The organism is Dactylosporangium vinaceum (assembly GCF_019904175.1).
GTDB classification, from domain to species: domain Bacteria; phylum Actinomycetota; class Actinomycetes; order Mycobacteriales; family Micromonosporaceae; genus Dactylosporangium; species Dactylosporangium vinaceum.
Genome location: NZ_CP061913.1, coordinates 9016427 through 9073238 on the forward strand (window position 1 = coordinate 9016427; position 56812 = coordinate 9073238).

Genomic DNA, 56812 nt, shown 5'->3' on the forward strand with positions numbered 1-56812 from the left:
GCCTCGGCGACGCCTACGGCCACGCCGAGCACGCCACCGGCATCGCCGACAAGGTCCGGGGCGACGCCGCGCACCGCCATCCGCGGATCTGGCTCGGCGACGCGCAGGCCGCCCTGGACCGCTTCGACGAGGCCGAGGAGACCTACCGCCGCGGCCGCCGCGAGTCCGAGCGGCTCGGCACCGCCTGGTCCACCCCGCTCTGGCACTACTACCACGCCGCCCTGCTCACGGCCCGCGGCCGGCTCGACGACGCCGTCGCCGAGGCCGAGGCCGGCGTGGCCGTCGCGCTCAACCTCACCGCGTACGCGCTGGCGGTACCCCTGCTGGGGCAGCTGACCCGGCTCGCCGTCCTGCAGGGCGACCTCCCCCAGGCCCAGGCCCACCTCGCCCACATGCACCGGCGCATGGCCGCCGGCACCACCTGCGCCCCCGAGGACATGTACTGGCCCGAGGGCGTCCTGCAGGAGGCCGTCATCGGCCCCGAGGCCGCCCTGAGCACGCTCTGCGGCCTGATCGACGCCCTCCCCGCCCGGCCGGTGCTCATCGCCCAGGACCCGACCACCGCCCCGGCCCTGGTCCACATCGCGATCCGGGCCGGCGCCGAGCACAAGGCCCGCACCGTCGTCACCGCCGCCCGGGCCCTGGCCGAGCGCAACCCCGGCCAGCTCTCCCTGGCCGCCGCGGCCGACCACGCCGAGGGTGTCCTCACCGGCGACCCGTGGCTGCTGCGCGGCGCCGTCGAACGCTTCCGGCGCACCCCGCGCCGCCTCGCCCTGGCCGGCGCGCTGGAGGACGCCGCCCTCAACACCGCCGAGGAGGCGCAGGGCCGGGCCTGGGCGGCCGAGGCGATCGCCATCGTCACCGACTGCCGGGCCGAGCGCGCCCGCCGCCGCCTCGAGTTCAGCCTGGGCGGCCCCAAAGCGCCCACCGGGCGGCCCGTGTTCCGCCCCGGCTCCCCGCTGCACCAGCTCACCCCGGCCGAGCAGAACGTCGCCCTGCGCGTCGCCGAGGGACTGCAGAACCGGCAGGTCGCGACCGCCCTGCACCTGTCCCGGCACACCGTCGACTCCCACCTGCGCAAGATCTTCACCAAGCTGGAGCTGCGGGGGCGCGTGGAGCTGGCCAACCTCGTCCAGCGGGATCGCTTGAACACGTGATACCCGCGGGGCACCCCCGACCCCGAGCATGACCCATGGCGACGAAGGCGTCGCTGAGGGTCGATTGATGGGGGACGTCCGGTGACGACTCAGGTACTGGTGGTCGGGGCCGGCCCCACGGGTGCGGTCCTCGCGCTGGAGCTCGCGCACCACGACGTGCCCTGCCTCGTCGTCGAGCGGGCCGTCGCCCCGCCCCGCCACCCCGGCGTCGACCGGCTCACCGGCCACGCGATGGGCGTCCTGCGCCGGCTCGGCCCGTCCTCGCTGGTGCGCCGGTACGGCACCGGCCCGGCCGCCCCCGAGGACGTCGAGTGGCGCACCCGCCTCGACGACGAGCCGGTCCTGGTCTCGCCGCAGCCCGCGGGCACCGGCGCCGACGCCGACCACCGCATCCCGGCGGCCGAGCTGACCCGGCGGTTACGCGACGAGCTGCGCGCCCACCCGCTGATCGACCTGCGCGAGGGGTGGACGTTCACCGGGCTGCGGGTCGAGCCGGACGGGGCCGTCGCCACCGTGCTCGACGGGCAGGCCGGCGTGCGGCACTCGGTGGCGGCCCGCTACCTCGTCGGCTGCGACGGCGCGCAGAGCACGGTGCGGCGCTGCCTCGAGGTGCCGATGGAGAGCCTCGGCCGCCCGGCCCGGCACTGCTCGGTGTTCTTCCGCAGCGCCGACCCGCGCCTGCCGGTCGCGAACGGCGCCCCGGTCCTCGTGGTCGTCGGCGGCGTGACGAGCGTGGCCCGCGGTGACGGCGACAGCTGGGTGGCCCACCTGCCGGTCGCGCCCGAGGAGCCGGTCGGCACCGACCCGGTCGCGATGCTGCGGGCCCGGCTCGGTGCGGGCCTGGACGTGCCGGAGATCCTCGGCGTCGCCCAGTGGGACGACGCGCTCGCGGTCGCCGCGGCGTACCGGCGCGGGCCGGTGTTCCTGGCCGGCGAGGCCGCGCACCGCTTCCACCCGGCCGGCGAGCACGCCGACACCAGCCTGGCCGACGCCGTCGACCTGGGCTGGAAGCTGGCCGCGGCGATCAACGGCTGGGGCGGCCCGGGCCTGCTGGCCAGCTATGAGTCGGAGCGGCGGCCGAGCGCGCTCATCGACCGGGAGATGGTGGCCCGGGCCCTGGAGACCCGGCGCCGCTTCGGCCGGCTGAGCGCGGCCGGGGCCGCCCGCGAGGTGCTGGCCGGCGTGCTGCGGCAGGAGGCGCACCGGCCCGACGCGGGCGCGCTCGCCGGATACGCGGCGGTGCCCGGGCGCCGGGTCCGGCCCGGCGGGCACGCACCCGACGCCCGGCTCGACGGGGGCGAGGCCCTGGAGGACCGGTTCGGCCGCGAGCTCACGCTCGTCGACCTGACCGGCGAGCGCGCCGGTGCACCGCTGGCGGCGGAGGCGGCGCGGCGCGGCATCCCGGTGACCCACCTGCCCGTGGCCGACGAGAGCGTGCGCATCCACTGGGATCGGCCGCTGGCGCTGGTGCGCCCCGACCGGCGCGTGGCGTGGTGTGCCGACGCCGTGCCGGGCGACTGGGATGCGGTACTCGACCTGGTCAGCGGCAAGACCACGTGAATACGTGATGGCCGGCGGGCAGCCCGGCGGCGACGCTCGGAGGACCCCTGGGAATCCCGTTCCACACTCCGACGACAGGACAAGGCCGATGAGCATGACGACCCTGGCGCCGCACCCGACGGCCACTCCCGACTTCGGCAAGGAACTCGCGTTCACCGTCGTGAGCCGGTGGCACCGCAAGCTGTCGGCCAATCCGACGGCGAAGCGCAGCCACTGGCGCACCAAGACCGTCTACTTCGACGCCGTCGCGAGCCTGGTCGCCACCGGCTCCGCGAACCAGCTCACCTGGAAGAGCATCGTGGATGCCGCCGCCCCCCACGGGAGCCGCAGCACGTTCTACGAGGTCGCCGGCGCGCACGCCCGCCACCCGCTGGTGGAGGCGTTCATCGACGAGGGGCACACCGACTCGATCCAGGTCGCGCTGGAGTACCGCCGCAGCGACGCCGTCGCCCAGCTGCTCGACGAGACGAAGGTCTGGTCCTACTGGTCCTTCCGCGAGCGCATGGTGAAGGACATCAGCGCGGCCGGCCCGCTGTCCCCGGAGGCCCTGGAGGCCCACGTGTGCGACTCGCTGACCCGGTGGTCGCGGGCCAACCAGCCGCTCGCCGCGGCCCTCGGCCACACCCCGCCGATCTGCGCCGTCGAGGACCTCATGCTCATCCGCAAGGGCCGGATCACCGCGGTGCGGGCGGTGGCGCAGCTCACCGACCACCTCCGCCGCACGATGTAAGACCTTTTCGCCTCCTGGCCGGTGGCGGCTACTCTGGCGGCGTGCGACTGCGGCGGCTTGAGCGGGAGTGCCGGCGGCTGATCGCGGACATCGAGGTTCCTGAACCCTTTGACCTGTCCGCGTTCCTGTCGTACGTCGCCGCGCGCCGCGGGCGGGACCTGCACCTGCACCCGCAGCCGGCGCCGATGGGGGCGCCGTGCGGGCTGTGGCTGGCGACCGACCAGGCCGACCACGTCTTCTACGCGGCGGGCACCGACCCGCTGCACCGGCGGCACATCATCCTCCACGAGATCGGGCACATCCTGTGTGACCACCAGGCGCCCGGTCTCGTGCTGCCGGACCTGGACCCGTCGACGATCGCGCGGGTCCTCATGCGCTCGACGTACTCGGCACCCCAGGAGCAGGTCGCCGAGATGATCGCCACGATGATCAGCGGCCAGGCACTGCGCAACGCGCCGATGCCCCGCTCCGACGACCCGCTGCTGCAGGGGCTCAGCGAGATGCTCATCCCGGGACCGGCCGATGGCGTTCGCTGACACCCTGGAGTTCCTCGTCCTGGCGTCCTTCTGGGCGTTCACGATCTGGCGCTTCGCGACGCCGCAGCCCCCGCGCGGCCGGGCCATCCGGCTTGTCGCGGTGTTCATCACCCTGTCCAACACGATCAACCGGCGCGAGGTCGCGTTCGCGCTCGACGGCCTGCTGCACGTGCCCGACATCGCGGTGCCCGGCAAGACGCTGACAACGGCGGCCGCGTCGGCCGCGATGGTGCACCTCACCGGCCTGATGCCCGGGCCCGTCGCCGACCGCCCGGCCGTGCGCCGCTGGGCCTACGGTCTGCTGGCCGGGGCCGGCCTGGCCGAGATCGTGATCTTCCTGCTGGTGCCACGCCGCCCCGAGCACGGCGACTTCGTGGCCGAGCAGGCCGGCACGCCGCTGGCCACGGCCTACGGCATCCTGACCCAGTTCGGGCTCTTCGTCGGCCTGGCCTGCTGCGTGGCGCTGTTCCACCCGGCGGCGCAGCGGGCCGAGCCGGGCCTGATGCGGGTCGGGCTGCGGCTGCTGACCGTGGCGCCGTTCGTCGGGCTGCTGTTCATCCTCAACCGGGTCGCGTTCCAGGTGACGAACGCCATGGGCAGTGACCTGATGAACGGCGCGGGCTGGGAGAGCACCAGCCGGGCCCTGCTGGCGGCGATGCTGCTGGCCTTCGCGGCGGGCGCGGCGCTGCCGGCCCTGGGCGGGCTCGTCAGGTGGGCGGCCCACTACTCGGCGCTGCAGCAGTTGCGCCCGCTGTGGCTGGCTTCGGTGGCGGCGGTACCGCACGTGGTCCTCGGCGACCCGCCGAGCCGGTTAGCCGACCTGCTGACAGTGCGCGGCGTCGACCTGCGCCTGTATCGCCGGATCATCGAGATCCGCGACGCCCAGTGGGAGCTCGGCCTCGCCCAGGGCCCGGCGGAGGCCGTGTCGGCGCGCCGGCTGTCCGCGCCGGCCGACCGGCAGCCGCCCGCGGACGCTGAGACGAGCCTCACCGAACAGGCCCGCGAGCTGCTGCGGGCCGGAAACGTTGTGGCCACCCCCGAGCTGGCGCCGATCAGGCGACCCGGCCACAACGATCCACCCGATGCGCCCTCAGCCGTAAACGTGAGTTGATGGGCGCCCCGTGCTCGTAAATCTGAGCTTATGATGGAGATTTCCATCCGACCGGTGGGATTGTCAAGGGTAGATGCGATGAGCGACACGACATTGGCTGACAAACTGGACCGCCTGTTCCGCACGGTCCACCCGGCCGGCCGCGGGGAGTACACCTACGAGGAGGTGGCCGCCGCCATCCGCGAGCGCGGCGTCATGATCTCGCACACATACGTGTGGCAGCTGCGCAAGGGCACCCGCGACAACCCCACCAAGCGCCACCTGGAGGCCCTGGCCGAGTTCTTCGGCGTCAACGCCGCCTACTTCCTCGACGACGACCCGGACACCGTCAGGCGCATCGAGAGCCAGCTGGACCTGCTGGCGGTGCTGCGCGACAGCGCCGTGCGCTCGGTCGCCCTACGCGCCGCGGGCCTCTCCGCGCCGAGCCTGGAGGCGATCCACGGCATGATCGAACACGCCCGCCGCATCGAGGGCCTGCCGCCGGACCCGGAGCCCGGCCCCACCGCCCCGCCGCCCTGACGCCCGCCGGCTGGCCTTGACACCGGCGTCAAGGTCTAGCCTGGTCCGATGCGGATCAGTGAGCTGGCGGCGCGGGCCGGGACCAGCGCCCGGGCCCTGCGCTACTACGAGCAGCACGGCCTGATCGCCGCGCGGCGCGCCGCCAACGGCTACCGCGAGTACGACGAGTCCGACCTGCGCCTGGTCCGCGAGATCCGGTCGCTGCTGGACATCGGCTTCAACCTGGAGGAGACCCGCCCGTTCGTGGAGTGCCTGCGCTCGGGGCGCGCGTCCGGCGCCGAGTGCCCGGGCTCGATCGAGGCTCTCGGCCGCCGGCTGGCCGACCTCGACGGGTCCATCGCGCGGCTCGTGGCCGTCCGTCAGGTCGTGTCCCGCGAGCTGGCCGGCGCCTGCGAGCCGGGCGTCGCCGAAGCGGGGACCGATCAGAGGGGCATTCCCAGTTAGGCGAGACTACCCTCATTCATGTGTCGTCCTCCTCCGGGCCGTCGCGGCCCGCACCCGTGACCCACGTCGGCCGGGTCGTGCGCGCCGAGCGCGTGACCCCGAACATGCACCGGGTGGTGCTCGGCGGTGAGGGGCTCGCGCAGTTCGACGCGGGCCGGTACACCGACCACTACCTGAAGCTCATGTTCCCGCGGCCGGGCGTCGACTACCCCCAGCCGTTCGACGGTGCCGCCGCCCGCGCCACGCTCCCGCGCGAGCAGTGGCCGGTGACCCGCACGTACACCGTCCGCGAGTGGGATCCGATCCGCCGTGAGATCACCGTCGACTTCGTCCTGCACGGCGACACCGGCCTGGCCGCACAGTGGGCCGTGCACGCCCGGCCCGGCGACGAGCTCCAGTTCGGCGGCCCCGGCGGCGCCTACGCCCCCGACCCGCAGGCCGGGTGGCACCTCCTGGCCGGCGACGAGAGCGCGCTGCCCGCCATCGCCGCCTCGCTGCCGTATGTCCCCGCCGGCGCCACCGGCCACGCGCTCGTCGAGGTCGCCGACCTCGCGGACCGCCAGGACATCCCGGGCGTCACCTGGCTGCACCGCGGTTCCGGCCCGGTCGGCTCGGCCCTGGTGCCGGCCGTCCTGGCGCTGCCGTTCCCGGCCGACCCGGCCCAGGTCCACGCGTTCGTCCACGGCGAGGCGACGTTCGTGAAGGAGCTGCGCCGCTACCTGCGGGTCGAGCGCGCCCTCCCCCGCGACCGCATGTCGGTCTCCGGCTACTGGCGCCTGGGTCACGACGAGGACGGCTGGCAGGCCTCGAAGCGCGACTGGAACGCGCAGATCGAGGCCGAGCAGGAGCCCGCCTTCTCCTAGAGCACCGGGGCGGTGATGGTGAAGCGGGCCTCGACCGTGGCCTGGACGCGTTGGCGTTGGGGGTCGAGCTGGAGGTCGGCGTACCCGCCGCCGCCCGAGGATTTGCTGCGCAGGATGCCCGCGCCGTAGCCGGCCGAGAACTGCGCGATGCCCTCCGCGCGGCCCAGGCCCGGGTCGGCCAGCTCGACGAGCTCGACGACCTCGGCACCGAGGGCGTCGGCGTATTCGCGGGCGCGGGCGATCGCGTCGGTGACGGCCGCGCGCCGCAGCTGCGCGTGCACGGGGCTGCCCGGGCGCAGGGACCAGCTCGGGCCGTGCGTCTGCGTCTGCTCCTGCCCGGCCACGGCCAGCATCATCTCGCCCAGAGCCGCGAAGTCCGTGACGGTGACGGTCGTCGAGACGCTGCCGTTGTACGCCGCGATCCGCTCTCCGCGCTTGCCGGAGCCCTCGGGGTACACGTGCAGCATTCCGGTCTCCCGCTTTTCGACGGCTTCGCCGAAGCGCTCGAGGAGCTGCCGCAGTGCGTCGGCCCGCTCCCGCAGCCGCCCGAGCGTCGTGTCCCGGTCCTTGTCGCGCGCCGACACCACCACCGTGAACTCGGCCAGCTCGGGATCGACCTCCCGCACCGCCTCGCCCCGCACCGCTACCGTCGTCATGGCCGACAGCGTAGGGCGTGCCGGTCAGGCTCCGGCATCGCGGCGTTTGCGGCGGCGGCGTTCGATGTTGACACCGCCCCACCAGGCGAAGCCGGTGATGTGGATGCGCGCGGCGCCGTGGCGGCCGGGGCCTGACGCGTCGTGGGCGAAGCCGCCCATGATGCCGGTGCCGGTGACGTGGACCTCGGCATCCTCGGGCACGATGACGGTGATGCCGCCCATGACCGCGAACGCGCGGATCGTGACCTCGCCGTGGAGCATGCGGGCCTCGCGAAGATCGATGGTGCCGCCGCCCCAGAACGCCGTGCCGGTGAACGTGCGCGGCACCACCCATGGTCCGCGGCGGGTGAAGCCGCTCATGATCGCGGTGGCCGAGCCGGTCGCCGGCACCTCTCCCGGGCGGGCCGGGACACCGCCGGGCCCCGGCACCGGGGCGGCGTGTGCGGTGGGAAGATCGTGCAGGACCGGTTCGAGATCCGCGTACGTCCGGGCCGCGTACACCGCGTGCAGCCGCTCGTCGACCTCGTCCAGGTCGAGGCGGCCCTCGGCGGCCGCGGTGCGCAGGACCTCGGCGACGCGCTCGCGGTCGGCGTCCGAGGCGCGCATGAGCCGCGGGTCGATGCGCTCGGGGAGGTCGCCCATGGCGGACAGCGTAGGCCGTACGCATCCGCCGGGAGAACCGTGGCCTTACTGCAACTCGCGGCGTCGGCGTCACTTTGCGTGCCGATTGGGTGACTTATTGTCCACAGTGGTCGCGACACGTGCCGAAAAAACGGTATAAAACGGTCTCCAGACATATCCTGCCCGAAAGAACCCCTTACCGAAGCGAAGACTTGCGCTAGGGGCTCGGTAGCGTTTTGGATGTGCTGGCGGACCCGTACGCCGCCACCGTCCGTAAGCGGCGGCGTCAAAGCTTCCCGATCGTATGGAGGATCCGTTCATGACCCACGGCGGGGATCTGTTGACGCAGCGCGACGGGGCCGAGGCTCGGCCCGCCTTCACCCAGCAGGTCCGAGGTTACGACAAACGCCAGGTCGACCAGTACCTCAACCAGCTCGACCGGCAGATCGCCAACCTCACCACCGATCGCAAGCGCGCCGCCGGCCAGGCCCAGGATCTGACCAACCAGGTGCAGGACCTGACCAACCAGATCAAGCAGCTGCAGGCGGAGCTGAACGAGGTACGCCAGCGGCCCGCCCGCGTCGACCGCGCATCCTTCCGCCACCTCGGCCCGATGGTCGACCAGATCCTCGCGCTGGCCGAGAAGCAGGCCGGCGTGATCATCGACAACACCGAGCAGAAGGCGGCCGAGCACCAGGGCAACGCCGAGAAGGTGCTCGCCGAGGCCAAGGAGCGGGCCGAGAAGCTCATCGCCGAGGGCGAGGCGGCCCGGGAGGCGGCCGAGGCCGAGGCGAAGCGGGTCCACGAGCAGAGCGTCGAGCACATGGAGAAGACGCGGGCCGAGGCCGACGCGCTCGCCGAGGCCGCGCGCCAGCAGGTGCTCCAGGAGGTCAAGGCCGGCCGGGCCCAGGCCCAGCAGGAGCTGGCCCAGTGGAAGGCGACCGCGCAGCGCGAGATCGAGGAGCTCAAGGGCGCCTGCGACCGCGAGCTGACCGAGCAGCGCCAGACCGTCGAGCGCGAGCTGACCGCCCAGCGCCAGGCGTCGGACCAGAAGAACGCGGCGCTGCACGCGGACGCGCAGAAGTTCGCCGCCGACCTGCGCAAGCGGGCCGAAGAGGAGAACCAGCGCCACCAGCAGCAGCTCGCCGTGGTGCAGCAGGACATCCAGTCCCGCCAGAAGGCCCTCGCGCAGCTGCGCGCCGACCTCGAGAGCACCCAGACCCAGCTCGGCGAGGCCCGCCAGGAGTCCACCACCCTGGGCCGCGAGGTCACCCAGCTGCAGCAGCGCCTGACCGACACCAAGCAGAGCCTCACCAGCGAGCTGACCCGCCTGGAGCACGCCCGCCAGGCCGCCGACTCGGCCGAGCGGCACGCCAAGGAGGTCCGGGCCCGCGTGCAGCGCGAGGCCAAGCGCGTGGCCGACCTGGCCGCCGCCGCCGTCATGGCCGCCGCCGCGGGTGGCGGGGCGGACACGGGCGAATACCCGAAGGTGCCCGCCCCGGCCCCGATGCGCCAGGTGCCGGAGCAGCTGCCGACCCAGCCGGACAGCCACAACGCCCAGGACGCGCGCCGCGAGGAGTCCCCCGACCAGGCGTGACCTCCCGCTCTTCCCGACGGCCGCCGCGCACCCCATGCGCGGCGGCCGTCGGCGTTCCCCGCCCCGCGCACCGAACAGCTGAACCCACACCGACCAGATCAACGACGTCGAACCCTCAGCCGACGGCTGCGAAGACTGCCTCCGCGCAGGTCCAGCCGTGTGCCGATATGTCAGGCGCCGGCGCCCTGCTAGGGCTCGACATATCGGATATATCGCCTGACAGGGTATAAGTCCGAAAAGTTGCGGTGCGGAGCGCCCGACTTTTCGCGGGGGCGGGGGTTCGCAGCGGCCGGCTCTCTTGGGCCGCGGACCGAGTTGAGCCGGAATGCATCGGCCGGGCGGGGCAGTGATGGGCATCGAACGGGCGATCGGAGGCGTACGCGGGCCGGTGCCCAGCGGGCGGGGATTGCAATAGCGTCCTGCGTGGTGCGAGTCGGGCTGGGGAGGTGGTGGGCGTGCGGATCGTGGCCGTCGTCAACAACAAGGGCGGCGTGGGCAAGACGACAGTCACCGCGAACCTCGGTGCCGGCCTCGCCGCCCGCGGCCAGAAGGTGCTGATGATCGACCTGGACCCGCAGGCCAGCCTCACGAAGTCGTTCTTCACGGTGGAGGAGTCGCAGGCGTACCTCAACAGCCTGCAGACGATCGGCGCGTGGTTCCGGGCCTCGGACAAGCACCGGGCGCAGGTGCTGGCCGACATCGTGTTCAGCCCGGCGCGGTGCAACTCGCTGGTGAACAAGCACGGCGGGTGGCTCGACCTGGTGCCGTCCGACCCGATGATCGTCAACTCCGAGAGCCTCATCCCGGGCGCCGTGGACGGCACCGGGAACATCCGGCCCGCGAAGTTCGTGGGGCTGCACCGGCGGCTGGCCGACGACCTCACGGACCCGATGTTCTCCAAGTACGACGTGGTGCTCGTCGACTGCGCGCCCGCGTTCTCGCTGACGACGAAGATGGCCGCCATCGCCAGCGACATGATCGTCATGCCGGCCCGGCCCGACTACCTGTCGACCGAGGCGATCCAGGTCATGGGGCAGCACCTGCTCGACCTCACCCGCGACTTCAACCACCACCGCAAGGCCGCGCCGGACGAGGCGCCCGAGATGCGGATGCCCCGCGTCGCCGTGCTGTTCACGATGGTGCAGTGGTACAGCGGCCGCCCGATCGACGTGCACGCGCAGTACATCAACGAGGTCGCGACGCTCGGCGTGCCGGTCTTCCAGACGCTGGTGCGCGACCGCAACCGGGAGTACGCGGCCGCGGGCCGGTACGGCGTGCCCACCATCCTGGCCGGCGGGGTACCCCCGGAAGTGCGCACCAACCTGCAGGACTGCGTCGACGAACTGCTCACGTTCTTCGAGAGGCTGAATCCGTGACCCCCTCCCCCAAGCTGGCCGCGCTCGCGCTCAACGAGATCGGCCGGCTCCTCGGCACCCTCAGCGAGGAGCAGCTCACCGCCCTGGCCGAGGGCCGGGCCCAGGTGGAGTTCCGCGCGACCGGCGCACCGGCCGAGCCGCCCGCCCGGCCGCGGACCGTCAAGGCCGGCGCCGACCTCGACGCGATAGTCGCCGACATCCGGGCCATGACCGAGGAGGACGACGTCGAGCGGTACCTCACCGCCCGCGACAAGGACCTCCCCCTCCCCAAGCTCCGGGAACTGGCCGAGCGCATCGGCCCGCCGGTGACGGTGAAGGGCGCCAAGTCCAAGGCGCAGCTGCGCAAGAACATCGCCGCGGGGACGGCCGGTCTCATCAACCGCCCCGCGTCGGTCTTCTCCGGCAGCTGGGACCGCTGACGGCTCAGTCGGTGCTGCTGGCCGGCAGCGCGATCCGCTCGCCGGCCCACGCCTTGTCCTCCACCACCGGCATCCGCAGCGGCGACTGCATCGACGCCTTCTCCCGGGCCAGGATGTCGAGCCACTCGGCCGCGGTACCGGAGACCAGGAACGGCCCGATCGGCACCTCGATCGCGTCCTCGACCACCTGCACGGGCACCGACTCCCCGCCGATCGTCACGTCACCGGGGACGCTGCGAAGGGCGGCGGCCGAGACCGCGTCGTCGAAGTCCTGCATCTCGGTCGAGCCGGTCCACTCGACCCCGGCCCCGAACGCCCGGAACACCAGCACCCCGGGCTTCCAGACGCTGCCGTAGTAGACCATCGTGAGCTTGTACCCGTCGCTCGACGTCGCCGGCGCGCTCGGGGCCCGATCGAGCCACTGCGGCCGGAACGACGCCAGCAGATCGGTCATCGCCGCGGCCAGCATCGCCCGCCGCTGGACCAGAAACCGCGGGAACGCCTCCGCCGCGCGCAGATCCTCGTCGAGCGGGATGTAGTGGGCACGCAGCGCCTTCGACTCCACGCTGGGGAAGTAGTCGGCGGGCGACCGGTCGCTGATCTTCAGGTTGGCCTTGCGGGAGATGAACGCCAGGTTGGCCAGATCGTTGATCTCACCCTTGTCGTAGCGGTCGAGCGTCGCCACCGGATGGACGTGGTGATACTGCAGCTGAAAATCGTCGACCTCGCCGGGCATGATGGAGGTCGCGAACCACCAGTCCCGAGCCCCGTTGCGCTGGGCGACCAGAAGGCTCAGGAAGAAGTAGGGGCTTTCCTTCGAGCGGCCGGCCAGGGATTCGGGGGTGATGCTCGGCACCGACTGGAGCGCACCGAGGTTGCGCAGCAGCTCGCGAGCGGGCTCGGGCTTGCGGGCCGCCTGGATGTCCCGGGCCAGGTTGGTGTCGGACGAGGTCGAGTAGCGGGCCCGGATCGTGGCGATGAGCAGCCAGTAGATCAACGCGTCGGCCGTCTGCTGCTCCATGGGCTCGTCGAGCCGCTCACCCAGCAGCACGATCAGCGGGACCAGCGCCACCAGGGACGGCAGCAGATTGGAGCGGGAGAGCCCGAGATTCGACCGCAGCAGCGGAACGAGGTGTCGCAGACCCCGCTGCACGGTGCCCCACGCCTTGGTCAGCTCGGCCTCGTCGACGCGGGAGAGGTCGTTGACCGACCACGACGACATGCCGCCGCCGAACAGCACGCCGGCGAATGCTCGAGCCAGGAACTCCACGTCGAGATCCCCGTAGCCGATCCGGCTCCAGTGCAGGGCCTCCTTCTGGAACTTGTCAAGCACGCCCGGCCACTTCGCCGAGAGGGTGGACATCGCGAGGTCGGCCCGGCTCAGGTGGCGCCCGGCGCTGTTGACCCGGACGAAGATCTCGGAGACCTCCTGATAGCCGCACTCACGCAGCGTCTCCACGTGAAAGGTCCGCTTGTCCAGCGACTGCACGGCAATGACACGCTGCTCGATCTGCTTCGGCGTCAGCCCACAGCCGGCCGACTGCAACATGGTGACCGTCTCGAATATCGAAACCCCGGACAGCAGGTCGTAGACCTTGATCCAGTTGGGGTCGGCCTGGGTGGCGGCGCTCTGGTTCTGGAAGCGCTCCTTCTCCACGTGGAAGACGATCTGGGCCTCGGGGTGGTCGTGGAACACGCGGTGCAGGGAGGTCAGGCGCTGCTGGCCGTCGAGGAGGTACACCGGCGGCTGCTGCGGCTGGTCAAGCGCGCCCGCGACCGCCAGCTCGCGGGTCGCCGGGGCCTCGTCGGACTGCCAGAACAGCAGCGAGCCGAACGGGAACCCGCGATAGAGCGAGTCGACGAGCTTGGCCACCTGGGTCGGGCGCCAGACGTAGCTGCGCTGGAGTTCGGGCAGGCGGATCTCCCGGCGGCTGATCCGTTTCATGAGCTCGCCGACCCCGAACGTGGCCTGATCGATGTGCATCAGCTGATCCTTCCCGGGGCGCGGCGGGCACGGTAGCGCCCGGTCGCGCGGCCCGGGAGGGATGGTCCGCCACATTTGCCAGACGGACGGACGTTGCATTCCGGGGTCACTCGTTGCGGGCGGTCTCCGGGCCGGTGACGCGGTCCAGGAGGGGCAGGGTCGAGGCGATGATGGCCAGCGACACGGCCAGCCCGGCCGCGACGAGCGCGTAGTACGACCACTCCGGCGCCCGCAGGTCGTAGTGCAGCTGCGCCCGCAGAAAGAGCAGGGAGGCGGCGAAGCCGATGCCGGCCGCCACTACCGCGACCGCGAGGAGGGGGACCGCGGACTCCAGGGCGACGACGGCGCGCAGCGCCCGCATCGGTACCCCGGTCAGCCGCAACAGGCTGAACGGGCGCTTCCTCTCGGCGATGCCGGCGGCGATACTCACGGCCAGGCTGCAGCCCGCGATCGGCAGACTGAACAGCATGATGACGTCGGCCAGACGCTCGAACAGCGCCATCTGGCCGCGCGACTCGCTGCCGCGCTCGACGTCGGTCATCGGGGGCACCTCGTAGTCCGGGAACGCGAGCTCCATCGCCGTGCGGGCCCGCTCGCGGGCGGCGCCGGTGCCGTCGAGCCCGAGCACGAGCGTGTCGACGGGCAGGGCCGCGGCCTGATCGCGGGTGACGGGCGCCGCCGGCCAGCCGGTCGACGGGCCGCCGCCGGTGCGGTCGCGGTCGTACCCGACGAGGTTGCCCCAGATCTGCGCGTACTCGACCCCGGGGGCGCACCGGCCGTACTGCGGGATGCCGGCGAGGTCGGCGCAGGCGATGATGTTTGACGGGCTGGCCGCGCCATCGTCGGTGTTATCGAGCAGCGCCACGACGAACGTCACGCCGGGGACCGCGCGCAGCCGGTCGGTGCGGGCCTCGGCGACGGGAACGCCGCTGCCGCCCATGTACTGCACGAGCGTCGTCGCGGCCAGGTCGCCGTAGTGCACGCCGCGCTCGTAGCGCATCGTCCCGATCACGCCGGTGGCGACGCTGACGACGAACAAGGCGAGCATGACCCCGCTGATGGCCCGGAACGCGCCCTGCGGGTTGTCGGCGAGGCGGCGGGCGGCGACGAGCGTGGGCAGGCGGCGGGCCCGGCGGGCCAGGAACCGCGCGCCGGCCATCGTGATCCACGGGCCGGCGATCACCAGCCCGACCATGACGAGCAGGAAGCCGGGCAGGAACGCGGCGGTCTGGCCGTTGGAGGTCTCGGGCCGGCGGCCGATGAAGTACGCGAGCTCGGCCAGCCCGGCCACGACCGGGATCAGCCGCCAGGCCCGCGGCGGCTTCGGCGTGACCTGGCGGGCGACGCCGAGCGGGGAGATCCGCACCCGGCGCATGGCCAGGCCGGCCGCGACGGCGGCACCGATCGGGATGCCGAGCACGATGAGCACGAACCCGAGGGCGCCGGGCGAGAGGTCCTCCGGGAAGAAACGCTCGCCGGTCAGCGGTACCGCCGCCATCGCCTGCCGGAACGCGGGAAAGAGCGCGAGGCCCACGGCCGTGCCCACGACGGCGGCCGCGGCCGACTCGACGGCGGCCAGCTGGATCACCTGCCGTGGCGTGGCCCCGACGAGCCGCATCGCCGCGAACCGCTGCTCCCGGCGGGTGGCGGACAGGCGCGTGGCGGTGCCGATGAAGACGAAGATGGGGAACAGCAGGCCGCCGGCGACGACCGACAGGACCAGGTCGAGGGCGGCGACCGGGATCGCCGGGGCCTCGTTCGACACGGCTGTCACCTCGTGGGCGCGCGGGATGCCGCCGACCTCGCCGGGCGTGCGGCCGACGACGGCGACGAGCGAGTCGCGCGACGGCACGGCGGAGTCGGCGATGATCCCGGCCTCCCGCCCGACGAACCGCGCGGCGAGCTGATCGTAGGGCCGGCTCACGATGAGGTCGTGCAGGGCGCGGGTGACGTAGTATTCGCCGGGCTCGGGCAGGCGCGCGATGCCGGGCACGGCCGGCGGGTTGGGGCCCTTGAGCCCGACGTCGACCCGCCAGAACGAGTGGCCCTCGAAGGAGTCCTCGCGGCCCGCCCACACCACGGGGTCCACGCCCGGCGCACCGGCCGCGGGCGCGCCGCGCATCCAGGCTCCGCGGCCGCTCTGGGCCGCGAGCGCACGGACGCCGGCGACGGTGCTCAGCAGCAGCGCGGTGCCGAGCGCGACGGCGACGGCCAGCACCACGAATCGCAGCACCGCCTCCCGCCCGCCGGCGAAGGTCAGGCGCAGACCGAACCGGATCACGAGCGGCCCGGCCCGGCGGCGAGGGCGTGCACGCGTCCGTCGCGGACCACGACCTCGCGATCGGCATAGACCGCGACCCGCGGCTCATGGGTCACGAGCACGACCGTCGTACCGTGCTCACGCGCCGCCGCCACCAGGAGGTCCATGACGAGCTCGCCGGTGAGCGAGTCGAGCGACCCCGTCGGCTCGTCGGCGAACAGCACCCGCGGCCGGTTGATCATGCCGCGGGCGAGCGCGACCCGCTGGGCCTGCCCACCGGACAGCTCCCCCGACCGCCGCCGCTGCAGCCCCCCGAGCCCGAGCCGCTCCAGCCACCCGCGCGCTTCCCGCAGCGCCTCACCCCGCCGGGCCCCGCCGAGCAGCAGCGGCAGCGCGACGTTCTCCTCGACGGTCAGCTCGGGCACCAGCTGCCCGAACTGGAACACGAAGCCGAAGCGCTCCCGCCGCAGCGCGCTGCGCTCGTGCTCGTTGAGCCGGTCGATCCGCCGCCCGTCGAAGAGGACCTCGCCCTCCCCGGGCACCAGAATGCCGGCCAGGCAGTGCAGCAGCGTCGTCTTGCCGGACCCGCTGGGCCCCATGACGGCCACGATCTCGCCGGGCTCCGTGTCGAACTGCGCCCCGCGCAGCGCCGGCGTCTCACCGAACGCCATGTGCACGTCCCGCGCCTCGATGAGGGTGCTCATGTGCGGACCAGCCGGGCGAGGTGGTCGAGCCGGGCCACGGTGAGCTCGATCCACCGCAGGTCGGCCTCCAGGTGGAACAGCCCGTGATCGGCGAGCAACGCCTCGATGAGGTCGTCACCCTTCTTGATCTCGTGCAGCTCCCGCATCCGGCGCAGGTGCGCGCCGCGCTGCATGTCGAGGTACTCCCCCGCCGGCCGGTCGAGCATCAGCGACAGCATCACCTTCGAGAACAGCACCGTCTGCAGGTGCGGCTCCGGCTCCACGGGCTGCGTGAGCCAGGCGTCGACCTCGGTCGCCCCGAGCTCGGTGATGACGTAACGCTTGCGCTCCGGGCCCTCCCCCGCCTCGACCTCGGAGATGACGACCTTCCCGTCCCGCGCGAGGCGCCCCAGCGTCGAATACACCTGCCCGAACGGCAGCGGCCGCCCGCGCCCGAAGAACATGTCGTAGTCGCGCTTGAGGTCATAGCCGTGGCTGGGCTCGCGCTCAAGCAGCCCCAGCAGGGTGAGGGGAACGCTCATGCCGCCACCATACACCGCGGATATACACCGCGTATATACCCCCGGGTTATAGTGCGACGTACGTTGCCGGTCGATCGCCGGCGCAGCACATCGAAAAGTGTTGGTGCCAGCGGTTTTCGCGGACCTACCTTCGGGGGGTGAAGACCATCTTGATGCATCACCTGCAGCGGCACGACGGGGCGCTGCGGGTGCCTCGCGGTGGGGCCGTCGTCTGGGATGACGAGGAGCTTCACGCCGCCGCCTACCGGGCGGACCCCGAGCGGTACGCGCTGGCCGCGCTCACGCCCGGGGTTCGCGGCGGGCAGCGGGCCCGGGTCCTGTTGCAGCTGCTGACCGCGTCCTGGGACGGGATGGCGGCGGACGTGCGGGCGACGCTCAACCGGGTCGTCCGGGTGTTGGTGCTCGGGCTGGCGCCCGGCGACGTGTTGACAGTGCTGCTGGCGGTCCGGCGGCGGCGGGCCAATCACCGGCACGCCACCCGGGCCGCGCTGGCCTTCCTCTTCGAGCACCCGCAGGCCGCGGCCATCACCGGGGCCCGGCGGGGGATGGCCGTCGACTGCTTCGAGCATGCGCTCGGGAAGGCCACGGCCCGGGGGCGCTGCGCGTCGGGGGCCGCGGCCGCCCTCTATCGCAAGTCCACTGTGGACGCCGGGCTGCCCGGCGCGGCGCTCGACCTCGATCTCACGGGTGAACGGCCGGACACCGTGACGGCGACCAACCGGGGTGAGCCGGCGGCGGCGCTGGTGCACCTCTATCGGGGCGGGGCCGCCCCCGCGCTCTCCACTGCCGTCGACGGGTACGTCCGGCAACTGACCGACGGGCTCCCGCAGTACCGGGGCCGCATCGCCCTCGTCGTCGACGACTCGGCGTCCATGCGCGGCTACGGCAGCCGCGAGTGGGCCGTCCTGTCGCAGGTCACGGCGCTGCGGATGGTGCTGGAGCGGGTGTGCGCGGGGCTGCGGGTCGTGCGGGCCGGCGGCGGCGAAGACGGGATGCCGGCCGGCGCGACGGACCTGGCCAGTGCGGTGCTCGCGGCCGCCGACAGCGGGCCGGACGTCATCGCCGTGGCGTCGGACGGCTACGAGAACGTGCACCCGGGCGACCTCGCGCGGGTCGCCGCGGCGCTGCCGGGTGCCGGTGTGACGGCGCCTGTCGTGTTCTGCCAGGCCGTGTTCGGGCGGGCCGACGACCTGAGCCTGCGCCGGGCCGCCGACGGGCTGGCGCTGCGCACGTTCTGGCACAGCGCGGACCTCGCCCCGCTCGTGCTCTGGATGCTGTCCCATGTGGACGGTCCGGAGGCGGGCCGCTGGGTCGGCCTGGAGCTGCGGCGTCGCCTGGCCGCAATCGAGCAGATCCTGGAAGGTGTACCGCAATGACAGAGCTCCGGATGCTGCCGCGCGCGGTCGACGGGTCGGGGTACCGGCTCGGAGCGCCGCAGCGCGCGGGTGCGCTCACCATGGTGCCGGTGTTCGGGCCGGCGTACCCCGGGATCGTGCCGCCCCGGCACGGGCTCAAGCTCGGCCGGGTCGTCACCTACGGGCAGGTCGAGCTGACCAACCCGGCCGGCTCGGGCGTCGCCATCGTGCCGCTGCACGTCGGCTACATCCAGGACGCGGCCCAGAACCACGCCCTGTGCCGGTCGGCGTTCATCGCGGCCGGGCAGACGCTGCGGTTCGACGACGCGTGCTGCGTGCAGGAGTCGCAGGGCGGATACCTGGCCGGCCGGGAGGACCAGTGGTTCTTCGTGCTGCCGGTCGAGCTGCGGGCCGCGGCGCTGCGGCTGCGGGCCACGGCGAACTACAGCAAGCTGTGGGGCGACATCGCCGCGTTCAACCGGCGCTACGGTCTGCCCGCGCGGGGTCACCTGGAGCAGGTGCTCACCCGGCAGCGGGCGGGGCTCACGCAGTACCGCAGCCGGTTGGAGCGTCTGGAGGGGCAGCTCGGCGCGCTGTTCTTCGTCGGTGACTCGCTCGCCGGCGTGGAGATCGCGCCCGACCCGGAGTACTTCGCCGACGTGTGGGCCGCGCTTGCCTGCTTCGCCTACGGGCCGGCCGCGTGGTTCAGCGCGGAGCCGGCCGGCGACGACACGCCGCTGGCCGGGGACAGCGTCGACGGGCTGCGGGCCGCGCTCGCCGCCCGCCGCGGCGCACGTGCCGACGAGGTCCGCGGCTGGCTCGCGGCGGCGCCGTGGGTGCCGGGTGAGTTGGTGGAGGAGGAGCGGTACCTCGACCTGCGGCTCTCCACGGTGGACGGCGGCGCGGTCGCCGGTCAGGTCGTCACCGACGGCTCGCGGCTCGTGTACGCGTCCCTGTTCGCCGCGGCCGGGTAAATGCTTTGACCGCCGGTGACCGCGGCGGTTGAATGGAGGACATGCGGGACTGAGCCAGGCCCGGCGGTAGCCCCTCCGATTCCACATCGGGGTCATAACGGAATTGCGCTAGCACGCGATGGAACCGCTCAAATATCGCCACGGCGCTGGCCGCCTGCCCGCAACGACGAGTCGAGCCCCGGTCCGATGTGACCGGGGCTCGGTTCACTTGAGGCGCTCGTTGAGGCTCTCCACGAACTCGAGGACGCCCGGCGGGCCGTCGACGATGAGGTCGGCCCGCTCCGCCAGCCGCGGTACCTCGTCCGAGCCGCTGCACACCTTGAGCCCGAAGACACCTGTCTCGCGGAGCCGCTCCACGGCGTCGAACGCGGCCAGGTCGCCGAGGTCGTCACCGAAGTACGCCACCGCCCGGACCCGATGCTCGGCCACGACCGACTCCAGCGCGTGCCCCTTGTCGATCCCCGGCGGCCGCAGCTCCAGGACCATCCGCCCCGGCTCGACCGCCAGCCCGTGCCGCGCCGCCACCGCGTTGAGCGGCTCGCGCAGCGCCGCAAACGCCTCCTGCGGCGCGTCGGCCCGGCGGGTGTGCACGGCCACCGACATCGCCTTGTCCTCGATCGACACCCCGCCGAACCCGGCCGCGTCGAGCAGCGCCGGCAACTCCGCCCGCGCCGCCGCCACGCCCGCCGGGACCGGCTCGGAGACGACCGAGCGCGACGCCCAGTCCCACCGCTGCATGCCGTAGACGCCGTAGATCGAGAAATGCTCGAGCGCGGCCAGCTCGCCGAGGTCGCCGAGCCGCAGCACGTCCGCCACCGGCCGCCCGGTGATGATCGAGACCGACCCCACCAGCTCGGCGAGGCGGCCGAGCGCGGCCACCACACCCGGATAGGGCCGGGAGGAGCCCGGGTCCGCCACGATCGGCGACAGCACGCCGTCGAAGTCGAACGCCAGCGACGCCTCCTGGGGTTGCTCCAGGATCGCGGTGAGCCCGGCGGCGCCGGCCTCCGATTCGGGGGTCCTCAGCACCATGAGCGCCAGGTTACCGGAGGAATGTGTCAGACTCCGGCCGGCCGTTCATGTTCCGGCCGGAACCGCGATCGTGACCGCGGCCGCGACCGCCTCGGCCTCCAGGCGCTTGACCCGTTTCCGGGCGCCGCCGTCCAGCTCCAGGAGCACCGGCTCGGCGAACTCGGCGTACACCCGGGAGGCACTGCCCATCTTCACGAACCGCGAACGGTCGGTGCGCCCGGTCGCCATGGTGCCAATCGTGCGCGCCCACTGCAGCGCCCCGCGGGCCGTGGTGACGCCCACCTCGAGCCGGCCGTCGAACGGGCTCGCGTCGTCGAACGCCTTGATGCCGCCCGAGATGGTCCCGATATTACCCATGAGCAGGCACGTCGCCGGGCCCTCGAACCACGGCTCGTCGTCGAGGTGCACGATCGTGTGCACCGGCGCGTCGCCGACGTGCCGCAGCGCCGTGCGCCAGTAGGCGAGGCGCCCGGCCCGCCGCTTCATGCCCCGGTCGGCGTCCTCGATCATCGCCGCGTCGAAGCCGGCTCCGGCCATGACCGCGAAGTGCTCGCCGTCGACTTTCCCGAGGTCGTACCGCCGCCGCTCACCCTCCAGCCCGATCTGCACCGCGGCCCGGATGTCGCGCGGGATGCGCAGGGCGGACGCGAAGAGGTTCGCGGTCCCGGCCGGCAGGATGGCCAGCGTGACGCCCGTGGCCCCGGCCGCGGCCAGGGTGTCGACGCAGCGCTGCACCATGCCGTCCCCGCCCCACACGAAGATCAGGTCCGCTCCGGCATCAACGGCCTTGCGGACCTGCTTGGGAGCCTTTTTGCTCTTGGGTACCTCCCGCCAGTCGACCTTCCCGGCCCCGGCCCGTTCGAGCTCCGTGCGCAGCCCGGCCAGCCCGGCACCGAACGTCTTCTTCCGGTGCGCCACCACCGCGACCTTCACCGCTGCACCACTCTCACGGCGCCGAGCGTAGCGACGGCATTGACCACGCGCACGCGGAGGTCGCTACGATGGTGCATTGATGGACACGACGGACGACGCCCGCACGCGCATCGACACCACGGTGGCGCATCCGGCGAGGCGGTACAACTACTGGCTCGGCGGCAAGGACCACTTCGCCGCCGACCGCGCCTCCGGTGACGCCATCGCGGCGGCCATGCCCGGCGTCAAGCTCATGGCCGTGGAGAACCGTGCCTTCATGGGCCGCGCGGTGCGCTACCTGGCCGAGCAGGGCATCCGCCAGTTCCTGGACATCGGCACCGGCATCCCGGCCCCGAACAACACGCACGAGATCGCCCAGTCGGTCGACCCGTCCAGCCGCGTCGTCTACGTCGACAACGACCCGATCGTCCTGACCCACGCGCGCGCCCTGCTGACGAGCGCGCCGGGGGGCGCGAACGCGTACATCGACGGCGACCTGCGCGACCCCGAGGCGATCCTGGCCCACCCGGACCTCCCGGCCACCCTGGACCTGTCCCGCCCGGTCGCCCTGCTGCTCGTCGCGGTGCTGCACTTCATCCGCGAGGACGAGCACCCGGAACGCATCATCGAGACCCTCACGGCCGCCCTGGCCCCCGGCAGCTACCTGGTCGCCTCCCACGCCACCTGGGAATACCTGCCCGCCGAGGTCATCGCCGCCCTCACCCGCAACAACACCGACGGCCGCTTCCAGGCCCGCACCGGCGCCCGCTTCGCCGAGCTCCTCGCCCCCTTCGACCTGGTCGAGCCCGGCATCGAGTCGGTCGCCTACTGGCACGCCGACGACGTCCCGGGGCCCCGCCCGTCAGCCGAAGAGGTCGCCTGCTTCGGAGCCGTCGCCCGCATCCGCTGACCACTGCGGCGCTCCGCCGACGCCGGCCGCCAGGATCCGCCCGGGCCCGGTGATCCGGCCGCGGTCTCCCGGCGGCTCCACCGCGGACCGGAAACCGCGTGATCACCAGGCGTTCAGCGCGGGAGCTGCTGGAGGATGATGCGGGCCATCTCCGTGACAAGGGTGCGGTCCTCGGTGTGGGCGAACTCCATCACCGGCGCCGAGTTGCGGCCGCAGACCGCGGCGGTGTAGCGGGGCGCCACCACCACCAGGGCGCACTCCTCGACCGGCGCGTTGCCGCCCAGCGCGAACCGCACCCCCGGCCCCACCGACGCCGGGTGCAGCGGTGCGACAAGGCCCACGAACGCGGCCCGCCCGGCCAGATGGGTGAGCGAGGGCAGCCACGAGCGGGCGGTGTCCGCGTCGGTGCAGCGGGCCAGGACGACGGCGTCGTCGCCGGCCCGGCGCAGGACGTGCTCCAGGTGGGCGGCGAAGAGCTCGGCCGTCGCCGGGCGGGAGCGGCCCCGGCGGGCGGCGGCCTCGAAGGGGGTGCCCGCCGGCAGGTGGTGGCCGGGGCGGGAGGAGCGCAGGGCGCCGGGCGCGGATGTGAACGTCTGGCCCGGCAGCGGCGCCGGGCCGCCGAACAGCAGCCCCTGGCCCCAGTGGGCGCCGAGCGCGCGGGCGTTGGCCAGGTCCTGCGGGGTCTCGATGCCCTCGGCGACGATCGTGGCGCCCGTCTGCTCGGCGACGGCGTTGACGGCGGCCACCAGCTCGACGGTGCGGGGGGCGTGCGGGTCCCGCAGGAGCTGGAGGTCGAGCTTGACGACCTCGGGCTCCAGCAGCGGCAGGAACGCCAGGGACATCGGGTCGGCGCCCACGTCGTCAAGGGCCAGGCAGTGGCCGTGGGACTGGACCGCGGCGGCCAGCTGGAGGAGGGCGGCGGGGTGGGTCGAGAGGGCGCGCTCGGTGTACTCCAGGACCATCCGGAACGGCGCGTTGGCCATCAGGTGGTGCAGGCGCTCGGAGAGGGGCAGGTCGACGACGGCCGGCTCGGCGTTGACGAAGAGCAGCGGCACGTCGAAGGCGGCCGCGGTCTCCAGGGCGCGCTCGGCGCACAGCGTGTCGAGGTCGGCCAGGCGGCCGGCGGACTCGGCGGCGGCGAACAGCTCGCGGGCCCGCCACAGCGGGGAGCCGACCGGGCCGCGGGCGAGGGCCTCGACGCCGACCGGGTGCAGGTCGCGCAGCTCGACGATCGGCTGGAACAGCGGCTCGACGGCCCGCTCGGCCAGGATGCGCTCGATCGTCCAGCTGGACTCGCGCAGCGCCAGCTCCAGCACGGCCGCCCGGGTGCCGGCGGCGCCGCCGAACGGATCGAGCATCCCCAACGGCGTGACCTCGACGGTGTCGTCCTCGAGGCCTACCGCTGCGGCATCGGTACGGCGGGCGCGCAGGACGTTGCGGGAGGCGAGCGTGCGCGTGACGCGGGAGCGGAACGATGACGGGCGCAGGGACGCCTGTGCCGGAATCGACACGGAGGGTGAAGGGGCGGTTGCCGCGGGAGGAACACTCGGCCGGTCCTGGGCCTGCATGCCAACCTCCCGGCTCGACACTGCCATGTGCCCCCACCGCACACCTTATGCCCTGATCCGGCACCGAACCAGCCGCGCAGGTCAGAGGCAGATCATTGTAAACATCGAACGGGGTGAAGATCACGCAGCGACCCCGGGCGGGTGAGCCCGGGGTCGCTGCGGGAGAGCGCGATCAGGCCGTGGCCGCGATGACCTCGACGGACTTGGTATCGGCGTTGATGGCAGTTGTCGAGTACGAGCAGTCACGGAGCCGCTTCTGCGAGTACAGCTGCGTCTGGTCGGAGTAGTTGGGCGAGGAGCGGTCCCCGGACTCGCTGTAGGTGAGGATGCACTTCGCCGACGGGCCGCTGCTGGTGTAGGCAAGCGTCAGCAGGAAGCTGGTGCCGTAGTTGACGACGTAGCCCTTGTCGGTGAGGTCGCTGCCCGGCACGAACGTCCCCGGGTCCATGAACGGCTCCAGTGACGTGCCCGGCGCGGGCTGGTACTGCGCCATGTTCGCGATGCCGAGGTTCTCGGTGGAGCCGGGCACCGGGATCTTCACGCCGTTCTTGATCGTGTACTGCACCTGCGACATCTGGACGTTGAGCGGCAGCCCGACCGCCCGCATTCGCTGCATGCCGCGGGCCAGGCCGGCCAGGATCCCGTCCGGCGAGGCCGGCGCCCCACGGGGGGTCCGGGTGGGGTCGGCCGGGTTGAACGGCACCCCGAAGAGCGGGCCGGCCTCGTTGAGCGCGTCCGGGTTGGCCGCGACGACCGCGCCGATGGTCTCGCGCCACAGCACGGCACCCCGGCTGGCCAGCTCCATCTGCTTGTCCCAGGCGGCCAGCACGGCACACCCGGGGGCGATGTCGACAGCGGTGCCGTCGACGACGACCGGCGTGTGCCCGCGGGCCTGGCAGGCCGAGACGGTGTACGCGGCCAGCTGCGAGGCCGTGTACGTGTCGCCGGACAGGATCGTCGGGCCCAGGTCGGCCAGGGCGAACTTGGCCTGGCTGTTGATCAGTTTGGCGTTCTGCCGGGTGCGCACGGTGAGCGGCGTGCCCTCCGGACCCTGCAGCGGCGTGAAGCCGGTCAGGAACTGGTTGGCGTTCGGCACCCAGTGGCTGTCGTTGGAGTTGAACACGTAGTCGCGGCGGGTCAGCTGCGGCTGCCGGGCGAACGGGACCAGGCCCGGCGAGCGGGCGCCCGGCTCGTTGACCCAGGCGTTGGCGCTGTTGCTGCCGTCGAGGAGGTTGAGCGGGTTGCTCGCCCACTCCGCGATCGAGGCCGGCGAGAGGTTCGGCGTCGGCGAGGAGTCGGTGTAGAACGCGTTGCCGGCCGAGTCCGTGGCGATCGTGTTGACCCACGGGATGCCCTGGTTGGCCGCGATGGCGTTCTTCAGGCCGTTGGTGTCGGTGGCCCGGGCCATGGCCAGCCAGGTCGGGATGAGCTTGTCGTTGTCGATGTTCGCATCGCGGTAGGTGATCGCGGAGAACTCGTTCCAGCCCAGCGACGGATCGATCGCGGAGAGGTCGAGCACCGGGCCGTAGCGCGTCGAGTACATGGTGCGGGTGACGTCGGCCAGGGACCCGTTGGGCTGCTTGACCTTGAGCGTGACGGTCTTGCCGTTCATCGCCTCGGGGACGCCGTCGACGGTGTACTTCGTCGGCTGCCCCGGCACCAGGTTCACCGAGTAGAACGTGTAGCGGGCGCCGGCCGCGACCGTGTGCGTCCACGCGACCTTGTCGGTGAAGCCGATCTGCACGCCGGGGAGGCCGCCGAGGCTCGCGCCGTACACGTTGAGGCTGCTGCCCACCGTGAGCTGCGACTCCCAGAAGCGCAGCTCGCCCTCCCACGGGAAGTGCGGGTTGCCGATGAGCATGCCCTTGCCGGTCTGCGACTTGTCCGCGCCGAGCGCCCAGCCGTTGCTGGAGACGGCCCGGCTCTGCTCGGTGAGCCGGTCGACGTCGGCCTTCACCTGCTGCTTCGACACCGCGAGCGCGGCGGTCGACGGCGGCGTCGCGGCGGCGATCGGGAAGATCAGCGCGCCGCCGCTGGCCAGCAGCGCGATGTCGCGGTCGTACGCGAGCAGGTCCACGGCCGTGATGGGCTTGACCCACGCCTGGCCGGCGCACCAGCCCGGCACTCTGGCCGCGCCCTTGGTGGCGAGGAAGGCGTTGTAGCCGCGCACGAAGCCGTTGACCATGTCCCGGGTGTCGCCGGTCATGGTGGCCGCCTGCGCCTGGGCCCGCTCGATCAGGCCGAGGTTGGCGTAGGCGAAGTCGGTGGCGAGGTTGGCGTCGCCGGGGCCGGGCCCGAAGTAGCGGGAGCGCTCGCTGCGGACCTTGACGATCTGGTCGGCGAGGTCGCAGAAGCGGTCCTCGGCGTAGGCCCACGCCTGCCCGAAGGCGACCGAGCCGATGGTGGAGGCGGTGATGTGGGGCACCCCGTAGGAGGTGCGCTTGATGACGGCGGCGTACCCGCCGGCGGCGACCTGATCGGCGGCCGCGAGGGCCGGATTGGCGCTGACGGCGACGACGGCGGTGGATAACAGCGCCGCGGCGGCGAGCGCAGTGACGACCCGGCGGGTTCCGGACACGATTCCTCCGTTGGGAGACGCATCGGCGAAACGTGGAAGTTCGTAGGAAACAGAACTGAGCGCGTCACCCACAGTACGCAGCGTCATCACTGGTTTCAATGGCCACACCCGTTACACAACGCTGCACCGGAGCATCGAAGCCGTTGAATCTTGACGCATACACTGTGGTATATGCGCCGGTGCTGCCGAGATACACCTGATCACCGGCGCGAAGATCCGCCGACAATTCGACGTCGAACATGATCGTGTCCTGGCTGTCGCACGTCGGGCCGGTCAGGTGGAACCGGTCGCGGGTCGCGCTGCCGCGCGAGTCGGAGACGGGAAACCGCAGCTGGTTGCCGGTTTCGAGGCTCTCCATGAGCCCGTTGAACGCGCCGACGTCGAGGTGCGCCCAGCGCCGCCCGCCCCGCACGGCGGTGCCGATCACGGTCGCCTGCAGCCGGCCGGCCTCCGCGACGAGGGCCCGGCCGGGTTCGCAGACGGCCGCCACCGGATACGGAAGATCGCGCAGCGCGGCCCCGATCGTGGCGCCGTAGTCGGCCAGCGGCGGGATTTTGCCGGCGTACTTCGCGGGAAATCCGCCGCCGAGGTTCACCATTTGCAAGAAGAGATCTTCGGCCGCCAATTTAGACATCAGGTACCCCACGGCCCGCAGCGGCGCCCGCCAGGCGTGGGGCAGCAGCATCTGCGAGCCGACGTGGAAGGCCGCGCCGTAGGGGATCAGCCCGCGCTCGCGGGCGGCCAGCAGCAGCGTGACGGCCTGATCGGCGTCGATGCCGAACTTGCCCTCGCTGGGCACCCCGCTGCGGATCTGGTGCGCGGCCAGCCGCACCACGACTGCCGCACCGGGCGCGGCGACGGCGAGCTTGTCCAGCTCGTCCTCGGAGTCCACGGCGAAGCGCCAGACGCCGGCCGCGTGCTGGCGGGCGATGTGCGGCAGCGGCTTGACCGGGTTGCTGGACAGCACGTGCGCCGGGTCGACCCCGATCGCGACCAGGGCGTCGAGCTCCCCGGCCGACGCGATCTCGAAGCGGCTCCCGAGCGCGTGCAGCAGCGCCAGGATCTCCGGATGGGGATTGCACTTCATCGCGTAGTGCACCGCCACGCCGGGCAGCGCGGCACTCAGCTCGCGGTACGCGGCAGCGATCCGGTCAAGATCGATGACCAGCTCGGCGGGCGGCGGGAAGGCGTCGAGGCGGTCCATGGACCCTCCCGAAGATCGCGGATGGCGACGGAATGAAGTCACCATATTGCACTCGGTGACTCTTGGACTACTCTCAATACACCATCGATCGAAAAATGTTGATCGACTTTTGGGTAACGGCCAAACCACGTGCCCAGCCGACGGCGATCGGAGTGCTCGACATGAACGTCAAGATTGTCGATCTGGTGCAGGGCGACCTGCGAGAAGAGGCGTGGACACTCTACTCGGAGGCATTCGCCGAGCTCAACGCGCTGGCCGTCCAGCGCCACCTGATGTACCGGCACGAGTTCGACGACGTGATGGACGACCCCAGGGTGCACAAGTACCTGTGCCTCGATGACGACGACACGGTACGGGGGGTCTCGATCTACACCAACCAGCTGGACGCAGTGCCGCTCATCTCGCCGCCGTACTTCCAGCGCCGCTGGCCGGAGCACTTCGCCGACAAGCGCATCTGGTACTGCGGATTCGTGGCCACCCAGGCGGACACCCGGGCGGCCACGGCATTCGGTGAGCTGGTAACCGCGATGTACCTGACCGCAGCGGCGCAGAACGGTCTCATCGCTCTCGACTTCTGCAGCCGAACCGACGAGGTGCGGCGCATGGCTCGCGTCGTTCGCCTGATGCTCCACCGCCTCTCCGGCGACGTGAAAGCCCAGAAGATCGACGAACAGCAGTTCTGGCTCTACGAGTTCCCGGCTGCATAACGCGCACGCGGGCCGCCTTCCCGGTGGCCGACGGCCGGGGTCGAGCTCAGATCCCTGCTACAGCAGCGGTTCCCTCCACATCGGCCATACCGGCGGCCCGTCCGGCAGCAGGATCGGCGGGCGGCTCTGATAGCCGTGCCTCAGGTACAGCTCGCGATTGCGGGGATCGTTGGCCTCCAGATACGCCGGGAGGCCGGCGCGGTCGAGCCGGGCGTGATGCCGGGCCAGCAGCGCGCTGCCGATTCCCAGGTTCTGCCGGTCGGGTCGCACCGCCACGAACGCCAGGTAGTGGTGCGGCCCGAGCGGGTGCTCCGCCTCGAGAGCCGCATCGAGCTCGCAGACCCGGTCGAACGCCGGGCCGGCGACGTCCTTGATGCGGCTCTCGTAGTCCATCGGGGGCGGGATGACGTGCGTCAGCGGAAACCACAGCGCGACGCCGGAAAGTTTCCCGTCGATCGGGTCGACGCTGGCGTACACCTCGCCGTGGTGGACCGCGTGCTCGGCGAAGATCGCGAAGTACTCCGGGCTGGACTGCCGGCGCAGCGCGTCGGCCGGCATCAGCCAGCGCGCGACCGCACCGTCGCTCATCGCCGCGACGAGCACCTCGGTGATCTCCTCGGTGCCGACCGGGTCGATGTCGCGGACGACCACGTCCTGAATGGCGTGCGTCATGTGATCCTCTCCCGAACGAGCCGCGGGGGCTCCTGTCTTAGAGCACGGCCGGTTGACGATGCCGGTTCAGGCCGCATGGTGTGCGACATCGGCGGTGACGCGGTGCGGCCTCGTGGGCCGCCCGAAGACGCTTTCCGCCGCCACGAAGCCCTCGGTGCCGCGGCCGATCCCGGCGTAGGCATCCGGCCGGGAGCCGCGCATGATCGCGGCCCAGCCGATGCCGAAGAGGGCGCAGAGCGCGTAGATGGTCGAGAACAGCCAGTTGAACGGCGAGTCGTCGTCGACCTGGAGCAGGTCGCCGAGGCCGATCACGGTGGCCAGCAGCACGAAGGTCAGCAGCAGGAACGCCAGCAGCGGCGCGATGCGGGCCCGCCAGACGTTCTCCCGGCGCCGGTTGCGCAGGAAGAAGCCGACCACCGCGGCCGACGTGGCCCACATCAGCATCAGCACGCCGAGTCCACCGGCCACCGTCATCCACGCGAACAGGTGGACGAGCGGGTCCGTTTTCGTCACGAAGTACAGAATCAGCACGATGAGCGCAATCACGCTCTGGGTCACCGAGCCCGCGATCGGGGCGCCGGTGCGGGGGTGCGCGGAGCCGTAGATCCGCGGGAGCACCCGCTCGCGGCCGAGCGCGAACTGATAGCGGGTCACCGAGGTGTGGAAGGCCAGCATCGCGGCGAACACGCTGGTGAGGAACAGGATGTAGCCGATGTTGACGAGCGCCTCGGGCACGTAGGGCGTGACCAGGTTGAATACCAGGTTGGTGGTGTCGGCCTGGGCGGCGCCGACGATGTCGCCGGCGTTCGTCGACATGGCGAACGCCGAAACGCCGCAGAGCAGCCCCGGCAGGAACACGGCCCAGTGGGTGGCCCGGCCGATGGTCTTCTTCGGGTCCTTGGCCTCCTCCGAGAGCACGACAGTGGCCTCGAAGCCGACGAAGCCCGCGATCGCCAGCACCAGCATCGCGACCACCTCGGGGGTGGCCAGCTGCTGCGGGTTCAGCGGGCCGAAGTCGACCTTGCCGCCGTGCGGGTGGGCCAGCATCACGAAGTCGTAGATCAGCACGATCGCGATCTCGACGGTGAGCAGGACCGCGAGGACCTTGCCGCTCAGGTCGACCCAGAGCACGCCGAGGATGGCGACCAGGAACCAGCCGACGAGCGAGCAGACGAACCAGCTCACGGTGACCCCGCTGGCCGCGAGAATGCTCGCCGCCACCACCCCGAACAGGCCCAGCAGGCCGATCTGCATGGCCGCGTAGGCGGGCAGCGCGATGAACGCGGCGGCCACGCCGATCATCCGGCCGAGGCCGTGGCTGATGTAGCTGTAGAAGGCGCCGGAGTTGACGATGTGGCGGCTCATGGCCACGAACCCGACGGTGAACAGGGACAGGATCAGGGCGGCCACGAAGTAGACAAGCGGGACGGCGGTGTTGCCGACGACGGCGTAGATCGTCGAGATCGAGCCCAGGATGACCGTCAGGGGTGCGGCGCCGGCGACGCCGAAGAACACCACTGACGGCACGCCGAGCCGGTTGTTGGCCAGCCCGCGCGCGACGATGTCGGGCCCGGTCATGGTCGTACGCGCCATGGTTCGTCTCTCCTCACGCGGGCCTGCCGGGCCCGTGGTGGTGCGGCGGACTTACCGGCGGCCGGCGGCGAGGGCGGAGCCCACGGCGGCCTCGGTGTACTGCACGAGCTGGACGAGGTCGTCGGGAAGGGAGCTGAGGATGCCGGGCATGGCCTGCATGCAGTCCCGCTGCTGCTGCGGGCTGAAGAACACGTAGCGGGTCAGGCCGGTCGCCACGACGAGCGCGACGAGCACCCGGTCCGAGAGGTTCATCGAGCGCCGCCGGCCCAGAGCCTCGGCCAGGCGGATCGACTCCCAGGCCGCGGCGTTGCGCTGGTCCGGGTTGACGGGCATGTAGAGCGTCTGGGCGCCCAGGAGCTTCCGCTTCGTCACCGGCTCGACCACCCCGGCCCGCAGGAGCCGCTCACCGACCTGGTCGGCCGCGTCCTGGGAGAGGTAGGCCAGCCAGGTGCGGATCTCCTTGTGCTGCGGCTGGGCGACGAGAAGGTCGAGCAGCGTATGGCAGAGGGAGTCGCCCGGCGGCTCGTGGCTGACGACGTAGAGGTCGCCGGTCATGGCCCGGAGGCGTCCGAAGAGCATGAGCTCGCCGAGCAGCCCCGCCGCGAGCCCGAGGCCGGTTGCCCTTGGGTGCAGCCGGGTGCGTCCGGTCCGATCGTCGTGGGCAATCAGGTAGTAGCTGTTGGCCAGCACTGCGAATCACGCTCCCCGGCACTAGGCAAAAGGAGATCATGAATGAATGGAGGTTCATCCTCGATGTCCCCAGCATCATGTACCAAGCACTACGCGTAGTGCAACGAGTACTAGACTCGGAGTATGAGCCCACCACCAATTGCATAGGATCGCGGACGTGCAGACCGACACCACCAGAACGCCCGAAGAGGGACCGGTGGCGCTCGACGAGGGGCCTACACTTCGCCGTCGACGCCTGGCCGCCGAGTTGAAAAAGTGCCGCGAAGAAGCCGGCTTCACCCAGGAGGCCGTGTCCCGCCAGTTCGAGTGGCACTCCGCCAAGGTCACCCGCATCGAGAACGCGCGGGTCCCGGTCACCCCCCGGGACGTCAACGACCTCCTGACGCTGTACGGCGTGGCCGACAGCGACTACCGCGACGCCCTCATGACCCTGTCCCGGCTGGCCCGCCAGCGCGGCTGGTGGACGGACTACAAGGACGTGATGCGGCCGGGCAACTTCGTGGGCATGGAGGCCGACGCCTCCTCGGCCAAGGTCTGGGAGCCGATCGTGCTGCCCGGGCTGCTGCAGAGCGAGGCGTACATGCGCGCGCTCATCGACACCGGCCGCAGCCACGATCCGCAGGAGGCCAACGATCGCCGCGTCGAGCTGCGAAAGACCAGGCAGCGCCGCCTGACCGGGGCTTCCCCGCTAAACTTCTGGGCGATCGTCGACGAGGCAGTGGTCCGCCGGCTCATCGGTGGCCCGGAAGTCATGCGTGAGCAGTGGCAACGGCTGATCGACGCTGCTCAACTGCCAAACGTCACGCTGCAGGTGCTGCCCTATGACGCCGGTCAACACGCGTTCCTGGGCGGTTCGGTCGCACTGCTGGAGTTCCCCGACGTCGCCCACTTGGACGTCGTCTACCTCGAAGGACTTGCCGGGGACTACTACGAGGAGCAGCCTGCAGAGGTCAAGCGTTACCGGGTCGAATTCGAGCGCCTCAGCACGAGAGCACTCACGGAGGAGGAGTCGGTCGGCATGATCAAGCGCCTGCTCGACGACCTCTGACGGCTGGGGAATTCCGCCGGGGAGGGAGGTGCTATGCATGGCAACGCATTTTCAGAACGCAGCCTGGCGTAAAAGCAGCCGCAGCAACGGAAACGGCGGCGCAAATTGCGTGGAGGTCGCGGTCGTCTCCCGAGAAATCGGGGTCCGCGACAGCAAGAATCCCACGGGGCCCGTATTGACATTTACGGCCGTGGATTGGGCGTCGTTCGTGGACGGCACGAAGCTCGGTAGCTTCGACTCCGCCCACTAACGACGTGCTACATCGGTGCCGGTGCTGCGAACACCGTCATCGAGTTGTGTGGCACGAGATCGTGCCATGTTCGAACCGGTACGCCTGACGGCGCGTTAACGGAGGGCCGGTGCGCTAGCATCGGTCCTCCACAATTGGCTTCATCGATGCTATTGCTTATCCCGGCCCCTGCCCAGCACGCCGTTTTGCAGCATCTGCGATTTCTACCCAACCACCACCGGACGGGTCGCTCAGGGGTAAGGACCGACGAGCCGGACACCACTCCCATACGGTGATGCCCGGTATATGGGCATTGGGCGGGCGTCGACAACTGTCACATCGATCCGTGAGACTGCTGCGGTGGAGTCGAAGATCGCCTTCGGGGGCGCGCGGTCGGGGACGGGGCCCGCGACCTGGGGCCAGAGCGCGATCTGGGACGTGGTGCGCAACCTGGGCGACGACGCCGCGCGGTACAACGTCGGCGGCGGCCTGCCGATCGACCCGCCGCTGCCGCCCGACCACCTGGCCGGCCTGGTGCGCACCCTGCTGCTGCGGCACGACTCGCTGCGCACGACCCTGCGCCGCGACGGCGAGCGCCTCGAGCAGGTCGTGGCCGCGGCCGGGGCGGTGCCGCTGCACGCCCGCGAGTGCGGGCCGGCCGACGTCGTCGAGACCGCCTACGCCCTCTACCCCGAGCTGCAGGCGCTGCCGTTCGACGCCGAGCGGGAGCTGCCGGTGCGGGTGGGGGTCGTCACGAGCGGCGGGCTGGTGCGGTACCTCATCCTGTCGCTGTCCCACACCGCCTCCGACGGCTGGGGCCTGCGCAACCTCCTGGCCGACGCCGCCGCCCTGGTCGCCGGGCGGCCCCTCGCCGCCGGCGAGCGGCTGCAGCCCCTGGAGGAGGCCGCGCTGCAGACGTCGCCGCAGGGCCGCCGCCGCGACGCCGCCGCCCGCCGCGCGTGGCTGGACCGGCTGCGCCGCGGCCCGGCCAGCCAGTTCCCGGCCCGCGCCGGGCGCCCGCCGGCCGCCGCGTTCCCCAACGCCGTGCTCAACTCCCCCGCCCTCGGCCTCGCCCTGGACCGGGTCGCGGCCGATCTGGAGGTCCATCAGAGCGCGGTCCTGCTCGCCGCCGCGGCCGGCGCGGCCGGCGCGCTGGGCGGGGCGCCGGACGCGGTGTTCCAGGTCGTGGTCAACAACCGGTTCCGGCCCGGGATGGCGGGCGCGGTGAACACGATCGCGCAGGAGGGCCTGCTGCTGCTGCCCGGCTCCGCGGCGGGCTTCCCGGACCTGGTCCGGCGCACGTTCGGCGCGGCCCTGTCGGCGCAGCGGCACGCCTACTACGACAAGCTCGCCCTCGCCCGGGACATCGCGGGGCTCGATGCGCCCGCCGACCACTCCTGCTTCGTCAACGACGTCCGCGGGCTGATGCCGATCCTCGGGTACGCCCGCCCGGCCGCCGAGCCCCTTGCCGCCGCCCGGGAGCGCACCACGCTCAGCTGGCCGGTCGAGCACGCACCGCGGCGCGACACCACGTTCGCCCTGGACGTCCAGGACGCGCCGGGCAGCCTGGAGCTGGCCCTGACCGCCGACGCCGCGGTACTGCCCCGCCCCGACATGGAGCGCTTCCTCTACGGCATCGAGGACCTCATCGTGAGCCACGCCCTCGCACTGGTGTGACTAGGCCTGTTGCCGGCGGACGTCCATGAGGTGGTGCTCGCCCTCATGGAGGGTGTGCTGCCCCAGCCAGAGCATGGTGCGGGCGACCGGCCGCGGCCACGGGTAGAGCCCGGTGCGCGCGAGTTCGGCCGGGCCCAGCGCGGCGAACGCGGTGGCGAGGACGTCCGCGGCGGCCCCGAGCGCGGCGAGCACGGCGGCCGGGTCCTGCCGGTTGTACGCGGCGGTCACGACGAGCTCGTCGCGGCCCATCGGCGCGAACTGCGGGGCGTCGGTGCGCAGCGCCAGGTCCAGCCGCTCACCCTGCACCCGCAGCACGTCGCGCAGGTGGCAGGTGTATTCGAGCGCCGACCACACGTCCGGAGCGGGCCGCAGGCGGATGTCGGGCACCCCGGCGAGCGCCTCCGTGTAGCGCTGCGCCAGCCCGCGCAGCCGCGGCGGTATCTCCTCCGGCCCGGCGACGTAGCCGAAGCCGCACTCCGCGCACTCATCCACGGCGGCCACGCTACCGGCCGGCCCGGCGGACGCTCACGTCCAATACCGCGACGGTGGACCGGCCGCCACCATGGCGCAGCGCACGACCACCGACGCCGGGCCCGCGCCCCCGCCGGGCCGATACCGGGAAATCCCCAGCTATCGGGTATTTGCGGAAACCGAAGCGCAGCCTTAGGTCTATGCTCCACAATCGGCCCCGACCCAGCCGAAGACCTTCGTGGAGGCGCTGTCCAGCATGACGGCTTTCGCCATCGACCACCGTGCCGCCCGGCTGACCGGCGCCCGCCGGCCGCTGCACGTTCGCCAGCGGTGCCGCCTGCTCTTCCTCAACATGCAGGAGCAGGGCCCGCTCCGGGAGATGGGCCTGACGCCGTACCGCGACTGGATCGCCGAGGTCACCCGCCTGGACCCGGACCAGATCCACTGCATCAACGTCGCCGACGGCGAGGCGCTGCCGGACACGATCGAGGCCCACGGGGTCATCGGCAGCGGCTCCGGACACTCCTCCTACGAGGAGCTGCCGTGGATCCGCCGCACGAAGGAGTTCCTGGCCGCGGTCCAGCGCCGCGGCGTGCCCGAGCTGCACATCTGCTGGTCGCACCAGGCCAAGGCCGAGGTCGTCGGGGCCATCTCCAAGGTCGGCCACCAGGGCCGCCGGTTCGGCATCGACCGCCTGAGGCTCACCCCGGCCGGCCGCCAGGACCCGCTGTTCCGCGGCCTGCCCGACGAGTTCGACACGTTCACGTCCCACGTCGACGTGGTCTACGACGTGCCCGCGGTCAGCGAGTTCGGCCCGGTGACCGAGCTCGCCCACGGCGCCTACCGCAACGAGGCCCTGGCCATCGGCGCGACCGCCCGCACCCTGCAGTTCCACCCGGAGATGACCTCCGGTGTGGTCGCCGCCCTGGCCAAGGTCCGCCGCAGGCAGCTCATCGCCGAGGGCCAGCTGGGGCCGTCGGACGCCGACTACGCGGCCTTCCTGGAGTCCCTGGACTGGGCCGACGCCGGCATCCGCGCCCGCATGCGCACGCTGCTGGACAACTGGCTGCGCTACTACGTCGGCCCGGCCCTGTCCCCGCCCGCCCCGGCGTCCCTGCACCGGCTCGCATAGCCCCGGCCCGGCGCCCTCGGACGCCCGGGTAGCGTGGCGCCGCGGCCGCGACGGATCATGGAGCGCGCCGCGGATGGACCGAGCGAGGTGGGGGCGCAGTGGTGAACGTCGGAGCCGGTGAGGTACTGATCCGGGCGGAGGCGGCCGGGGTCGGGGTCGGGCTGCTGCGCAACCGCGAGCAGCCGGCGCCCGGCGGCGAGGTCGTCGGGCGGGTCGAGGCGGTCGGCGCCGGGGTCGACGGGATCGCGGCCGGCGATCGGGTCGGCGGGGTCGTGTTCTCGGGGGCGTACTCGCCGCTGGTGATCGGGCGGCCCGGGCTCGTCAACCCGATCCCCGAGGAGCCCGACGCCGCCGCGGCGGTCGCGGTCGTGCGGGGTGGGCTCGTCGCGCTCGGTGCGCTGCACGCCGGGCGGGCGGTCGACGGCGAGTCGGTGCTCGTCACCGCCGCGGCCAGCGGGGTCGGGCACCTGGCGGTGCAGCTGGCCCGGGCGCTCGGGGCGGCCCGGGTGGTGGCCGCGGCCGGGTCCGCGGGCAAGCGGGCGTTCGCGCAGGAGTGCGGGGCCGACGAGTTCGTGACGTACGCCGACGCCGGCTGGGGCGAGCCGGTCGACCTCGTCCTCGACGGCGTGGGCGGCGAGCTCGTGCAGCGGGGCGTCGACGCGCTGCGGCCGTTCGGGCGGCTGGTGTCGTTCAGCGCCGAGGGCGGTGCCGTCGACGCGGGGTCGCTGCTGGGCGGCGGACGTACGATCACCGGCTTTGCGGTTGGTCTGTGGAGCCGGGCGCGGCCCGAGGACGTCGACGCCTGGCGGCAACGGCTGTGGGCGTTGCTGGCCGACAAGCGGATCGCGCCCCGGTACACCGAGTTTCCGGTCGCCGACCTGGACCGCGCCCTCGACCTCGTGGCCGCCCGCGCCAACCTGGGGCGGGTCGTCGTGCGCTTCGAGTGAGCCGCGGGCCGGCAGTGATCGGCAGGCGAGGGGCTAGGCCGGGCGCTCGACCTCGGCGCCGCCCGGGGAGGTCTCGGGCGGGTCGTCGTCCGCCTCGGCTGCGGCGGCGACGCCGGCGACGCGGCGATACGCGATGTTCCACAGTGCGGTGGCCAGGACCACGCCCAGCAGGCCCCACGCCGGCAGCGGGCCGGCGAACCCGGCGGCGGCCGCGCTGACCAGGACGGACGGGACGCCCCAGCCGAGGACCCAGCGCCGGCTGGCCCCGCCGCGGGCGCCCATGACGGTGGCCATCAGGAAGTACATGGCGGCGCCGGTGAACAGCACGATGCGGGTGGACGGCTCGACGTGGCCCTCGGGGTGGGCGGCCAGCGCCCCGAGGCCGGCGGCGATGACGACGATCGAGACAGTGGTCAGGTAGTGGGCCGGGACGGTCAGCCGCAGGGCGAAGACGCGCACGCCGTAGGTCGGGGCGGAGCTCGGCCCGTAGCGCAGCGTGAGCCACCAGAGGGCCGCCAGCAGCCCGAAGCCCAGGAGGACGACCGAGAACAGCGGCCAGTTCCACTGCCCTTCCTCGCCCGCGACATCGGCGGCGGCGTTGACGAGCTGGGCGACTGCCTCGCCCAGCACGATGATGACGAAGAGGCCGAGGCGCTCACCGAGGTGGGGCCGGTCGGGGTTGGCCGCCTGCAGCTGCAGGACCCGGTCCAGCTCGGCTTCGCGGTGCCGGCGGCGCAGGGAGCGCTCGAGCTCCTGGCGCTCCTCCTCCAGCACCGCCTGGGGGTCGCGCGAGCGGGCGACGGAGAAGAAGACGTCCAGGCCGATGCCGAGGATCCACAGGCCGTACCGGATGCGGTCGTCGTGCCAGGACCCGAGCGAGGCGAACCACGGGATGAGCCCGACGGCCTGCTGCACACCCGGCCACTCGGTCATGATGCGGTTGGCGCGGCGCAGCGACTGCCGGGCCAGCACCCGGCAGTAGATGTACGCGATCACGAACGCGTGCACCTCGCCGTGCTCCATGAGCGGGACCGAGGCCGCCATGACGGCGATGCCGAACATGGCCAGGAGCATGGCCCGCTGCCGGGTCCGGTGGCCGGAGACGTTCGCGTAGAGGGTGAACGCCGTCCACACGCTCCACATCGCGTAGTACGCGACCCCGAAGACCAGCACCTTCTCCCAGGTGATGTCCTCGTGCAGCAGGTGCGCGAGCTGAGCGACGGCGGCCACGATGACGAGGTCGAAGAAGAGCTCCAACCAGGTGGCGTGGCGCTCCTCGGTAGCCGGTGCGGACATGATCGACACCCTAATCGACGCCGGTGCCTCCCCGCTCGCCCGCGCGGGCGCCGCCCGGCCCCGGCCCGGCCCTAGTCGACGGTGACGGTCTCCCGCTCGGGCTCCGCCTCGGGCAGGGCGCGTTCGCGCAGGCCGATCCGGGTGTGCAGGCGCTGCAGCGGGCCGGGCGCCCACCAGTTGAAGCGCCCGAGCAGCGTCATGGTCGCCGGCACCAGCAGGCAGCGCACGACCGTCGCGTCGATCACGACAGCGGTGAGCAGGCCGAGCCCGACCTGCTCGATCTGGCCGAGGTCGGCCGCGGCGAAGCAGGCGAACACGATGACCATGAGCAGCGCGGCGGAGGTGATGATCCGGCCCGTGTGTTGCAGGCCGCGGCGCACTGCGGTGTCGGTGTCGTCGCCGCGCTCCACATACTCCTTGATCCGGCCGAGCAGGAACACCTCGTAGTCCATCGACAGGCCGAACGCGAAGGCGAACACGATCACCACCACGAACGGGTCAAGGCCGCCGATCGTCAGCGTGTGCAGGACCCCGGCGCCCCAGCCGTGCTCGAACACGGCGACCATGACGCCGAACGTTGCCCCCAGTGAAACGACATTGGCAAGCACGGCTTTGACGGGTACCACCACAGAGCCGGTCATCGCGAAGAGCAGAATGATCATCGCGATGAGGGTCACCGCGACGGCGGCCGGAAGGTCGTCCACGATCAGGCCGACGAGGTCGACGAGCGTGGCCGCGTCGCCGATCACCCACGACTGCACGCCGGCGGGCCGGTCGGCGCGCAGCCGGTGCACGAGGTCCTTCGCGGCCTGGTCCTGGGCGCCGCCCTTCAGCGTGAGGTCGACGGTCGCGACCCCCGGCCCGGCCGGCTTGGCGGCCTGGACGCCGCCGACCGCGGGGTCGGACGCCCACCTGGCGGCGTACGCGTCGAGGGATCCGGCGTCGGTCCGGGCGACGACCGTGACCACCGGCTTGTAGGTGCGGCCGTAGCGCGCGGCGAGTTCGTCGGCGACCCGGGCCGACTCGATGCTGCGCGGAACGCCCTCGAGCTTCGGCAGCTTGATCGTGGCGCCGAGCAGCGGGGAGCCGGCCGCGAGCAGCAGCAGCGTGGCCCCGAGCGCGACTGGCACCGGGCGGCGCTGGACGAACCGCGAGAGCGCCGCGAAGAAGCCCTGCTCGTCGCCGCGCCGGCGCTGCTTCGCCGACGGCTTGATCCGCTTGTGCAGCGTGCCGATGAGCGCGGCAGTGAAGGTCAGCGCGGCCAGCATCGCCACCACCGCGACCGAGACGCCGCCGACGCCGAGGGCGCTGAGCTGGTGGATCGAGAACGTCAGCAGGCCCGACAGCGCGGCGGCGACGGTGAGCGCGCTGAAGAAGATGGTGCGCCCGGCGGTGGCCCAGGCCCGGCCCACGGCCTCCTCGGGCTCGAACCCGGCGGCGACCTCCTCGCGGTAGCGGGCGACGAGCAGCAGCCCGTAGTCGATCGACAGGCCGAGGCCGAGCAGCGTGACCACCGTGACGACGTTCTGGTCCAGGTCGGTGACCCGGCTGAACAGCCACAGCAGCGGCATGGCGGCGGCCACCGACACCGCGGCGGCGAGCACCGGCAGGCCCGCCGCGACCAGGCCGCCGAACACGAACACGAGCACGATGAGGGTGAGCGGGAACGAGATCAGCTCGGCCCGGCCAAGGTCGGCCTGGGTCGCGCCGCGCAGGTCGGCGTTGATGATCGGGTTGCCGCCGACCTCGACCGTCGCCTGCGGCACCCCGGCCGCGTCCAGGTCCCCGTCCACCCGGTGCAGGCGCGTCCGCAGCGTGTCGAGGACCTTGTCGCGCCCGCCGCGGTCGAGCTTCGCCAGGGTGGCCACGATGAGCAGGCCGCGCTTGTCGGTGGCGAGGTAGGCCGGGGCCAGTTCGGCGCGCACAGAGTATGGGGTGGCCACGGAGGTCACGCCGGTCGCGCCGGCCAGGTCGGCCGCGGCGGCGTCGATCGCGGTGCGGACGGCCGGCGCCTCGGGGTCGACGTTGTCGACCAGGCCGATGACGGTGCCGCTGGAGTCGTTGCCTGTGGCGATCGCGTCCAGGCCGTCGATCGCCTCGACGTGCTTGGGATTGCCGGGGTCGGCGATCGCGCTGAAGACGGGCCCGAACGTGAGCCCGCCCAGCACGACCACGACCAGCCAGACGCCGATGACCGTCCACCGGTGCCGGAAGCAGAACCGGCCTATCCTCGCCACCACGCCGAGCGCCATGCTCGACAGCTTCTCATTGCATTGCGGCGTTCGTGTTTACGGGGCCCAGGGCGGTGCGACGGCCCAGGTGATGTCCGGGACGAAGCTGCCGGTGCTGTCCTGCGCCGCGGTCCCGCCGGGGGTGGCCAGCCACAGCTCGGCGTTGATGTGGCGCAGGTAGGAGCCCGGGAAGTTCCAGGACGCCAGGCGCACGCCGCCGGCACCGGTCTTCGGGCACCAGGTCGCGTCGGCGCGCATCAGGGCGCCACCGTCGTCCGCGCTGATCTTGACCCGGCCGTTCTGGTGGCGCAGGTAATAGGTCGGGTAGTTGCGCGCCTGGAGGCTGTAGCAGCCGCCGGCCAGGCCCGGGACGACCTTCCACGTGGCGTCCTGCTTGAGCAGCGCGTCGCTCGCGGACGAGACCGTCTCGGTGTAGCCCAGACCGTTCTGGTGGCGGGCGTACCGCGTGGTGCAGCAGGCGGTCGTGGCCCGCAGCGAGACGTAGGAGCCGGCCGGGAGCGTGGTCGCGGCCCCGTCGTCGCCGGCCGAGCCGGGCACGGCGGCCAGGGCGGACGCCCAGCGCGCGGCCATCTTGTCGTATCCGCCGCGGTTGGGATGCACCCCGTCGGCGAGGTCGGCCGTGGTGAGCGCGGCGTGCATGTCGACGAAGTGCACCTTGGCGCCCTTGCCGGCGACGATCCCGGGCAGTGTGGCGTTGAACGCGGCGGCGCCGGCCTCCCGCCCGGCGTCGGACAGCGGGATGATCGAGGCGACGAACACCTCGGCGTTCGGCGCGGCCGTGCGCACCTTGTCGACGAGCGCCGAGAGCCGCGCGGGCGCGGTGCCCAGGGCGTAGTTCTGGATCACGTCGTTGGTGCCGAGGTGGATGAGCACGCTGCGCGGGGCGGTGGCGGTGACCCAGGCCGTGGCGTTCGCGTCGACCTCGTCGATCCGCCAGCCCGGGTGTCCCTCGTGGTCGTGGTCGGGCAGGTCGGCCGGCCCGTTGAACTGCGAGCCGACGAAGTCGACCGGGTGCCCGGCGTTCGCGAGCGCGCGCCACAGGTTGATCCGGTATCCGCCCGGCACGTTGAACCCGTCGGTGATCGAGTCGCCGAGCGGCATGACGCGCACGCCGCCGTTCGACTCGGCGTGGGCCGCGGACGGAGCGCTCAGCAGCGCCGCGACGGTGGCGGCCGCCGCGACGAGCACGGTGAGCAGACGACGGTTCCTCGGTCGGCGCATGGCGTGAAGCTATGCGTTCGTTTCATTGTTGTACATGTTTGAATCTTGTGTGATCTTGTAGCGCCGGGTGTGGGTGCGGTATCGTGCCGCTCGGAACTCCGAATTCCGCGCCCTGGATCGACGTCGCAGGTGGGCGCCGGGACCTCGCCCGGATCGCGAGGAGGAGGTGGCGACAGCACTGTCGGCTGCCCACCTTCTGTAGGAGTACCACACCATGCAAATCGGTATCGGCCTGCCCATCAGCGACCCCGCGCGACTGCCCGAGTGGGCCCGCCGCGCCGAGGCGGCCGGGTTCGCCTCCGTCGCGCTGCTGGACCGCCTCGCCTACGACAATCCCGAGCCGCTCGTCGCGCTGTCGGTCCTGGCCGGGGCGACCACCCGGATCCGGCTGCAGACCGAGGTGCTGCTGGCCCCGCTGCGCTCCACGGCCGTCCTGGCCAAGCAGGTCGCCACCCTCGACCGCATGTCGGGCGGCCGGTTCACGCTCGGCGTCGGCGTCGGCGGCCGGGACGACGACCACGCCGCGGCCGGCGTGCCACTGCGACAGCGCGGCGCGCGGATGGACGCGATGCTCACGGACCTGCGCACGATCTGGTCCGGCGCACCCTACCCGGAAACGCCGATCGGCCCGGCGCCCGCCACCCCCGGCGGCCCGCCCCTGCTCATCGGCGGCTTCGCCCCCGCGGCACTCGCCCGGGTGGCCCGCTTCGCCGACGGCTTCCTGTGCGCCGCCCCGCTGCAGTGGGCCGGCGGCCTGGTCCGCACCGTCGAGGACCAGTGGGCGGCCGCCGATCGCCCCGGCCGCCCCCGCCTGGTCTGCCAGATCAACGCGGCGACCCCGGCCACCGCCGAGCAGGCGAGGACGGCCGCGGCGGCGTACTACGCGTTCACCGGCCGCGCGGGCTGGGGCGAACCGATAAGCGACCCGCACCAGCTGGCCGATACAGTGGCCGCCTACGCCGACTTCGGCGCCGACGAGCTGATCCTGTACTGCCACGGCGACGACCCCGACCAGATCGCCCCACTGGCCTCCGCCGCCCGCGCGGGCCGAGACGATGGGTGACGGGTTGTCACGGAGCGCAACCGGGGTAAATGCGAATTAGATTCATCTGTTACGGTGTGAAGAGGACGGAACGGGGGTCGCACCGAACCGCCCCTTTCCCTTGCCGCATAAGGCTTTGCCAGCCCGGGCACGGTTCGATTTTCGGCGTTGCCCGGGCCTGGCGGAGTTCGGCTTTCCGGGCTCGAGTTGCAGGGCTTCGTGGTTGCCGGGCTTCGCAAGTGACAGGGCCCTGATAGTTGTAGGTTCGTCAGGAAGGCAGGCCGGACTCAGCGATGGCGCGTGTCGGGGTGATGCTGCCGCGGGACCTCCCCGCGACTCAGGTGCTGGCCTACGCCCGCGAGGCCGAACGGCTCGGATTCGACGAACTCTGGGTCGTCGAGGACCTGGGCTTCCGCGGCGGCGTGGCCCAGGCCGGCGCGGTCCTCGCGGCAACGGAACGGATCGTGGTCGGCATCGGCATCCTGCCGGCCGGCGCCCGCAACGCCGCGTTCGCCGCGATGGAGCTCGCCACCCTGGCCCAGCTGTTCCCGGCCCGGCTGATCGCCGGCATCGGGCACGGCATGCCGGACTGGATGCGGTCGGTCGGCGTACGCCCGGCCAGCCCGCTCACCCTGCTGCACGAGTTCACGGTCGCCGTGCGCACGCTGCTGCGGGGTGAGCCGGGCCCGCCCGCCGGCCGCTACGTGAACGTGGAGGGCGTCGTCATCGGCGAGGTACCGGCGACGGCGCCCCCGGTCGTGCTCGGCGTGCGCGGGCCGAAGTCGATCGCCGTCGCCGGCGCGGTCGCGGACGGGCTCCTGCTGGCCGAGCCGGCGAACCCGCTGTACGTTGCCGAGTCCGTCAAGCGCCTGACCGGCCCGCCGCCGGAGGTGATCACCAGCGGCTCTCCCTCGCCCGACGTGATCCTCTCCGGCTCGCCCGAGGTGATCACGTACGACGCGGCGGTCGTCGGCGACGATGGTCCGGCCGCCCGCGACCTGGTGCGGCCGGGGCTGGTCTGGATCGGCGAGCCGGACTGGGCCCCGCACCTGGCCCCGCTGCCGATCGCCGCCGCCCTCACCGAGCACCGCCGCGCGTCACCGACCCGCGAGGCGTTCGCGGCGACGATGCCCGACGAGTGGGTGCGGGAGCTGTCCCTCGCGGGAACGGCCGAGGAGGTGCGGGCCCGGATCGCCGCCCGCCACGCCGCCGGCGCCACGAGCTGCGTGCTGATCCCCGCCGAACCCGACCCCCTGCGAAGCCTCTCCCGCCTGGCCGCCGTAATGCCCTGACCGCTATGCAAGGCGGCCGACTATGTACAAGCCGGCCGATCGACCACCGGCCTACCGCTGCACCCGCGCCCCGGCGCCCTTCACCAGCGCCTCGACCTCCTTCAGGCTGGCCATCGACGTATCGCCCGGCGTCGTCATGGCCAGCGCACCGTGCGCGGCGCCGTACTCCACCGCCGTCTTGAGGTCGCCGAACGTCATCAGCCCGTAGATCAGGCCCGACGCAAAGCTGTCACCGCCGCCCACCCGATCCAGAATCTCCAGCGCCGGGCGGTGCGTGGCCTCGGCGAACGCGCCGTCCGCCCACGCGATCGCGCCCCAGTCGTTGACCGTGGCCGTGTGGACGCCGCGCAGCGTGGTCGCGACGACCTGGAAGTTCGGGTACGCCGACACCGCCGAGCCGATCATCGTGCGGAAGTTCGCCGACTCCAGCGCGCCGCCGCCGTGCAGGTCCGTATCGGGGACGGCGAGGCCCAGCGAGGCGGTGAAGTCCTCCTCGTTGCCGATCATCACGTCGATGAGCGGGGCCAGGCGGCGGTTGACCTCGCGGGCGCGTTCCTGGCCGCCGATGGCTTTCCAGAGGCTGGGGCGGTAGTTGAGGTCGTACGAGATGACGGTGCCGTGGCGGCGGGCGGTGGACAGGCACGCCTCGATGACGTCCGGTGTGGTCTCGGACAGCGCGGCGTAGATGCCACCGGTGTGCAGCCAGCGCACGCCCAGGGTGCCGAACAGGTGCTCCCAGTCCACATCGGACGGTTGGAGCTGCCCGGCCGCCGTGTGGCCGCGGTCGGAGACGCCGACGGCGCCGCGGACGCCGAAGCCGCGTTCGGTGAAGTTGAGGCCGTTGCGGGCGGCGCGGCCGATGCCGTCGTACGGGACCCACTTCACGAACGTCGTGTCGACGCCGCCCTGCAGGATCAGGTCCTCCAGCAGGCGGCCGACCTCGTTGTCGGCGAACGCGCTGATCAGCCCGGTGCGCAGGCCGAAGCAGCGGCGCAGGCCGCGGGCCACGTTGTACTCGCCGCCGCCCTCCCACGCGCGGAACTGCCGGGCGGTGCGGATGCGGCCCTCGCCCGGGTCGAGGCGGAGCATGACCTCGCCGAGCGACATCAGGTCGTAGCGGCACTCCCCGGCCGGCCGGACGGTGATCATGACACCCCCGAAGCAGAAGCCGAAGAAGCAGAAACAGCAAGCGCCGCCTTGGTACGGGCGGTCACGCCGTCCCAGTCGCGCGCGGCAAGCAGCTCCGGGGCGACCATCCAGGTGCCGCCGACCGCGAGCACCGACTTGACCCCGAGGTACGAGGCCAGGTTGCCGGTGTTGACGCCGCCGGTCGGGATGAACCGGACGCCGCCGAAAGGCGCCGAAAGGGCCTTCAGCATGGGTACTCCCCCGAGCTGCTCGGCCGGAAAGAACTTCACGATGTCCAGGCCGGCGTCCAGGGCCTGCATGATCTCGGTCGGCGAGGCGGCACCGGGAAAGACCGGCACGCCCCTGGCCTGGGCCCGGGCCACGACCGTCGGGCTGAAGCCGGGGCTGACGATGAACCGGGCGCCCGCGTCCACGGCCCTGTCGACCTGCGCGGCGGTGAGCACGGTACCCGCGCCCACGAGCATCCCGGGCCGCTCGGCCATGGCCTTGATGGCGGCGGCCGCGGCGGCGGTCCGGAACGTCACCTCGGCGCAGCCCAGGCCGCCCGCGACGAGCGCATCGGCCAGGTCGGCGGCGTCGGCGGCGTCCTCGAGCACCACCACGGGGATGATCTTCTTGGCGGCGATGACGTGCGCCAGGTCCGGATCGGCGGCGCTGCGCGCGGACCGGTCCGGGCCGGGGCCCGTACCAACGACGGGGGTTTGTTCAGTATGATGAACGTCGGTCACATCCGTGACCATAGTGCACCGGAGGTCGCGTGACCACTCCCGTGAAGTCCGCCGACCGGACCCTCGACATCCTGGAGGCGCTGGCCACGGCGGGCCCGTCGACGCTGTCCGAGCTGACCCGGCTCCTCGACATCCCCAAGAGCAGCCTGCACGGGATCCTGCGCACGATGACCGCCCGCGGCTGGATCGAGGCGACCGACACCCGCTTCCGGCTCGGGCTGAAGGCGCTGCAGGTCGGTGCGGCGTACCTCGACGCCGACGACACTGTCGGCCTCCTGGCCGGCATCCTCGACGACCTGGCCGCCCGGTTCGGCGAGACCACCCACCTCGGGCGCCTCGACGGCCCCGACATCATCTATGTGGCCAAGCGGGAATCCATTCACCCCCTTCGCCTGTACTCCGCAATAGGCCGACGCCTGCCCGCGCACGCGACAGCCCTCGGCAAAGCATTGCTGGCGACCCGGCCGCCGGCGGAGGTCGACGCGCTCCTGCCCGACCCCCTGCCGGCCCTGACACCGCACACGATCACCGACCGCGGCGCACTCCACGCCGAGCTGACCGCCATCCGCCGCAGCGGCTACGCCGTGGACCGCGAGGAGAACACCGAGGGCATCGTGTGCGTGGCCCGCACCGTCCCGATGCGCGACCCGATCACCGACGCGATTAGCCTGTCCATCCCGAAGAGCCGGGTAGGTGAGTCCACAGTGGACGAAGTGGCGACCGCCCTGGAGGCCGCCGTCCACAAGGCCGCAAGCGCGAAGCGCTTTCTCTGACCCACCGCCGCACCTTCACCACCGCCAGGTCACCGCTGCGGCGGCACCGCTTTGCCGGCGGGATGTCCGGGCGCCGGCGGCCGCGCTACCCGGCCAGGAGCGAGGAGACCTGCGGGGAGTAGGTGGCGTGCAGCACGAGGGCGGCGCCCCCGATCACGGCCGCGTCGTCACCAAGGGGTGACAGGGCGACGTCGACGGTGCGGATGCGCCGGGCGATGGCCCGCTCCCCCAGGGCCCGGACGACGGCCTGGCGGAACTGCGTCTCGACGCGCCGGATGCCGTGCCCGCCGAGAATGATCAGTTCGACGTCGACGATGTTGACAACGTTGACAGCGACCGCGGCGAGGCGCTCGGCGGCCTGTCCGATGACCTTCATGGCGAGCGCATCGCCCGCCGCGGCGGCGTAACAAAGGGCCTGATGGTCCACAGTAGACGGTGATCTTCGGAAGGCCTTCATGAGAGCGCTCTCATGGCCGGCGGCGAGAAGACGGTGGGCGTCGGCGACGAGCGCCGCCGGGTTGATGAGGCTCTCGAGGCAGCCGCGGTTGCCGCAGTAGCAGTCGGGGCCACTCTCCGTAACCGAGGTGTGCCCGAACTCGGCGGCGTTCATGGAGCCGCCCCGATGGACCTGGTGACCGAGCACGAGACCGCCCCCGACACCGGTGCCGAGGAAGAAGTACGCGAAGTTCGCCACCCCGCGCCCGGCCCCGGCCCAGCGCTCGCCGATCGCCGCCGCGGTCGCGTCGTTGTCCAGCGTGACCGGCAGCCCGGTGGCATCGGCGAGCATCTGCTTGAGCGGCACCCGGGTCCATTCCGACAGCTGCGGCGGCGAGATGACCTCGCCGAGCGACTGGTCGATCGGCCCGGGCGTGGCCAGCCCGAGGCCGAGCACGCTGTCGCGGGCCACGCCGGCCTCGGCCAGGACCTCGCCGACCAGGCCGGCCATCGCGGCCGTGACCTTGGCCGGGTCCATGTCGGCCGGGGTCGGGCGGCGGGCCGTGACGAGCGGCCGGCCCAGCAGGTCGACCACGACGCAGGCCAGCTCGACCGGGTCGAAGTGCAGGCCGACGGCCCGTCCGGCGTCGGCGTTGATGCGCAGCACGGTGCGTGGCTTGCCGCCGCTCGACGAGCGGGCGCCGTCCTCGCGGACGATCCCCTCGTCGATCAGCCGGCGCACGATGCCGGAGACCGTCTGCGGCGTGAGGCCGGTGTGCTCCGCGATCTCGACGCGGCTCGTGCCGTCGGCCAGCTGGATCTGATCCAGCACGACCGCCCGGTTGTACTGCCCGACCTTGGGGAGATTTGTCCCGACTTGCCGCACCCAGCCTCCCGCCTACGTACCGTTACCTACATGATGCCCTGCGCCGTTGACTTAGTAAAGCAATTGGATTTAGAGTCCGACACGCGCAGCTAACACCCCGGACACGTGAGAGCGCTTCCCGGACGGCTGCGGCGACCGTCCAGGTGCTAGATCATTGCCGGATTGTTACCAAGAAACAACGGACGGGACTGGGCAGGGTCGCCACACTTGCAATAAGTTGGTCGTCACAACAAACCTGGCTGGCGGCTACAGCCCCCCTCGGAGGCAACATGATGTCGGTGACAAGGCGGCTCGTGTCATGAGCACCCCGGCAAGCGGCGCACCGATCCTGCTCGAGATGCGGTCGATCACCAAGGAGTTCCCCGGCGTCAAGGCACTCGCCGACGTCAACCTGGTGGTCCGCGAGGGCGAGATCCACGCGATCTGCGGCGAGAACGGCGCCGGAAAGTCGACGCTGATGAAGGTGCTCAGCGGCGTCTACCCATATGGTTCGTACAACGGCCAGATCTTCTTCCAGGGCTCGGAGCTGCGCTTCAGCGACATCCGGGGCAGCGAGAAGGCCGGCATCGTGATCATCCACCAGGAGCTGGCCCTGGTGCCCCACATGTCCATCACGGAGAACCTGTTCCTGGGCAACGAGCCTCGCAAGAACGGCTCCTACGACTGGACGGGCGCCAACCGCCGGGCCCACGAGCTGCTGACCCAGGTCGGCCTGCGCGACGACCCCGACACCCTCATCAAGGACATCGGCGTCGGCAAGCAGCAGCTGGTCGAGATCGCCAAGGCGTTCGCGAAGGACGTCAAGCTGCTCATCCTCGACGAGCCGACCGCCGCGCTCAACGAAAACGACTCCAAGCACCTGCTCGACCTGCTGCGGGAGTTCAAGTCGCGGGGCATCACCTCGATCATGATCTCGCACAAGCTCAACGAGATCGAGGACGTCGCCGACTCCATCACGATCCTGCGTGACGGCAAGACGGTCGAGACGCTCGAGGTCGGCGCCGAGGGTGTCAACGAGGACCGGATCGTGCGCGGCATGGTCGGCCGGGACCTGGAGAGCCGGTTCCCCGACCACACGCCGAACATCGGTGAGGTCTTCTTCGAGGTCCGCGACTGGACGGTGCGCCACCCCATCTCGGCCGACCGTCTGGTCTGCAAGCACTCCAACTTCAACGTCCGCCGCGGTGAGATCGTCGGCTTCGCCGGCCTCATGGGCGCCGGGCGCACCGAGCTGGCGATGAGCCTGTTCGGCCGCTCCTACGGCGTGTACCAGTCGGGGCAGATCTTCAAGGACGGCCAGGAGATCAAGCTGCACTCGGTCGCCGAGGCGATCGCGCACGGCCTGGCCTACGTCAGCGAGGACCGCAAGTCGATCGGGCTCAACCTGCTCGACGACATCAAGACCTCGACCGTCGCCGCGAAGCTGTCGAAGATCACGCGGCACGGGGTCATCGACGAGGTCGCCGAGCACAAGGTCGCCGAGGAGTACCGCAAGGCGCTACGGGTCAAGGCGCCGACCGTCGACGAGGGCGTCAACAAGCTCTCCGGCGGCAACCAGCAGAAGGTCGTCCTGGCGAAGTGGATGTTCACCGACCCCGACCTGCTGATCCTCGACGAGCCCACCCGCGGCATCGACGTCGGTGCGAAGTACGAGATCTACGGCATCATTCAGCGGCTGGCCGACCAGGGGAAGGGCGTCATCGTCATCTCCTCCGAGCTGCCCGAGCTGCTGGGGCTGTGTGACCGCATCTACACCGTGTTCGAAGGCAACATCACCGGTGACGTCCCGCGCGCCGAGGCCAACCCGGAACTCCTCATGAAGCAGATGACCTCAACGAAGAAGATGCCGACGCGATGAGCCGACTCAAGGACCTCCAGAAGAACCTGTTCGGGGGCACGACCTCGAACGCCCGCCAGTTCACGATGATCTTCACCCTCGTGGCGATCATCATCCTGTTCCAGATCCTGACGGACGGGCTGACCCTCAACTCCGGCAACCTGATCTCGCTGACGCAGCAGTACGCGTACATCTCCGTGCTGTCCATCGGCATGCTCATGGTGATCGTCGCCGGCCACATCGACCTCTCGGTCGGCTCGGTGGCCGCGTTCGTCGGCATCATCGTGGCCAAGACGATGCGCGACGGCGGTGTGCCGTGGTGGGTCGGCATCCTGATCGGCCTCGGCGTGGGCGCCGTGATCGGTGCATGGCAGGGCTTCTGGGTCGCCTACATCGGGGTGCCCGCCTTCATCGTCACGCTGGCCGGCATGTTGATCTTCCGCGGCGCCAACCAGTACACCGGCAACGCCGAGACCGTCGCGGTGCCGAAGACCTTCACGCAGATCGGCGCCGGGTACCTCCCGGAGTGGGGCCCCAACACGGGGTACAACAACAGCACCTTGCTTCTGGGTCTCGTCGCCTGTCTCGCCGTGGTGTGGCGGGAGTTCCAGTCCCGCAAGACCCGCCGCCTGATGGAGGCCGACCCCAGCCCCATGTGGGTGTCGGTGCTGCGGATGGCCATCATGGTCGCGGTCATCGTCTTCGCGACGCTGCGCTTCGCCGGCGGCCGCGTCGGCACCAGCTTCCCGATCTCGGGCTGCATCCTGGCCGCGCTTGTCATCGCGTACTCCTTCTACACCCGCAACACCCCCGGCGGCCGGCACATCTACGCCGTCGGCGGCAACGCCCGGGCCGCGGAGCTTTCCGGCGTCAAGCTGCGCCGCGTCAACTTCTTCGTCATCATGAACATGTCGATCCTGGCCGCGCTGGCCGGCATGATCTTCGTGGCCCGCTCCGGCGCCTCCGGCCCGCAGGACGGCCTGAGCTGGGAGCTGGACGCCATCGCGGCCGTCTTCATCGGCGGGGCCGCGGTCGCCGGCGGCATCGGCACCGTGAGCGGCGCCATCGTCGGCGGTCTGGTCATGGCCGTGCTGAAGAACGGCCTCCAGCTGATGGGCATCGGCACCGACCGCGAGCAGATCATCCGCGGCCTGTTCCTGCTGCTCGCCGTCGCGCTCGACGTCTACAACAAGAGCCAGGGACGGTTCTCGATCATCGGATCGATCATGCGTCCCTTCCAGCGGCAGGAGAACACCGATCCGGCCGCGCCCAACCAAGCCGGTCAGGAGTCAATCAAGGCTCCCGTCGGCGGCTGAAACACCCCGCCGCGCACCCTGGCGGCACGACGCCCCTATCCCCAGTAACATCCCGAAAGAAAGGGCTTTCAAAGCCATGCGCAAGTTCCTCACCAGGAGCCTAGCGGTCAGCGCCATCGCGCTGGTTGCGCTGAGCACCGCCGCGTGCGGCAGCAGCGACCGCGACACCGCGTCCACCGGCTCTTCCGGCGCGACCAAGGGCTTCGCCAAGGACGCGACGATCGGCGTCGCCCTGCCGTCGAAGACCTCCGAGAACTGGGTCCTCGCCGGTGACCTGTTCACCAACGGCCTCAAGGACGCGGGCTTCAAGGGCGACGTGCAGTACGCCGGCGCGTCGACCACCGTCGCCGACCAGCAGTCGCAGATCTCGTCCATGATCACCAAGGGCGCGAAGGTCATCGTCATCGGCGCGACCGACGCCGCGCAGCTGGGCACCCAGGTCAAGCAGGCCAAGGACTCCGGCGCCGTCGTCATCGCCTACGACCGGCTCATCACCGGCACCGCCGACGTCGACTACTACGTCGCGTTCGACAACTTCAAGGTCGGCCAGCTCCAGGGCCAGGCCCTGCTGGACGGCATGAAGGCCAAGAAGCCGACCGGCCCGTGGACCATCGAGCTGTTCTCCGGCTCGCCGGACGACAACAACGCCGGTGTCTTCTTCAACGGCGCCATGGACGTGCTCAAGCCGCTGATCGACAAGGGTGACCTGGTCGTCGGCTCCGGCCAGAAGGACGTCAAGCAGACCGCCATCCAGGGCTGGAAGGCCGAGGGTGCGCAGGCCCGCATGGACACCATCATGACCTCGACCTACGCCACCGGTGGCAAGACCCTCGACGGCGTCCTGTCCCCGAACGACACCCTGGCCCGCGCGATCATCACCTCGGTGAAGGCCGCCGGCAAGCCGGTCCCGGTCGTCACCGGCCAGGACTCCGAGGTCGAGTCGGTCAAGAGCATCATGGCCGGCGAGCAGTACTCCACGATCAACAAGGACACCCGCAAGCTGGTTGCCCAGACGATCGAGATGGTCAAGAAGCTGCAGGCCGGTTCCGAGCCGGACGTGAACGACACCAAGTCCTACAACAACGGTGTCAAGGTCGTCCCCTCGTACCTGCTCCCGCCGGTCATCGTGACCAAGGCGAACGCGGCCGAGGCCTACGCCAACGACCCGAAGCTCTCGCCGCTCACCAAGTAACACCGGCAACAGCATCGTGGGTCCCCGGAGCGTCTTGCCGGGGACCCACGTTCGTTCTGGAGGCGTAAAGCGTGTCCTCCTCCACCAGCAGCAGCCCGCAGGAGTCGGTGCGCCGGCAGAACCTGGGGGCCCTGCTCCGCTACATCCACGTCCGCGGCGCGACCTCGCGGGCGGAGCTCACGACCCGGCTCGGCCTGAACCGCAGCACCATCGGAGCCCTGACCGCCGACCTGGCGACCGCCGGCCTGATCGATGAGGGTGTACCGCAGGAGACCGGCCGCGCCGGCCGCCCGTCGATCGTGGTCCGGCCGCGGTCGTCGCGCGTCTACGGGTACGCCCTGAGTCTCGAGCTCGACCGGCTCCGCGCCGCCCGCGTGGGCCTCGGCGGCCGGATCCTCGACGACCGCAGCGCCGCCCGCCCCGCCGGCACCGACCCGGCGCCCACCGTCGCCGCCCTGGCCGCTCTCGTCGCCGACATGCAGCGCACCGCCCGCGGCGGCGCGGCCGGCCCGGACGGCGCGGCCTGCGTCGGCTCCGCCCTGGCCGTCTCCGCGTCCGTGCGCCACCACCTCGGCTGGGCCGATGAAACGATCGAATCCGCGCTGGCCCCGGCCTTGACCCCGCACACCGGCGCGGCCGCCGGCCCGTTCGTCGGCGGCCTGGCCGACCTGGCCGCCCTGGCCGAGCACACCCGCGGCGCCGCCGCCGGCGCCGACAACGTCATCTACCTGCACGGCGACGCGGGCATCAGCGCCGGCATCATCGCCGGCGGCCGCCGCATCACCGGCTACGGCGGCCACGGCGGCGAGGTCGGCCACATGGTCGTCAACCCGGGTGGCCGCCTGTGCGGCTGCGGATCCCGCGGCTGCTGGGAGACCGAGATCGGCGAACGCGCCCTCCTGCACCTGGCCGGCCGGGCCGTGCCGACCGCCGGCGCCGCGGTGGCCGCCACCGTCCTGGCCGCCCGGGACGGCGACGAGCACGCCCGAGCCGCGGTGGTGCACGCCGCCGACTGGCTGGGCTTCGGCGTGGCGAACCTGGTCAACATCTTCAACCCGACGGTTGTCGTCTTCGGCGGCACCCTGCGCGAGCTGTACGTCTCCGGCGCCGACGAGGTCCGCCACCGCCTGTACACGATGGCCCTCCCCGCCTGCCGCGCCCACGTGGCCCTGCACACCCCGCAGCTGGGCGCCGACGCGGCCCTGGTCGGCGCGGCCGAGCTGGCCTTCGAGCCCCTCCTGACCGACCCCCTCTACGCCGTCAAGCCCTGACCGCCCACGTCCCCCACCGCGGCCGGGGTCGGTTGTCCGCCGCTCGACGGGTCCGTTCGTTGCGGGAAACCCGCAACTGTGGTGCGGGCCGGTACCGAGGCCGGGCCGGGCGGTGCGTCCCAGACTTGGGCGGTGCGGTCACGACTCCTGGTGCTTGTCGGCGTGGCACTGCTCGCGACCGGGTGTGCAGCCCATGACGAGGCGCAGGTCCAGGGGCGGCCCGGTCCTTCGGTGACGGCCTCCGGCCCGGAGGTGTCCGGTGGATCCGGGCTCAGCGCTGCGCTGCTGGCCCGGGTCCCGCACTTCGCCGCGCCGCCCGCTCCGCAGCCGGTCTCGGTGCCCGCCGGCCCGTCGGCCGGGTGGTACAGCGCGATCCCGACGACCCAGCCGGTCGCGTTCATCACCATCGACGACGGCTGGACCAAGGACCCGCACGCCCTGGACCTGTTCAAGGCGGCCCACGTGCCGATCACGCTGTTCCTGGAGATCAACGCCATCAAGTCCGACCCGGGGTACTTCACCCAGCTCCAGCAGGCGGGCGCGGTGATCGAGGCGCACACGATCTCCCACCCGGAGCTCAAGGGCAAGTCCTACGACGTGCAGAAGCACGAGATCTGCGGCTCGGCCGACGAGCTCGGCCGCCTCTACGGGCGCCGGCCGCTGCTGTTCCGGCCGCCGTTCGGCGACAAGGACGCGACAACGCTGCGGGTGGTGCACGACTGCGGGATGAAGGCCGCGTTCTTCTGGCGGGAGACGACCGACAAGGGCATCGTGCGATACCAGGCCGGGCAGCAGGTCAAGGCGGGCGACATCGTGCTCATGCACTTCCGCCCGGCGTTCGTGGACGACTTCCTGGCGGTGCTCAAGGCGATCGCCGACGCGGGCCTGACGCCGGCCTCGCTGGAGTCCTACATCTCCTGAGCGGCCTGGGCGGGCAGTTCCAGGCGCACGACGGTCCCGCCGGAGGGACCCGAGCCGACGAAGAGCTCCGCGCCCAGCAGCTCGGCCCGTTCCTGCATGCCGAGCAGCCCGTGGCCGGCCTTGAACCCGGCCGGAGGCGCCCCGGGCCCGTCGTCGCGCACGAGCACCCGCACCGCCGGCCCGTGGGTCGTCGCCTCGATCCGCACCCGCCCGCCCCCGGCGTGCCGGACGGCGTTGGTCAGCGCCTCCTGCACGATCCGGTACACCGCCGTCTCCACGGTCGCCGGCAGCCGGGGCAGCCCGTCGACGGCGACCTCCACGTCGATTCCGTCGCGGTCCCGGGCGTTGCGGGCCAGGTCCTCGAGGGCCGCCGCCAGGCCGAGCGCGTCAAGGGCGAGGGGCCGCATCTGGGCGATGAGCCGGCGCAGTGACTGGATCTGCCGCCCGACGATCTCCCGGGCGTCGGCGACCCCGGCCGGTGTGGCCAGCAGGACCTGGACGGCGGCCAGCTCCTGCAGCGTGTCGTCGTGCAGCTCCCGGGCCCACCGCCGCCGCTCGGCCTCCGCCCCGTCCAGCCGCGAGCCCGCTTCCCGCAGCCGCGCCCGCCGCCGCTCCAGGGCCGCCTCCCGCAGCGCCAGCCCGGCCGTGGCGAACAGCAGCGCCACCGGGATGAGCAGGAGCAGCACCTCGGGCGCCGGCTGCCGGCTCTCCTGCCACAGCGCCGCCACGGCGATGAGCGCCGCGATGCCGGCCGCCGCCAGCAGCCGGGCCCGCACCGCCGAGCGCCGGGGTGCGCCGGCCGGCGCCAGCGCGAGGGCGAGCAGGAACACCATGCCCGCGCCCGCGCCCGACCAGAGCTCGGCCCGCGGCGCGACCCCGCCGAGCTCCAGCACGATCGCCGTGCCCAGCAGCACGACCCCGACGCCGGCCAGCGCGGCGACCCGCTTCACGGCAGCAGCCCCATCCGGTGGGCGGCCGCCACCAGCTCCGCCCGGCTGCCCAGTCCGAGCCGGGCCCGCAGGCTGGCCCGGTGCGTCTCCACCGTCCGCAGGCTGACCGCCAGCCGCTGGGCCACTTCGGCGTTGGTGTGCCCGGCGGCCAGCAGCGCCAGCACGTCGCGCTCGCGGGGGCTCAGCGCGTCGGCGGGCTCGGGGCGGCTGCGGGCGAGGCGGGCGCCGAGCTCGGCGTCGACGTACACGGAGCCGTGCATGACGGTCTCGACGGCGCGCAGCAGCTCGTCGGCGGCGGCTTCCTTGAGGACGTAGCCGTGGACGCCGCCGGCGAACGCCTCCCGCGCGAACGACACGTCGTCGTGCATGGTCAGCACCACGATCCGCGGGGGCGGGTCGGCCGCGAGGAGCTCCGCCAGCACGGGGAGCGCGCTTTCGGCGCCGAAGCTGAGGTCGAGCACGATGAGGTCCGGCCGCAACCGGTGCGCGACCGCCCGCAGCTCCGCCAGGCCGGCCGCTTCGCCCTCGACCCGGCACCGGGGATCGCCGGCCAGGAGCGCCCGCAGGCCGGCCCGGACGACCAGGTGGTCGTCGGCCAGCAGGATTCGCCAGGAGGTCACCCTCACTTTCTACTCCCCGGAGGCGGCGGCGACGGCGGCGCAGTGCTCGTGCGGCCGGGGTGAGCAACGGCGCGGCGCCGGGGGCCGGATCGTGCCTGTGGCATGGCGTTGCGTAGCCGGCGGGCGGTCGAGCGGTTTCGACACCGCAGAACTAGATAATCTTCCATGTGTCTATGTAGGCTTGCCAAGCCCTCAACTAAAAGCGCGCCACAACGCTGTGGCGGGCTGTGCCCTGCCCGCACATCGAAGGGACATCGTGGCAATGACCGAAGACCGCGTGCAACCCGCGCTCTGCGCTCACCGGCGGGCGCTGCTCGCCGGGATCGGCGGACTGGGAGCCGTCTCTCTCCTGGCCGCGTGCGGCGATGACGGCGCCACCGCGAACACGCCCGCCTCTGCCCCGGCCGAGCAGGCTGCCGGGAAGCCGTCCGCGCCGGCCGCCGGCCAGCCGTCCGCCAACGCGTCAGGCGGCGCGAAGACGGGGCCTGTCGGCGACACCGCCCAGGTGCCGGTCGGCAGTGGCATCGTGCAGAACGGCGTGCTCATCGTGCAGCCCGTCAGTGGAACTTTCAAGGTGTTCGACGCCGCCTGCCCGCACAAGGGTGTGCTCGTGAAGCCGCCGGAAAACGGCGTCGTGCTGTGCCCGGCGCACGCCTCGAAGTTCAACCCGGCGGACGGCGCGAAGATCTCGGGGCCGACGCCCACCGGGCTCAAGGAGCTCAAGTCGAAGATCGACGGCACCACCATCATGCGCATGGAGTGAGCGAGGGGCGGCCGCCGGACACCGGGCGGCCGCCCGTACGGGCCGGGGTCAGGAACGCCCGGCCGGCGCAGCGGCCCGGCGCAGTGACGTGAGCTCGGCCGCCGGCACCGG

General features: G+C 72.1%; 53 protein-coding genes (2 of these 53 cut by a window edge). 29 read left to right on the forward strand and 24 right to left on the reverse strand.

The window, feature by feature from the left end; genetic code table 11:
* The 8 genes from Dvina_RS40360 to Dvina_RS40395 all read left to right on the forward strand — a co-directional run.
* Window positions 1-1157, forward strand: partial view of a helix-turn-helix transcriptional regulator gene (locus Dvina_RS40360; protein WP_246655626.1) — the final stretch only. The gene continues 1666 nt to the left of window position 1, outside the view; the window shows 1157 of its 2823 coding nt (coding positions 1667-2823); its start codon lies beyond the left edge, outside the window; it ends in the stop codon at window positions 1155-1157.
* A gap of 81 nt (window positions 1158-1238) precedes the next feature.
* Window positions 1239-2717 carry an FAD-dependent monooxygenase gene (locus Dvina_RS40365; protein ID WP_223095315.1) on the forward strand — a complete coding sequence of 493 codons (1479 nt, stop codon included), beginning with the start codon at window positions 1239-1241 and terminating at the stop codon, window positions 2715-2717.
* Window positions 2718-2805: 88 nt separating this feature from the next.
* Window positions 2806-3447: a hypothetical protein gene (locus tag Dvina_RS40370; protein ID WP_246655627.1), complete on the forward strand. Its 642-nt coding sequence runs from the start codon at window positions 2806-2808 to the stop codon at window positions 3445-3447.
* Window positions 3448-3488: 41 nt separating this feature from the next.
* Window positions 3489-3983 carry a hypothetical protein gene (locus Dvina_RS40375; RefSeq protein WP_223095317.1) on the forward strand — a complete coding sequence of 165 codons (495 nt, stop codon included), beginning with the start codon at window positions 3489-3491 and terminating at the stop codon, window positions 3981-3983.
* The gene (locus Dvina_RS40380) at window positions 3970-5094 is read left to right on the forward strand and encodes an MAB_1171c family putative transporter (RefSeq protein ID WP_223095319.1); all 1125 of its coding nucleotides are present in this window, start codon (window positions 3970-3972) and stop codon (window positions 5092-5094) included. The genes Dvina_RS40375 and Dvina_RS40380 overlap by 14 nt, the downstream gene beginning before the upstream one ends.
* 78 nt (window positions 5095-5172) lie before the next feature.
* On the forward strand, window positions 5173-5613 hold the full coding sequence (locus Dvina_RS40385) for a helix-turn-helix domain-containing protein (protein ID WP_223095321.1): 441 nt from the start codon (window positions 5173-5175) through the stop codon (window positions 5611-5613).
* A 48-nt stretch (window positions 5614-5661) separates the two neighbouring features.
* Complete coding sequence (locus Dvina_RS40390) at window positions 5662-6057, forward strand: MerR family transcriptional regulator (protein ID WP_223095322.1); 396 nt, start codon at window positions 5662-5664, stop codon at window positions 6055-6057.
* Window positions 6058-6077: 20 nt separating this feature from the next.
* Window positions 6078-6920 carry a siderophore-interacting protein gene (locus Dvina_RS40395; RefSeq protein ID WP_246655628.1) on the forward strand — a complete coding sequence of 281 codons (843 nt, stop codon included), beginning with the start codon at window positions 6078-6080 and terminating at the stop codon, window positions 6918-6920.
* On the opposite strand, the gene Dvina_RS40400 is transcribed toward Dvina_RS40395, so the two are convergent.
* The gene (locus Dvina_RS40400) at window positions 6917-7576 is read right to left on the reverse strand and encodes an SIMPL domain-containing protein (protein ID WP_223095324.1); all 660 of its coding nucleotides are present in this window, start codon (window positions 7574-7576) and stop codon (window positions 6917-6919) included. The two genes, Dvina_RS40395 and Dvina_RS40400, sit on opposite strands and share 4 nt — an antisense overlap.
* A gap of 24 nt (window positions 7577-7600) precedes the next feature.
* A complete protein-coding gene (locus Dvina_RS40405) occupies window positions 7601-8218 on the reverse strand; it encodes a DUF1707 SHOCT-like domain-containing protein (RefSeq protein WP_223095326.1) in 618 nt (205 codons plus the stop codon).
* A 283-nt stretch (window positions 8219-8501) separates the two neighbouring features.
* Between Dvina_RS40405 and Dvina_RS40410 the strand changes: the two genes are divergently transcribed.
* The 3 genes from Dvina_RS40410 to Dvina_RS40420 all read left to right on the forward strand — a co-directional run bounded on the left by Dvina_RS40410 (window position 8502) and on the right by Dvina_RS40420 (window position 11589).
* Entirely contained in the window at window positions 8502-9794 is a 1293-nt protein-coding gene (locus Dvina_RS40410) for a coiled-coil domain-containing protein (protein WP_223095328.1), read from the forward strand.
* Window positions 9795-10249: 455 nt separating this feature from the next.
* A complete protein-coding gene (locus Dvina_RS40415; protein ID WP_223095330.1) occupies window positions 10250-11170 on the forward strand; it encodes a ParA family protein in 921 nt (306 codons plus the stop codon).
* Complete coding sequence (locus Dvina_RS40420; protein ID WP_223095332.1) at window positions 11167-11589, forward strand: hypothetical protein; 423 nt, start codon at window positions 11167-11169, stop codon at window positions 11587-11589. Before Dvina_RS40415 ends, Dvina_RS40420 begins: the two co-directional genes overlap by 4 nt.
* A 4-nt stretch (window positions 11590-11593) precedes the next feature.
* On the opposite strand, the gene Dvina_RS40425 is transcribed toward Dvina_RS40420, so the two are convergent.
* The 4 genes from Dvina_RS40425 to Dvina_RS40440 all read right to left on the reverse strand — a co-directional run bounded on the left by Dvina_RS40425 (window position 11594) and on the right by Dvina_RS40440 (window position 17058).
* A complete protein-coding gene (locus tag Dvina_RS40425; RefSeq protein WP_223095334.1) occupies window positions 11594-13573 on the reverse strand; it encodes a DUF262 domain-containing protein in 1980 nt (659 codons plus the stop codon).
* Window positions 13574-13679: 106 nt separating this feature from the next.
* The gene (locus Dvina_RS40430) at window positions 13680-15854 is read right to left on the reverse strand and encodes an FtsX-like permease family protein (RefSeq protein WP_223095336.1); all 2175 of its coding nucleotides are present in this window, start codon (window positions 15852-15854) and stop codon (window positions 13680-13682) included.
* Window positions 15851-16537, reverse strand: a complete 687-nt coding sequence (locus tag Dvina_RS40435) for an ABC transporter ATP-binding protein (RefSeq protein WP_223095338.1) — start codon at window positions 16535-16537, stop codon at window positions 15851-15853. Before Dvina_RS40435 ends, Dvina_RS40430 begins: the two co-directional genes overlap by 4 nt.
* Window positions 16534-17058 (reverse strand): PadR family transcriptional regulator, encoded by a 525-nt coding sequence (locus Dvina_RS40440; protein WP_223095340.1) that lies wholly within the window; start codon window positions 17056-17058, stop codon window positions 16534-16536. Before Dvina_RS40440 ends, Dvina_RS40435 begins: the two co-directional genes overlap by 4 nt.
* Before the next feature lie 137 nt (window positions 17059-17195).
* Here Dvina_RS40440 and Dvina_RS40445 point away from each other — a divergent pair, with 137 nt between their 5' ends.
* Window positions 17196-18434 (forward strand): type 1 periplasmic-binding domain-containing protein, encoded by a 1239-nt coding sequence (locus Dvina_RS40445; RefSeq protein WP_223095342.1) that lies wholly within the window; start codon window positions 17196-17198, stop codon window positions 18432-18434.
* Window positions 18431-19387 (forward strand): ARPP-1 family domain-containing protein, encoded by a 957-nt coding sequence (locus Dvina_RS40450; protein WP_223095344.1) that lies wholly within the window; start codon window positions 18431-18433, stop codon window positions 19385-19387. Before Dvina_RS40445 ends, Dvina_RS40450 begins: the two co-directional genes overlap by 4 nt.
* 204 nt (window positions 19388-19591) lie before the next feature.
* Here the strand turns inward: Dvina_RS40450 and otsB are convergent, their stop codons facing one another.
* On the reverse strand, window positions 19592-20419 hold the full coding sequence (otsB, locus tag Dvina_RS40455; protein ID WP_223095345.1) for a trehalose-phosphatase: 828 nt from the start codon (window positions 20417-20419) through the stop codon (window positions 19592-19594).
* A gap of 45 nt (window positions 20420-20464) precedes the next feature.
* The gene (locus Dvina_RS40460; RefSeq protein WP_246655629.1) at window positions 20465-21352 is read right to left on the reverse strand and encodes a diacylglycerol/lipid kinase family protein; all 888 of its coding nucleotides are present in this window, start codon (window positions 21350-21352) and stop codon (window positions 20465-20467) included.
* A 79-nt stretch (window positions 21353-21431) separates the two neighbouring features.
* Here Dvina_RS40460 and Dvina_RS40465 point away from each other — a divergent pair, with 79 nt between their 5' ends.
* Complete coding sequence (locus Dvina_RS40465) at window positions 21432-22241, forward strand: SAM-dependent methyltransferase (RefSeq protein WP_223095347.1); 810 nt, start codon at window positions 21432-21434, stop codon at window positions 22239-22241.
* Between the two features lie 113 nt (window positions 22242-22354).
* Here Dvina_RS40465 and Dvina_RS55405 read toward each other — a convergent pair whose 3' ends face one another.
* From Dvina_RS55405 to Dvina_RS40480, 3 genes are all read right to left on the reverse strand, one after another.
* Window positions 22355-23752 (reverse strand): EAL domain-containing protein, encoded by a 1398-nt coding sequence (locus Dvina_RS55405; protein WP_281428197.1) that lies wholly within the window; start codon window positions 23750-23752, stop codon window positions 22355-22357.
* Window positions 23753-23981: 229 nt separating this feature from the next.
* On the reverse strand, window positions 23982-26387 hold the full coding sequence (locus tag Dvina_RS40475; RefSeq protein ID WP_223095349.1) for a penicillin acylase family protein: 2406 nt from the start codon (window positions 26385-26387) through the stop codon (window positions 23982-23984).
* Between the two features lie 64 nt (window positions 26388-26451).
* On the reverse strand, window positions 26452-27591 hold the full coding sequence (locus tag Dvina_RS40480; protein ID WP_223095350.1) for a type III PLP-dependent enzyme domain-containing protein: 1140 nt from the start codon (window positions 27589-27591) through the stop codon (window positions 26452-26454).
* A 95-nt stretch (window positions 27592-27686) separates the two neighbouring features.
* Here Dvina_RS40480 and Dvina_RS40485 point away from each other — a divergent pair, with 95 nt between their 5' ends.
* A complete protein-coding gene (locus Dvina_RS40485) occupies window positions 27687-28298 on the forward strand; it encodes a hypothetical protein (RefSeq protein WP_246655630.1) in 612 nt (203 codons plus the stop codon).
* Between the two features lie 57 nt (window positions 28299-28355).
* On the opposite strand, the gene Dvina_RS40490 is transcribed toward Dvina_RS40485, so the two are convergent.
* From Dvina_RS40490 to Dvina_RS40500, 3 genes are all read right to left on the reverse strand, one after another.
* Window positions 28356-28970 (reverse strand): GNAT family N-acetyltransferase, encoded by a 615-nt coding sequence (locus Dvina_RS40490; RefSeq protein ID WP_223095352.1) that lies wholly within the window; start codon window positions 28968-28970, stop codon window positions 28356-28358.
* A 66-nt stretch (window positions 28971-29036) separates the two neighbouring features.
* Entirely contained in the window at window positions 29037-30563 is a 1527-nt protein-coding gene (locus Dvina_RS40495; RefSeq protein WP_223095354.1) for an APC family permease, read from the reverse strand.
* 51 nt (window positions 30564-30614) lie between these two features.
* On the reverse strand, window positions 30615-31253 hold the full coding sequence (locus Dvina_RS40500) for a GOLPH3/VPS74 family protein (RefSeq protein ID WP_223095356.1): 639 nt from the start codon (window positions 31251-31253) through the stop codon (window positions 30615-30617).
* Between the two features lie 157 nt (window positions 31254-31410).
* On the opposite strand from Dvina_RS40500, the gene Dvina_RS40505 reads away from it, so the two are divergent.
* The 3 genes from Dvina_RS40505 to Dvina_RS40515 all read left to right on the forward strand — a co-directional run bounded on the left by Dvina_RS40505 (window position 31411) and on the right by Dvina_RS40515 (window position 34207).
* Complete coding sequence (locus tag Dvina_RS40505) at window positions 31411-32301, forward strand: helix-turn-helix domain-containing protein (protein ID WP_246655631.1); 891 nt, start codon at window positions 31411-31413, stop codon at window positions 32299-32301.
* A 37-nt stretch (window positions 32302-32338) separates the two neighbouring features.
* A complete protein-coding gene (locus Dvina_RS40510) occupies window positions 32339-32551 on the forward strand; it encodes a DUF397 domain-containing protein (protein WP_223095358.1) in 213 nt (70 codons plus the stop codon).
* 339 nt (window positions 32552-32890) lie between these two features.
* Window positions 32891-34207 carry a condensation domain-containing protein gene (locus tag Dvina_RS40515; RefSeq protein WP_223095360.1) on the forward strand — a complete coding sequence of 439 codons (1317 nt, stop codon included), beginning with the start codon at window positions 32891-32893 and terminating at the stop codon, window positions 34205-34207.
* Here Dvina_RS40515 and Dvina_RS40520 read toward each other — a convergent pair whose 3' ends face one another.
* Entirely contained in the window at window positions 34208-34699 is a 492-nt protein-coding gene (locus tag Dvina_RS40520; protein ID WP_223095362.1) for a DinB family protein, read from the reverse strand.
* A 235-nt stretch (window positions 34700-34934) separates the two neighbouring features.
* Between Dvina_RS40520 and Dvina_RS40525 the strand changes: the two genes are divergently transcribed.
* The gene (locus Dvina_RS40525; protein WP_223095364.1) at window positions 34935-35810 is read left to right on the forward strand and encodes a type 1 glutamine amidotransferase; all 876 of its coding nucleotides are present in this window, start codon (window positions 34935-34937) and stop codon (window positions 35808-35810) included.
* Window positions 35811-35908: 98 nt separating this feature from the next.
* Complete coding sequence (locus Dvina_RS40530; protein WP_223095366.1) at window positions 35909-36757, forward strand: quinone oxidoreductase family protein; 849 nt, start codon at window positions 35909-35911, stop codon at window positions 36755-36757.
* A gap of 33 nt (window positions 36758-36790) precedes the next feature.
* Here Dvina_RS40530 and Dvina_RS40535 read toward each other — a convergent pair whose 3' ends face one another.
* The 3 genes from Dvina_RS40535 to Dvina_RS40545 form a co-directional block, all read right to left on the reverse strand.
* A complete protein-coding gene (locus Dvina_RS40535) occupies window positions 36791-38053 on the reverse strand; it encodes a low temperature requirement protein A (protein ID WP_223095368.1) in 1263 nt (420 codons plus the stop codon).
* 71 nt (window positions 38054-38124) lie between these two features.
* A complete protein-coding gene (locus Dvina_RS40540) occupies window positions 38125-40305 on the reverse strand; it encodes an MMPL family transporter (RefSeq protein ID WP_246655632.1) in 2181 nt (726 codons plus the stop codon).
* A 36-nt stretch (window positions 40306-40341) separates the two neighbouring features.
* The gene (locus tag Dvina_RS40545) at window positions 40342-41526 is read right to left on the reverse strand and encodes an AbfB domain-containing protein (RefSeq protein WP_223095370.1); all 1185 of its coding nucleotides are present in this window, start codon (window positions 41524-41526) and stop codon (window positions 40342-40344) included.
* Between the two features lie 214 nt (window positions 41527-41740).
* Between Dvina_RS40545 and Dvina_RS40550 the strand changes: the two genes are divergently transcribed.
* On the forward strand, window positions 41741-42589 hold the full coding sequence (locus Dvina_RS40550; protein ID WP_223095372.1) for an LLM class flavin-dependent oxidoreductase: 849 nt from the start codon (window positions 41741-41743) through the stop codon (window positions 42587-42589).
* Between the two features lie 272 nt (window positions 42590-42861).
* On the forward strand, window positions 42862-43860 hold the full coding sequence (locus tag Dvina_RS40555) for an LLM class flavin-dependent oxidoreductase (RefSeq protein ID WP_223095374.1): 999 nt from the start codon (window positions 42862-42864) through the stop codon (window positions 43858-43860).
* A gap of 51 nt (window positions 43861-43911) precedes the next feature.
* Here Dvina_RS40555 and Dvina_RS40560 read toward each other — a convergent pair whose 3' ends face one another.
* Window positions 43912-45009, reverse strand: coding sequence for a sugar kinase (locus tag Dvina_RS40560; RefSeq protein WP_223095376.1), 1098 nt, complete (start codon window positions 45007-45009; stop codon window positions 43912-43914).
* Window positions 45006-45737 (reverse strand): bifunctional 4-hydroxy-2-oxoglutarate aldolase/2-dehydro-3-deoxy-phosphogluconate aldolase, encoded by a 732-nt coding sequence (gene eda, locus Dvina_RS40565; protein WP_246655633.1) that lies wholly within the window; start codon window positions 45735-45737, stop codon window positions 45006-45008. The genes Dvina_RS40560 and eda overlap by 4 nt, the downstream gene beginning before the upstream one ends.
* A gap of 29 nt (window positions 45738-45766) precedes the next feature.
* Between eda and Dvina_RS40570 the strand changes: the two genes are divergently transcribed.
* A complete protein-coding gene (locus Dvina_RS40570) occupies window positions 45767-46510 on the forward strand; it encodes an IclR family transcriptional regulator (RefSeq protein ID WP_223095380.1) in 744 nt (247 codons plus the stop codon).
* An 85-nt stretch (window positions 46511-46595) separates the two neighbouring features.
* Here Dvina_RS40570 and Dvina_RS40575 read toward each other — a convergent pair whose 3' ends face one another.
* Window positions 46596-47831 carry an ROK family transcriptional regulator gene (locus Dvina_RS40575; RefSeq protein WP_223095382.1) on the reverse strand — a complete coding sequence of 412 codons (1236 nt, stop codon included), beginning with the start codon at window positions 47829-47831 and terminating at the stop codon, window positions 46596-46598.
* Between the two features lie 298 nt (window positions 47832-48129).
* Here Dvina_RS40575 and mmsA point away from each other — a divergent pair, with 298 nt between their 5' ends.
* From mmsA to Dvina_RS40600, 5 genes are all read left to right on the forward strand, one after another.
* Window positions 48130-49689: a multiple monosaccharide ABC transporter ATP-binding protein gene (mmsA, locus tag Dvina_RS40580; protein WP_223095384.1), complete on the forward strand. Its 1560-nt coding sequence runs from the start codon at window positions 48130-48132 to the stop codon at window positions 49687-49689.
* The gene (mmsB, locus tag Dvina_RS40585) at window positions 49686-50984 is read left to right on the forward strand and encodes a multiple monosaccharide ABC transporter permease (RefSeq protein ID WP_223095386.1); all 1299 of its coding nucleotides are present in this window, start codon (window positions 49686-49688) and stop codon (window positions 50982-50984) included. Before mmsA ends, mmsB begins: the two co-directional genes overlap by 4 nt.
* Before the next feature lie 76 nt (window positions 50985-51060).
* Window positions 51061-52176, forward strand: a complete 1116-nt coding sequence (locus Dvina_RS40590) for a substrate-binding domain-containing protein (RefSeq protein WP_223095388.1) — start codon at window positions 51061-51063, stop codon at window positions 52174-52176.
* Window positions 52177-52247: 71 nt separating this feature from the next.
* Window positions 52248-53447, forward strand: coding sequence for an ROK family transcriptional regulator (locus Dvina_RS40595; protein WP_223095390.1), 1200 nt, complete (start codon window positions 52248-52250; stop codon window positions 53445-53447).
* A gap of 132 nt (window positions 53448-53579) precedes the next feature.
* Entirely contained in the window at window positions 53580-54368 is a 789-nt protein-coding gene (locus Dvina_RS40600; RefSeq protein ID WP_223095392.1) for a polysaccharide deacetylase family protein, read from the forward strand.
* Here the strand turns inward: Dvina_RS40600 and Dvina_RS40605 are convergent.
* Together Dvina_RS40605 and Dvina_RS40610 are read right to left on the reverse strand one after the other, a co-directional pair.
* Window positions 54356-55318, reverse strand: coding sequence for a sensor histidine kinase (locus Dvina_RS40605; RefSeq protein ID WP_223095394.1), 963 nt, complete (start codon window positions 55316-55318; stop codon window positions 54356-54358). The genes Dvina_RS40600 and Dvina_RS40605 overlap by 13 nt on opposite strands.
* Window positions 55315-55938 carry a response regulator gene (locus Dvina_RS40610; RefSeq protein WP_223095397.1) on the reverse strand — a complete coding sequence of 208 codons (624 nt, stop codon included), beginning with the start codon at window positions 55936-55938 and terminating at the stop codon, window positions 55315-55317. Before Dvina_RS40610 ends, Dvina_RS40605 begins: the two co-directional genes overlap by 4 nt.
* Before the next feature lie 262 nt (window positions 55939-56200).
* Here Dvina_RS40610 and Dvina_RS40615 point away from each other — a divergent pair, with 262 nt between their 5' ends.
* Window positions 56201-56701: a Rieske 2Fe-2S domain-containing protein gene (locus Dvina_RS40615; RefSeq protein ID WP_223095399.1), complete on the forward strand. Its 501-nt coding sequence runs from the start codon at window positions 56201-56203 to the stop codon at window positions 56699-56701.
* 48 nt (window positions 56702-56749) lie between these two features.
* On the opposite strand, the gene Dvina_RS40620 is transcribed toward Dvina_RS40615, so the two are convergent.
* Window positions 56750-56812: the 3' portion of a putative bifunctional diguanylate cyclase/phosphodiesterase gene (locus tag Dvina_RS40620; RefSeq protein WP_223095401.1), read on the reverse strand. Its footprint extends 2202 nt past the window's final position; the window shows 63 of its 2265 coding nt (coding positions 2203-2265); the start codon falls outside the window, past its right edge — the gene reads right to left on this strand; its stop codon occupies window positions 56750-56752.

Bases quoted from the DNA above. Each gene is read 5' to 3' on its own strand.
- Dvina_RS40370 (WP_246655627.1), top strand. From the start codon at position 2,806: ATGAGCATGACGACCCTGGCGCCGCACCCGACGGCCACTCCCGACTTC.
- Dvina_RS40380 (WP_223095319.1), top strand. From the start codon at position 3,970: ATGGCGTTCGCTGACACCCTGGAGTTCCTCGTCCTGGCGTCCTTCTGG.
- Dvina_RS40385 (WP_223095321.1), top strand. From the start codon at position 5,173: ATGAGCGACACGACATTGGCTGACAAACTGGACCGCCTGTTCCGCACG.
- Dvina_RS40390 (WP_223095322.1), top strand. From the start codon at position 5,662: ATGCGGATCAGTGAGCTGGCGGCGCGGGCCGGGACCAGCGCCCGGGCC.
- Dvina_RS40400 (WP_223095324.1), bottom strand. From the start codon at position 7,576: ATGACGACGGTAGCGGTGCGGGGCGAGGCGGTGCGGGAGGTCGATCCC.
- Dvina_RS40405 (WP_223095326.1), bottom strand. From the start codon at position 8,218: ATGGGCGACCTCCCCGAGCGCATCGACCCGCGGCTCATGCGCGCCTCG.
- Dvina_RS40410 (WP_223095328.1), top strand. From the start codon at position 8,502: ATGGAGGATCCGTTCATGACCCACGGCGGGGATCTGTTGACGCAGCGC.
- Dvina_RS40425 (WP_223095334.1), bottom strand. From the start codon at position 13,573: ATGCACATCGATCAGGCCACGTTCGGGGTCGGCGAGCTCATGAAACGG.
- Dvina_RS40435 (WP_223095338.1), bottom strand. From the start codon at position 16,537: ATGAGCACCCTCATCGAGGCGCGGGACGTGCACATGGCGTTCGGTGAG.
- Dvina_RS40440 (WP_223095340.1), bottom strand. From the start codon at position 17,058: ATGAGCGTTCCCCTCACCCTGCTGGGGCTGCTTGAGCGCGAGCCCAGC.
- Dvina_RS40450 (WP_223095344.1), top strand. From the start codon at position 18,431: ATGACAGAGCTCCGGATGCTGCCGCGCGCGGTCGACGGGTCGGGGTAC.
- otsB (WP_223095345.1), bottom strand. From the start codon at position 20,419: ATGGTGCTGAGGACCCCCGAATCGGAGGCCGGCGCCGCCGGGCTCACC.
- Dvina_RS40465 (WP_223095347.1), top strand. From the start codon at position 21,432: ATGGACACGACGGACGACGCCCGCACGCGCATCGACACCACGGTGGCG.
- Dvina_RS40480 (WP_223095350.1), bottom strand. From the start codon at position 27,591: ATGGACCGCCTCGACGCCTTCCCGCCGCCCGCCGAGCTGGTCATCGAT.
- Dvina_RS40485 (WP_246655630.1), top strand. From the start codon at position 27,687: ATGTTGATCGACTTTTGGGTAACGGCCAAACCACGTGCCCAGCCGACG.
- Dvina_RS40490 (WP_223095352.1), bottom strand. From the start codon at position 28,970: ATGACGCACGCCATTCAGGACGTGGTCGTCCGCGACATCGACCCGGTC.
- Dvina_RS40495 (WP_223095354.1), bottom strand. From the start codon at position 30,563: ATGGCGCGTACGACCATGACCGGGCCCGACATCGTCGCGCGCGGGCTG.
- Dvina_RS40510 (WP_223095358.1), top strand. From the start codon at position 32,339: ATGGCAACGCATTTTCAGAACGCAGCCTGGCGTAAAAGCAGCCGCAGC.
- Dvina_RS40525 (WP_223095364.1), top strand. From the start codon at position 34,935: ATGACGGCTTTCGCCATCGACCACCGTGCCGCCCGGCTGACCGGCGCC.
- Dvina_RS40535 (WP_223095368.1), bottom strand. From the start codon at position 38,053: ATGTCCGCACCGGCTACCGAGGAGCGCCACGCCACCTGGTTGGAGCTC.
- Dvina_RS40540 (WP_246655632.1), bottom strand. From the start codon at position 40,305: ATGGCGCTCGGCGTGGTGGCGAGGATAGGCCGGTTCTGCTTCCGGCAC.
- Dvina_RS40545 (WP_223095370.1), bottom strand. From the start codon at position 41,526: ATGCGCCGACCGAGGAACCGTCGTCTGCTCACCGTGCTCGTCGCGGCG.
- Dvina_RS40550 (WP_223095372.1), top strand. From the start codon at position 41,741: ATGCAAATCGGTATCGGCCTGCCCATCAGCGACCCCGCGCGACTGCCC.
- Dvina_RS40555 (WP_223095374.1), top strand. From the start codon at position 42,862: ATGGCGCGTGTCGGGGTGATGCTGCCGCGGGACCTCCCCGCGACTCAG.
- Dvina_RS40560 (WP_223095376.1), bottom strand. From the start codon at position 45,009: ATGATCACCGTCCGGCCGGCCGGGGAGTGCCGCTACGACCTGATGTCG.
- mmsA (WP_223095384.1), top strand. From the start codon at position 48,130: ATGAGCACCCCGGCAAGCGGCGCACCGATCCTGCTCGAGATGCGGTCG.
- mmsB (WP_223095386.1), top strand. From the start codon at position 49,686: ATGAGCCGACTCAAGGACCTCCAGAAGAACCTGTTCGGGGGCACGACC.
- Dvina_RS40590 (WP_223095388.1), top strand. From the start codon at position 51,061: ATGCGCAAGTTCCTCACCAGGAGCCTAGCGGTCAGCGCCATCGCGCTG.
- Dvina_RS40615 (WP_223095399.1), top strand. From the start codon at position 56,201: ATGACCGAAGACCGCGTGCAACCCGCGCTCTGCGCTCACCGGCGGGCG.